The organism is Ruegeria sp. AJ12, from assembly GCF_056536245.1.
Window position 1 is genome coordinate 1,820,190 of sequence record NZ_JBQFJJ010000001.1, and the last position, 55,912, is coordinate 1,876,101.

The window sequence follows — 55,912 nt, forward strand, 5'->3', positions numbered from 1 at the left end:
TCCCCGGACCGTGGACACAATGCCCCAGGTGGTCATGTGCGCGATTGCCGTGCAATGCGTATATCGCGCATGCGTTTCAACCTGCGAAAAACATTGCCGGGATCCTTGTTCAGTTCGGTCATCAGGTGATCGGCCAGCGGCGCGATTGTCGGGTCGTTCAATGCCTTGGTCCAGATCGGGGCGAGTAGGCTGACGGCCAGCCCCCCGCTTTCCAGCGAGAACGATCGCATGTCGAACGGCAGTGCGGCGTCAGACTTGCCGCGAAACCCGTAGGGTGCATCAGGGGCCTGACCGGAGAACAGGCGCTCGAACTCATAGAGCTTCATCATGCCGAAGAGCATGCGCATTGCCTGGCCCACCTCGCGCTGTGTCGGCGTTTCGCCGTGATCGGCGAATGTCTGGACGGACGAGACCAGCCAGCGCAGGTCGAGTGCCGACAACAGATGCTCGGATTGTTCCGCCCAGAGGCGGCAGAACAGGGCTGGCGCATGGCGCGGGAAAGAGCGTTTCCTGAGATTCGAGATCAACTGGGCATTGAGAAACGCAAGCTCGGACTTTCCGACAAACTCTTTGGCGATCCGAACCCGTTTGCGATCCCACGAAGTGTGGTCGCCTGGTGGCAGAGCCGCCGCGCTGTCGGGCACCACACGCGCAGTCAAAGACATCAGATCGATATCCGGATCGGGCAGGGTGTCCGCGCCAAACACGAACGGATTGCGCCTGTTCTCCAGAATGTCCAGCATGTCGGGCAGACCGCCGGGAAAGGTGCGTTCGTCGTCGCTCATGCGGGCAGAATTGCACAGCCGAACTCGGCTGTGCAATCAGCCAGTTGCCTCACGTCATCATCTCTTTGGTCGCCGTCAGGGTCAGCGCCGGATAGTCGCGCACGACCCGGTCGATGTCCCATTGCAGACGGGTCAGATAGACGATGTCACCGTCATGATCATGGGCGATGTGCTGCTTGTTGGCATTGACGAACTTGTCGACCTCGGCCTTGTCCCCGCTGACCCAGCGGGCCGAGGTGAACTGCGAGGCCTCGAACCTAACGGGCAGGCCATATTCCATCTCGATCCGGCTGGCCAGCACCTCGAATTGCAGCGCACCAACAACGCCGACGATAAAGCCGGAGCCGATGGAGGGCTTGAACACCTTGGCGGCCCCTTCCTCAGCAAACTGCATCAGCGCCTTTTCCAGATGCTTGGCTTTCAGCGGATCACCTGCGCGCACCGTTTGCAGCAGTTCCGGCGCGAAGGAGGGGATGCCGGTCACGCGGATCGCTTCACCTTCGGTCAGTGTATCGCCAATGCGCAGCTGTCCGTGGTTGGGGATGCCGATGATGTCCCCGGCCCATGCCTCCTCGGCCAGTTCCCGGTCGGAGGCCAGAAACAGCACCGGGTTCGAGATTGCCATCGGTTTCTTTGACCGCACATGGGTCAATTTCATGCCGCGTTTGAAATGGCCTGAGGCCATGCGCACAAACGCCACCCGGTCGCGGTGCTTCGGGTCCATGTTGGCCTGCACCTTGAACACAAACCCTGCGACTTTCTTTTCATCGGGCGCGATCTGACGGGGTTCGGCGGACTGAACCTGCGGCTGAGGGCCATAGGCACCGATGCCCTCCATCAGTTCCTTGACGCCGAACGAATTGATCGCCGAGCCGAACCAGATCGGGGTCATGTGCCCCTCTAGCACCGCCTGCGGGTCGAGCTTGGGTAGCAACTCACGGGCCATCTCGACCTCTTCCAGCAGCTTGTCCAGCAGTTCGGCGGGCACGTGTTCGGCCAGTTTCGGGTCGTCCAGACCGTTGATCTCAATGCTCTCGGCCACCTTGTTGCGGTCGGCGCGGTCCATCAGTTCCAGCCGGTCGCGCAGCATGTCATAGCAGCCGATGAAATCGCGGCCCACACCGATGGGCCACGCAGCGGGCGTGACGTCGATGGCCAGCATTTCCTGAATTTCGTCGATAATCTCGAACGTATCGCGGCTTTCGCGGTCCATCTTGTTACAGAAGGTCAGGATTGGCAGATCGCGCAGGCGGCAGACCTCGAACAGTTTCTGCGTCTGGCTTTCGACACCTTTTGCGCCGTCGATCACCATCACAGCGGCATCCACCGCGGTCAGCGTGCGATAGGTATCTTCGGAGAAGTCCGAGTGACCGGGCGTGTCCACCAGATTGAACCGGAAAGTGCCGTAATCAAACGACATCGCCGAAGCCGAGACCGAGATACCGCGATCCTTCTCCATCTGCATGAAGTCCGACCGCGTCCGCCGCGCCTCACCCTTGGCGCGCACCTGACCGGCCATCTGGATGGCGCCGCCATAGAGAAGAAATTTCTCGGTCAGCGTCGTCTTACCCGCATCCGGGTGCGAGATGATGGCGAAGGTTCGGCGCCGTGCGATCTCGGGCGGCAATACGGGTTGGTTCGAGGCGGTATCAAGCATGAGCGCGCGTATAGGCGGGGAATCCCGCCGAGGCAAGATAAAGGGGCTGTTCCGAATCAGGCGGATATGGCAAAAAGAACAAATAGAGAACAAAAAGTGGAGTGGACCAATGAATTTGAAAGAAATCGCCGACGAACTGGTGGCCGGATGCCGTGAGGGCCGAGCCAAGGAAAATCTGGACAAGCTTTACGCTGAAGATGCTGTTTCGGTCGAAGCGGCAGATGCAATGGACATGGGCCGTGAAACCCGTGGTCGCGATGCAATCCGTGGCAAGCACGAATGGTGGGACGGTGCCCATGAGGTTTCGGGCGGGTCAATCAGTGATCCGTTCCCGCATGGAGACGACCGCTTTGCCGTGATCTTCGAAGTGCAGGGCAAGGTGAAAGAAAGCGGTGAGAGCTTTGATATGAAAGAAGTCGCTGTTTACCACGTTGCCGGTGGCAAGATCGTGCGTGAAGAGTTCTTTTACTGACGTGGTTGGAATTCTGGTCTTCCCTTAGTGTCTGATGCTAGACATACAGGCAAACAACACAGGCGAGGACATGAGATTTCCCTATTGCTTCAACGTACTTGCGGCCGGAATGCTGATGTTTCCGGCCGCGTCTGTAGGGTGGGCCGACGGAAAACACCCTGACAGCAAACCAGCCGTGTCTGATGCGAACGGAAAGCTCTCGATTCTGGGTAACACGAACAGCTTCGGAACGCTCTACGGTGCCGACGGCAGCCTATCTGCACCGCTGGGCCATAGCTTTGGGCTTCAGATCGATGGTCTTGTTTCAAGGCTGAATACGGACAACCTAGGCAATGCGTCCGCGTTTGGAGCCGGAGCACATGTTTTCTGGCGTAATCCGGAACGTGGTCTTATAGGGCTGTACGGGCACTATGCCTCAACAGACCTTACAGACAGCGCAAACTTCCGCGCGATCGGTGTTGAGGCAGAAGCTTATTTTGATCGCTTTTCATTAACGGCGTTGATCGGTGCGGAAGATGGCCGGTTCGGCAGCTCGGAATTTGGAGAGATTGACTTCGGAACGAACCTGTTTTCGTCTGCGTTCCTTATCTACTACCCGAATGACAACTTGAGCCTGTCTGTGGGCCATCGTTATGTTCTGGAGCAGCACTCGATCTCGGCGGGAGCGGAATGGATGTCTGGCAGTCTTCGGAATACGAGCCTTTATGCCAGCGTTTCCTACGACGCGGATGATGACGCCTCGGCGCTGTTTGGCGTTCGGTATTACATCGGACAAGGAGACAAGCCGCTCATTCGTCGCCACCGGGAAGATGATCCCAGCCAGAGCACCATAATCTGGTATCTGGAGCAGGCTGTCGGCGATCTTGATAATATCGTTCAAACAATTCGTGAGTTCCGAGGTGTCTGACCACTGAACCGGCGAAGTGAACAGGTGTGAAAAAGGGGCAAGAGAATGGACCTTGGAATTCGTGGAAAACGCGCGCTGGTCTGTGCCAGCAGCAAAGGTTTGGGTCTCGGCTGCGCCGAGGCTCTTGCCGCAGCTGGTGTTGACTTGGTGATGAACGCGCGGGGCTCGGATGCGTTGGACACTGAGGCGGCGCGTCTGCGGGCCGAACATGGCGTTGAGGTGCAGACCGTGGCCTGCGACGTGACCTCGTCCGAGGGTCAGGCAAGGGTGATTGAGGCCGGAGAGGGTGTCGACATTCTGGTGACCAATGCAGGCGGGCCGCCGCCCGGACTTTGGTCGGATTGGGACCGGGACGATTTCATCAAGGCGCTGGATGCCAACATGTTGACCCCGATTGCGTTCATGAAAGCGCTGCTGCCGGGCATGATGGACAAGGGCTGGGGCAGAGTGGTCAACATCACGTCGCAGTCTGTCCGGGCGCCGATTGCCGTGCTTGGGCTGTCAAATGCCGCGCGGACCGGACTGACGGGGTATGTTGCGGGCACGGCGCGGCAGGTGGCACCACACGGGGTGACGATCAACAACCTGTTGCCCGGCATTCACGCCACGGATCGCGCAGATTCGCTGGACAGCGGCGTGGCAGAGCAAAAGGGGATCACGATAGACGACGCACGGGCAGAACGCGCCGCGACGATCCCGGCACGGCGCTACGGAACCAGGCGAGAATTCGGCGCGGCCTGCGCGTTTCTCTGCTCGCAACACGCCGGGTTCATTGTCGGGCAGAATCTCCTGCTTGACGGTGGGGCGACCAATTTGACGATGTGAAAATGGCACAGAATTTTTCCCTGAAAGACCAGTTGTTTAATGCGGACAAGACACGCTATCTCGCCGGTCTGTTCGCCGATGCGGAACCGTCCTTTGATGCGGAGGCGTTTCAGACACAGGTGATGTCGCGCCTGCTTGATCTGGAGTTGAAAGAGCGGATGGCCTGGATCGCGGAATGCCTGGAACAGGCCGTTCCCGGCGATCTGCCTGACGTGGCGCCTGTGATCCTTAGAGCCTTGCCTCCCCCTTTGGACCCCACGAAAACGGATGACGATTTCGGAGACTTCATCTTTGCGCCTCTGGGCGAGTGGGTGGCGTCGACCGGGATGGACCACCCCGAACTTGCGCTGGATGTAATCGAAGAACTGACGCAGCGGTTTTCGATGGAGTGGGCCATTCGTCCGTTTCTGAACCAGCAGCCAGACCTTGTGATCCGGCGAATGCAGGATTGGTGCGGCCATGACAGCTATCACGTGCGGCGTCTGGTCAGCGAAGGGACACGACCGCGTCTGCCATGGGGGCAGGCCGTGGGATTGGAATTGTCGGATCCCTTGCCGCTGCTTGACCGGCTGTATGGCGACACCACACGCTTTGTCACGCGGTCGGTGGCCAATCATCTCAATGACATCACCAAAAAAGACCCCGATCTGGTTCTGAACCGGCTGCGGTCCTGGCAGGCGTCAGGGCGGCAAACAAGGGAAGAACTGGACTGGATGATCGGCCATACCCTTCGGGGCCTCGTGAAAGCGGGCCACCCCGAGGCGATGCTGATGCTGGGTTATGACCCGGACGCCGAGGTTTCTGTTACCATTGAGTTGAACGGAGATGCACGTGTCGGTGATGCGCTGGAGTTCTCGGTTGATATGAAAGGTAACGGCGCGCAGCCCGTTCTGGTGGATTACATTATCCACTTTCAAAGGCCTGGCGGGAAGACGTCACCCAAAGTGCACAAGCTGAAGCAGACGGTTTTGAAGGATGGTGCATTGCGCTTGGACAAGCGGCACAAGCTGAAGGCAGACGCGACCACGTTTAAGCTGGTTCCCGGTCCGCATCGGCTCGAAATACAGGTGAACGGCAAGGTGCGTGCAGGCGTTGATTTCGACCTGTTGGCCTAGATTCGTGTTGGGTCATTGGCGTCGGTATGACCCCCGAACAGGCGGTCGTCGCCCGCGCTTATCGGGCATATTGCGCGCAAGCCTTGTAGTGACGCGGCCAGCAATGTGAAGTTTCACCAAGGCTATATCGAAAAGGTGGACGAGCTGGATCTGGATCGGGGCTCGTTCGTTCTGGACGACCCTCCCATGATCGATACGGGTAACGACCCGGCTGTCTGTGGCAAAACTGACAAGGAAGTCGAGAAACTGGCCGCTGGTCCTGGCGGATTGCACATTTGCAATGACTGTGTTGAAGCCTGCCGATTGATAATGGACGGTACCGATGTGCCCCCAAAGGCGTTCGACCCTGCGACATGGCCCACCGAGCGGCTGATCGGCGCCTTGGCTGCTTTGGATATAACGGCAGAGGCATACAAAGAACATTTGGCCCGCGCCGTCGACGCGCTGCTCGCGCGGGACGTCAGTTGGGCCAAGATAGCCGAACCGCTTGGCATTTCACGGCAATCGGCCTGGGAGTGTTTCAGTTGAGAACCGGTTTCCGGCTTGCGTCAGTGCGGAGTTGCCGGTGGATTTACGTCTATTGCGGGAGGTTCTTATCTATCTGGCAGCCCACAGCAGATCGCTTGCACCCAAGGGGCGGGGTTGGTATCCCCGCCCAAGCCCGATGAATTTGATCGGGAAAGGCAACGGGATCCATCGGTGACAGAGAACGCAGCTCCGCCTCGTCTGGAAATTCGCAACGTAATCCGCCGGTTCGAGGGCCGGGTTGTTGTGGATGATGTTTCGCTGTCCGTGCAGGCCGGAAAAGTGACCTGTTTGCTGGGACCGTCCGGCTGCGGCAAGTCCACCACACTGCGGATGATCGCCGGGGTCGAGATGCAGGATTCCGGCGAAATCTATGTCGACGGGAAACTGATCTGCGACACTGTGTTCCGGGTGCCCCCGGAACGGCGAGAAATCGGGCTCATGTTTCAGGACTTTGCCCTGTTCCCGCATCTGAGCGTTGCCAACAACGTGGCCTTTGGTCTGCGCGGCAGCAAGGATCAAAAACGCGCCCGGGTCGAAGAACTGCTGACCAAAGTGGACCTGATGCGCTTCATCGACGGGTTTCCGCACCAGTTATCCGGCGGCGAGCAGCAGCGCGTCGCGCTGGCGCGCGCATTGGCGCCGCGGCCTCGGATCATGCTGATGGACGAGCCGTTTTCGGGTCTGGACAACCGCCTGCGGGATGGCATTCGCGACGAAACGCTGGCCATTCTCAAGGAAGAGGATACGGCCGTTCTGCTCGTGACCCACGAGCCGGAGGAGGCGATGCGGATGGCGGATGAGATCGCCCTGATGCGCCGCGGCAAGATCGTGCAGCAGGGCGCACCCTACAACGTCTACACCCGCCCCGCCGACAAGGCGGCCGTGGCATTTTTCAGTGATGTCAATGTCTTATCGGCACAAGTCAATGGCGCTTTGGCCGAAACGCCTTTTGGACAGTTTCTGGCGCCCGGTTATCCGGACGGGACAGATGTTGAGATCGTGTTTCGCCCCCAGCACATCAAGCTGGATTTCGACCGCAACGGTAAGGGGCCGCTGCCGACGGCCACCGACGGTGTGGCAGCGCGGGGCGTGGTCGAGCGGGCCCGTTTTCTGGGCAATGAGAGCCTTGTCGAGTTTCGGATGGATTATGACGGTTCGATCCTCAGGGCAACGGTGCCGAACGTCTTTGTCCCAAATCCCGGTCGCGTCATGTGGCTGACCATTCGCCGCGACCGGTGCTTCGTCTTTCCGGTCTGACGGGGTATGCGGCACAGTTTCGGTCCAAGTGGTGCGCGAAAGCCGCAGATTGCACGCGCGCATTGCTTGCCGCAGCACAGGGGGGCGTCTATCAAGGGCGAAACGCGGGGGTAGATCGGGCACATGCGTATTCTTCTGACCAATGATGACGGGATCAACGCCCCGGGACTGATCACGCTTGAGGCGATTGCAGCCGATCTGGCCGGTCCCGATGGCGAGGTCTGGGTGGTCGCGCCCGCCTTCGAACAGTCCGGCGTCGGCCATTGCATCAGCTACACACACCCGATGATGGTGGCCAAGCTGGACGAACGTCGCTTTGCCGCCGAAGGGTCGCCGGCGGATTGCGTGCTTGCCGGATTGCATGACGTGATGGCCGATAACCCGCCCGATCTGGTACTTTCGGGTGTGAACCGGGGCAACAATTCGGCCGAGAACACCCTGTATTCCGGCACTATCGGCGGTGCAATGGAGGCCGCGCTGCAGGGCATTCCGGCCATTGCATTGTCGCAGTATTTCGGGCCGCGCAATCTGGGTGTCGAGGATCCGTTCGAACCCGCAAGACGGTTTGGCCCGGATCTGGTGCGGCGCATACTTGACGCCTCCCCGGTGGAGCAGGTCGATTATCGCTTGTTCTACAACGTGAATTTTCCCCCTGTCCCTGCGGATGAGGTACTGGGAACACGGATCGCGCCGCAGGGCTTTCGCAAGGACACGCGGTTTACTGTCGAGCCGCACAGCTCGCCTTCGGGGCGGCGGTTCCTGTGGATCAAGGGCGGGTATCAGCACAACCCGGCGTCGCCCGGAACGGATGCGGCGGTCAACCTGGAAGGGTATATTTCAGTCACGCCGATGCGGGCGGATTTGACGGCGCATGACGCGCTGGAGGCGTTGAAGTCAATCGAATGAGCGGACGAAACCCGGAAACAGTGATGCAGTTCCTGTTTGCTCTGCGCAAGCGGGGGGTCACGGATGCGCGGGTTCTGGCGGCGATGGAACAGGTTGACCGGGGCCGGTTCGTCACCGGGCTGTTTGCGGACCGCGCGTATGAGGACATGCCGTTGCCCATCGCCTGTGGTCAGACGATCAGCCAGCCTTCGGTTGTCGGACTGATGACTCAGGCGCTGGACGTGCGGCCACGTGACACGGTGCTCGAGGTTGGAACCGGGTCGGGGTATCAGGCCGCGATCCTGTCCAAGCTGGCCCGCCGGGTCTATACGGTCGAGCGCCACAGGCGGCTGGTGAATGAAACCGGCAAGCTGTTCAAAGAGCTGGGTTTGACCAATGTGACCGCGATGTTGTCCGATGGATCACACGGTTTGCCCGAACAGGCGCCCTTTGACCGGATCATCGTCACAGCTGCAGCAGAGGATCCTCCAGGCCCGCTCTTGGCGCAGCTTAAAATCGGGGGTATTATGGTGCTACCCGTGGGACAGTCGGATGCGGTGCAGCAACTGATAAAAGTGACGCGCACCGAGGACGGGCTGGACTATGAAGAATTATCGTCCGTTCGTTTTGTGCCTCTGTTAGAGGGGCTGGGGCGGGATGAGACGTAAAGGACATTTCGGATTGGGCACCGGAACCCCGGCAAAAAGGGGCAGGTGATGAGGACAGAGCAATGAGAGCAGTTTCCAAATCAACAATGCGCCGCTGTGCGACCATTCTGGTGGCTTTGGCGGGTCTGGCCGGGTGCAACGGGCCGCTGGATTATGATCTGCGCGGGCAGATCGGCGGGTTTTCGACCACGCAGGCGGCGCAGTCGGCAACCGCCAGCCGGCCCGCACCGGATGCGCGGGGCGTGATCACCTATCCCACCTATCAGGTGGCCGTCGCGCGCCGGGGAGACACGGTCAACGACGTGGCCGCCCGCGTCGGGCTGCCGGTGGCAGAGATGGCCCGGTTCAACGGTCTGCAGCCCAACGATACGCTTCGCGACGGAGAAGTCATCGCCTTGCCGCGTACAGTGGGCGCAGCCAGCGGGGTGGACATCGCCTCGATTGCCGGAACGGCGATCGATCAGGCGCCGGACACAGGCTCTGTTCAGACATCGACTCTGCAACCTGCCCAGACAACTCCCGCTGCGGCGCCGGTGCCGTCCGGTCCCGAACCGATCCGGCACAAGGTCAAGCGCGGCGAGACAGCTTATACGATTTCCCGCCTGTACCAGGTGCCGGTGGACTCTCTTGCCGAATGGAATGGTCTGGGGCCAGACTTTGCGATCCGCGAAGGACAGTACCTGTTGATACCGGTCAAGAACCAACCCGCGCCGCGTCAAGCCGCTGCGGCCGCGCCGGCCGCCCCGGCGACGGAGGTGACGGAACCGGGTCAGGGCTCGCCGACGCCGACACCGCCCAGTGCAACCCAACCTTTGCCCGACGAAGACGTCCAACCTTTGGCCGAGGCGCCAGAAGCACCGGATGTGACAGCCGAGGCCCCCAGCAACGCGGCAACCTCCGCGCTGTCGCTGCCGGTGTCCGGCAACATCATCCGGACCTACGACAAGGGCAAGAACGAGGGCATTGATATCGCCGCAGCGCCGGGCACCGCCGTCACGGCAGCAGAGGCAGGCACCGTCGCCGCAATCACTGCCGATGCCGACCAGATTCCGATCATCGTTGTGAAGCACACCAATGACCTGCTGACCGTGTATGCGAATGTCGAGGAAATCACGGTGAAGAAAGGCGATCGCGTGCGACGGGGCCAGAAGATTGCCGAACTGCGGGACGGCGACAACGCCTATGTGCATTTCGAGGTGCGCGAAGGTTTTGAATCCGTCGATCCGGAACCCTATTTGCAGTGAGGTCGAAACCGCCCGTTTAGGCGGGTCGCAAACACATGTTTGGGGAAACAGGCCCTGTCAGGCTTGCGGATCGTAGTCGCTCAGCCGTTTGCCGGGCTCGTCTGCGAACAGCTCGGGCAAGGCTGTCACCGCTTCGATCAGGTCAATGCGAAAGACGCGGAACCCGTCTCTGAGCTCGCACCACGCGGTCAATGTCCACACACGGCCCCAATACTCCATGTTCAGGGGTCGGATGACACGGTCGGTCAGCACGCCATCGATCCGGCGGTAGGACAGGCGCAGTTTCTGACGGGATTTGATGGCGGCGCGGATCGGGGCCATATGTGCCAGTCCGCGCGCGGCATCCGCAAATGGATAGACCGCGAATTTCCACGCATCCGCCTCGGCCACCACCTGTGTCGGCAGCACGGCGTCGATCTTGTCGGCAAGGGAGTCTGCGGCCGCCTTGAGCTCGGGGTCGGCAGCTTCGGCCACGATGGCCATACCCAGATTCAGCGCCTCCAACTCGGCCGGGGTCAGGTTCAGGGGGGGCAGGGTGATCTGTTCCCGGACCATGTAACCCACGCCCCGCTCACCCTCAACAGGCACACCTGACGCAACCAGAGTGTCCATGTCGCGGTATATGGTGCGGACCGATACTTCGAGCTGGTCCGCGATGTCCTGCGCGCGGTGCAGTTGACCGTCGCGCAGAATCTGAATGATGTCGAACAGACGGTCAGTGCGGCGCATGGGTTTTGCCGTATTGCGCCGGGCTGAGGGTCATGTGGTCATATTCCATAGCACATGCTCGTGACGCATTTGAACGCTGTCGGATTGGATGGCCGCCATCAACGCCGGGGCGAAATCCTGTTGCGGGAACTGAGCGGCCGCCTCTTGCGCCGCCTGCATGTCCTGCCAGACGACATAATCGGTCCAGCGGCCATCCTCGCCCTGGCTCAACTGGCGGTGTGAGAAACCGCGTGCGTTGCGGACAAAACGTTCCGAGGCCTGGCTGAGCCTCACAAATTCCTCAGGCGTAGTCCCATTGGCCAGAGTAAAGGTGACGATTTCTGCAACATGTGTCATGTGGGTCTCCATAGACAGGGTTTCGATACCGCTGACATAACCGCCTGCAACTGACATAAACCTGTCAGTTGGAAAAATCGAGTCCCTAGAAAAAGCGGAATCACCCAAGATTTGAACGCCAAATTGATCTGGTTCCCTTTTGTGGACGGGTTTTGGGGCGTAAACACGGACCAACAGTCTTAATAGGGCGCGCATCGTGCCGACGAGAAAGGAAACACGAAATGTCTATGATGATGACACCGATGTTCTTGACCAACGTTCCGCCCGTTGGTTGGTTGCTTATCGCTATTGTAATTCTTGTGTTGTTTGGCCGCGGAAAAATTAGCTCGCTGATGGGTGAAGTCGGTAAAGGCATCACGTCATTTAAGAAGGGTGTGAAAGAAGGCACAGAAGAACTTGAAAAGGACGCTTCCGAGTTGGCCAAGGACGTGACGCCTGAGGGCGAAAAAGACAAAGACAAGGTCTAATCCGGGATGTTTGATCTGGGCTTTACCGAGCTTTTGGTCATTGGCATTGTTGCCCTCATTGTGGTGGGCCCCAAAGACCTGCCGGTGCTCTTCCGCAATGTTGGACGATGGCTCGGCAAAGCCCGTGGTATGGCGCGCGAGTTTAGCAGTGCTATGAATGAGGCTGCAGATGAAGCCGGGGTAAGTGAAATCCAGAAAGGATTGAATGCGGCGACCAAACCCATGAATACGGCGGTAGACGGCGTCAAAAAGGCGGCGCAGGACATGGCCAAGAGCATGGATCCCACCAAGTTCGACCCTGACAGCGAAACAGGAAAACTGGCCGCAGAACGGGCCGAACAGGCCAAGAAGGTTCAGGCAACCTCAGCCCGTGCCACAGCCGAGCGTAAGGCCAAGGAAGCCGCTGATGCGCTGGCCAAGGCCGAAGAAGCCGAAGCTGCGCTGAACACTGAAAGCAAAACATGACCAAGACCGACGAGATCGAGGATTCCTCGGCCCCATTGATCGAGCATCTGGCTGAGCTGCGCACGCGGTTGATCCACTGCGTAGTGGCCTTCGTTGTTGGCATGTTTGCCTGCTTTGCTATAGCGACGCCAATATTCAACTTTCTCACCGCTCCGCTTTGTGCAGCATTGATGGAGCGAGGCCAAGACTGTGGACTAATCTTCATTTCGCCTCAGGAAGGTTTTTTTGTTGCGATAAAGGTCTCTTTGTTTGGCGGTTTCATTCTTGCATTTCCCTACATTGGCCTCCAACTCTGGCGCTTCGTTGCGCCCGGGCTTTATCGAACAGAAAAGAATGCGTTCTTGCCTTTCATGCTGGCGTCGCCTTTCATGTTCCTATTGGGGGCAAGCTTTGCCTTTTACGTCGTTACTCCGCTGGCCTATGACTTTTTCTTGAGCTTTCAGCAGTTTGGCGCGGAAGGGGAAGCCGTAGTAGATGACACAAACGGTGCGCCTCTAAGTGTGGTGTTTCAGGGGTCTGCCCAGGAATATCTGAACCTGACGATCAAATTCATCGTAGCCTTTGGACTGTGTTTCCAGTTGCCGGTGTTGCTGACCCTGATGGGTAAGGCCGGGCTTGTCAGTGCAGAAGGTCTCGGAAAAGTAAGAAAATATGCCGTTGTTGCGATTCTGGTGCTGGCTGGAATCGTAACGCCGCCAGACGTGATCACCCAGATCATCCTGTTTGTTGTGGTCTATGGTCTGTACGAGATCTCCATCTTCCTTGTCGCCCGGGTCGAAAAGAAGCGCGAAGAGCAGCTGCGGGCCGATGGATACTATGATGATGAAGAGGCTGAGGCGGACGAAGACCTGATGCAGGAATTCGAAAACGACAAGTAATCCGCATCGCAATCGCGAGAAGGCGCGCCCTTGGTGGGTGTGCCTTTTTCGTTTGCGGCTCTTGTTGTGGCGCGTGGAACATGGTTTGAAACCGGCCAGACAGACCGGAGAAACCGATGGATGACCAAGCCTTGAACCGTATCGCCGACGCGTTGGAGCGCATGGCACCGGCGCCGTTGGCCGCGCCGGATTTCAATGCGGCCCCGGCCTTTGTCTGGCATGTGGACCCGGATCGGCTGACGCCGGTCGAACAGGTCAACCGGGTCGATCTGGACCTGCTGGTCGGGATCAACCGGTCCCGGGACACCCTGCTGGACAACACGCGCCGCTTTGCAGCGGGGTTCAAAGCCAACAACGCCTTGCTCTGGGGTGCGCGCGGAATGGGAAAATCAAGCCTTGTCAAGGCAGTACACGGTACGCTTCAATCGGATTGCCCCGATCTAAGGCTTGTGGAACTGCAGCGTGAGGATATGAGCTCGGTTGCGCGCCTGCTCAATCACCTGCGCGTCGCGCCGCACAGGTTCATCCTCTTCTGTGATGATCTGTCGTTCAGCCATGATGACCAACATTACAAGTCGCTCAAGGCCGTTCTGGACGGCGGCATTGAAGGCCGGCCAGAGAACGTTGTCTTCTACGCCACGTCCAACCGCCGTCACCTGATGCCGCGGGATATGATCGAAAACGAACGGTCCAGCGCCATCAACCCGTCCGAAGCGGTCGAAGAAAAGGTATCCCTGTCCGATCGGTTCGGTCTGTGGCTGGGGTTCCACCCCTGCGATCAGGACGAGTATCTCGCGATGATCGACAGGTATTGCGCTGCTTATGGCGTCCGGGTCGCCCCGGATGTTCTGAGAGCAGATGCCATCGAATGGCAAGCCACGCGCGGCGCGCGCTCAGGCCGGGTGGCCTGGCAATTCTTTGTCGATCTGGCGGGTCGCAACGGGGTGCACATCGCCTGATCCGCAGGCTTCATCTGGCCCAAAATACCTCCGCCGGAGGCATGGCCCGCAGGGCCATTTCACAACTGAGCCAAAACCCGTGCAGCTTCGTCCCGCGGACTTGTGAGGGCCTCCCGATCCTCGCCCGGATGAAACCGCGCGCGTACAGCCGTTGGCATCGGCGCAGGTTCCACGATTGACACGCGCGGACCGGTGTGCGCCGTCTCCGCCGCCCAGCTGCGCGCCAGAGCCATCTGCGCCGCTTTGGTCGCCCCGTATATGCCATAGAACTTTTCACCCGCCTTGGGGTCATCGAAGAACACGGCGTGGCCTGTTTCTCCCAGCAATGGGGAAACATAGGGGATCAGGACCGATGTCGCATTGGCGTTTGTATTCACCGCCTTGGCCCACTCCTTGGGGTCGACAAAATGGGCCGGCGTCAGGGCGGACGTGTGAACGGCGGTGTGCATCCACAGGTCGACTTTACCCCAACGGTCGTGAATTCCGCGACACAGGGTGGCCATCGCATTCGGATCGGTGATGTCCATGGGTGCCAGCGTGGCGGTCCCGCCTTTGGCCTGAATTCGGTCGTCCAGCTCTTCCAGCCCGCCGGTGGTGCGCGCCACGGCAACAACGTGATACTCGGGCACCAGGGCCTCGGCCAACGCCGCGCCCAGCCCGCGCGAAGCCCCGGTGATCAGGGCGATTTTTGTCTGATCTGTCATGGCTGCGGTTTGACGGCCTGCACGCGACGCGTCAAGATGCGATTAGCCGCCGGGAATGGCCATTCGCCGGGTCTGGCCGCTTTGTCGCAGCACGACCCCATGCTCATCAATGGCCACGACGGTGCCCGAGGCGACACGGCTGCCCGTCTTGACCTCTTTCACCCGGCCGGACGACAGGCGCATCAGCGCCCGCAGGTCAGCCTTGGGCCCAAAGATGCCCAGAACAGAGACGGAATTCTTCTTCAACGCGCCCTCTTGCGTGGCCGCGCTTTTGACGGTGGAGTTTGACATGCTGAGTTGCCCGAACACCGTCGGACACCTTGTTTGTGAGTGGTAGCGGGCAGGGGATACCAAACCGGGCAAGGGAACAAAAGATCGCCCGGTACGCCACCGATCAGTGGGATTTAGCGGACCCGGAAGCCATTGCAATTGTGCCGGGTTCTGCCTTGGGTTGTGGGCACAAACCCACCAAAGCCGGGCAGAACTGGAGTTTCAGCGCCCTGTATTGAATGCGGGATTGTTCGGGGGCGATTCGCAACCCCAGCGGTCAGACGCACTGCCCATCCGATGAAACCTGTGAAAAGAGCTCAGCCCGAGACCAGCTTGGCCGAGTTCCATGAACTGCCGACAACCTGCATGTCTTCTTTCTTTTTGCTGACCCGGCGGGTGTTTTCCAGACTGTCCAGATAGCCATCGCTGACGCTGCCGGTGATGTATTTTCCGTCAAAGCACGAACAGTCAAAGGCGTCGATCTCGGGGTTGCCCTCTTTGGCAGCCCAGATCAGGTCATCGAGATGCTGATAGAACAAGGCATCCGCGCCAAGTTCCTTGCGGATGTCTTCGATCTCTTTGCCGTTGGCGACCAGTTCGTGTTTCGTCGGCATGTCGATGCCATAAACGTTCGGGAATTTGACCGGAGGGGACGCGCTGGCGACATAGACTTTCTTGGCGCCGGCCTCGCGGCACATTTGCACGATCTTCTTGATGGTGTTTCCGCGGACAATCGAGTCGTCGATCAGCAGAACATTGTGGTCCTTGAACTCCAGCGGGACGGCGTTCAGCTTGCGCCGCACGGATTTCTGCCGCTCTTCCTGACCCGGCATGATGAAGGTGCGCCCGACATAGCGGTTTTTGACCAGACCTTCGCGGTAGGAGATACCGGTGGCCTTGGCAACTTCCAGCGCGACAGGGCGGGCGCTGTCGGGGACCGGGATGATCCGGTCGATGTCCAGGCCCGAGTCCTGGATCTGCTTCGCCAGGGCCTGCCCCATGCGCATCTGGGTCTTGTAGACCGATACCCCGTCCAGCAGTGAATCCGGCCGCGCCAGATAGACGTATTCGAAAATGCACGGCGTCAGTTGACCCTCAACCGCCTGAAACTCGTGCTTGTTGCCGTTCAGATCGATGAGGATGGCCTCGCCGGGGCGCAGGTCGCGCAGCTTCTCAAACCCGTTGATACCAAAGGCGACATCCTCGGAGGCAAAGGCATAATCATCGCCATCGCCCTGAGCGTCCCGTTTGGCCACCGACAGAGGACGGATGCCGTAAGGATCGCGGAATGCCAGCATTCCGACACCGGCGATCAGGCAGATTACCGAATAGGCGCCCTGAACACGCTCCATCGTCATCTTCACCCCGGCAAAGATGTTGCGGATCGGGTCGGCATTTCCGTTGACCTTGATCGCATCGGCCACCTTGTCGGCGAGTACGTTCAGCAGAATCTCGGAGTCGGACGTGGTGCGCAGGTGGCGGCTGTATTTGCCGGTGACTTTTTCGCGCTGTTCCGCCGTGTTGGTAATATTGCCGTTGTGAACCAGATAAATACCGTAAGGCGCGTTCACAAAGAACGGCTGCGCTTCGGCCGCGCTGAGCGACCCGGCGGTGGGGTAACGGACATGGCCGATCCCGACCTTGCCCAACAGCACCTCGGCATCCTGCGCGTTGAAGACGTCCTTGACCAATCCATTGGCCTTTTTCTCGCGAAAGAACTCACCGTTATAGGTGACGATGCCCGAGGCATCCTGACCCCGGTGCTGGAGCATCAGCAGCCCGTCATAGATTTCCGCAAAGACATCATATGTCCGGCTTGCGATCCCCAAAATCCCACACATGTACGGGCTCCAATGTCTATGACGTGATTGCGCTGAAGGTGAGCGGTCGCCGGGATCTTGCGCTTTGCAAATTTGCGATGGTGCTCGGGATTGTTGCTTTCGTCGACGCCCAAAGGGCGAACATCACTGCGACCAGCGCAAATGAAAACAGAAAGAACAAGACCGGTGGCTCCGATTCCGTGGCGGCTTGGCCTTCACATAATGCCTTACGACGCGGCTGTCATCAAAGGATCACAGTCCAAGCCTGTTGGCGGCGAAATTTTAATCCCGGTGTCGAGAGAGGTGACATTTTCCCTGTCATATGCTGTCATTGTTTTCGTCAGGGGTCTCGGGGCCCAAGGGAATGCACGCGGCAGGTAGCAATGTGGCAAAATAGGCCCGCCCGTAAAAAAGACGAACCCGTCAAACGCCGGTGCCATCGGTGCCGCGGAATGGGACGTGCGCCCTGTCAGATCTGCAATGGATCCGGTGAAGTCGTCAAAACCCGCGATATTCTGGGCAAACCGATCTTCGATCGGTGCGATGGGTGTTTTGGCCTGAAAACCATTCGCTGCACAGTCTGCGGTGGCGAAGGGTTCATGTGAAAAAGCCCGGCTGAGACCGGGCTTTCGAAACTTGGATTGTGAGGCCCTTACTGTCCCTCGGTCGTTTCGGTGCTTTCCGTGGCGTCTGCCGCGCAGCTGCCCACCAGCTCTTCATATTGCTGCGTGACCCAGCCCAGAGCGGCTTCGGGGTTCTGTTCCTCAATCCGGTCGCTGAACTGCTCGAACACCTTGGCCGAACGGCTTTCATCCACGATCGTGTAGGATTGTCCGGTCATCACGGTGTCATAGACAAAGAACGCGATGGCAACCAACAGGATGCCGCGCGCGATGCCGAAAAAGAACCCGAGGGCCTGATCCAGCCCGCCCAGGGCGGAACGCTGCACCAGCGACGAGAAGAGCGGGGTGAAGATGCTGACCACGATCAACGCGATTGCAAATACGGCGGCAAAGCCTGTGATCACCGACAATTCGCAGCTGTCGCGCAGGAAATCCCCGACAACCGGGATTTCCTTGACCAGCGGCACCGCTTGCGGGGCAAAAATGAAGGCCAGTATCGCTGCGGCGACCCAACCGGCAATGGCCAGAACCTCGCGCATGAAACCGCGCGAATAGGCCAGCAAGCCCGACAGCACGATGATCAGGGCGACAACCCCGTCAATTATTGTAAAACCTTCCATGGCCCTCGCCTGTTCTTTTTTCTGCCCCTCGGGCGCGACTCTAACCTGCTCCGAAGGTTTCGCCAACAAACCCAACCAAATCAGAGGGTCGAGTGAGTGTCAGACCTGCCACAGTGCCGGTTTTGCCACCTGCCGGAGCAATTGCCGCTGTGAAACCAAGTTTTTGCGCTTCTTTCAACCTGTTTTCGGTCTGCGGGGCGGGTCTAAGTGCCCCGGATAACGAGATTTCTCCGAAAACCACGGTATCGGCGGGTAGGGCGGTGTCTTCTCGGGCGCTGAGCAGCGCGGCGGCCACGGCCAGATCAGCAGCGGGTTCGCTGACTTTCAGGCCGCCGGCGACGTTCAGGTAGACATCGAGCCCGGCAAAGGGGATGCCACAGCGCGCCTCGAGTACAGCGAGGATCATGGCGAGGCGTCCGCTGTCCCATCCCACAACCGTGCGGCGGGGCTGCGAATGGGGCGATGGCGCCACGAGGGCCTGTAATTCGACCAGCACCGGTCGGGTGCCTTCGATTCCCGCAAAGACGGCGGAGCCCGGGCTGGGCGCGCCGCGCTCGGACAGAAACAGGGCCGAGGGGTTTGTGACCTGCGCCAGACCCTTGCCGGTCATCTCGAAGACGCCGATCTCATCCGCCGGGCCAAACCGGTTCTTGACCGCGCGCAGGATACGGAACTGATGCCCGCGTTCGCCTTCGAAATAGAGCACAGTGTCGACCATATGCTCGACCACGCGCGGACCTGCGATCTGACCTTCTTTGGTGACGTGGCCGACCATGATGACCGAAACGCCGTGGCGCTTGGCGAAGGTTGTCAGTTCATGCGCGGCCGCGCGGACCTGTGAGACCGATCCGGGGGCGCTGTCCACATTGTCAGCCCACATGGTCTGAATCGAGTCGATGATCGCCAATCCGGGCTTCTCGGCCTCGAGCGTGGTCAGGATATTGCGTAGGTTGGTTTCGGCCGCCAGTTGCACGGGCGCGTCTTCCAGTCCCAGTCTGCGCGCCCGCATGCGAACCTGCGCGCTGGCCTCTTCGCCCGAGACGTAAATGGTCTTGACGCCTTCACGCGCAAACCGGGCGGCGGCCTGTAACAGAAGCGTGGATTTGCCGATGCCGGGATCGCCGCCGACCAGCAGGGCCGAGGCTGGCACCAGACCGCCACCCAACACCCGGTCAAGCTCGTCCACGCCGCAGAGCGTGCGGGGTGGTGGCGTTTCCTCGGTGGACAGATCGGACAAAGCAACGGACTGGCCGCGTTTGCCGCCCAGTGACTTTTTGGCCGGGCCGGCGGACAGCGGGACGTCCTGAGCAATGGTGTTCCACTCGCCACAGGCGTCACAGCGTCCGGACCAGCGGGTATGCGTGGCGCCGCAAGCGGAGCATGAGAAAGATGTCGTCTTTACCATGGCGCAATTCGTGCCCGAGGATGTGCGGTTCTTCAAGCCCTTGCGGGCATTCCTCACCGCCGGTGGGGCGCCGCGTCCTCAGGCCCGACGGGCCATCGTCCGCGCCAGGCGCTGGCGCGCCTATTCCGCGACGCGGGGCGGGGACATCGCCACAACGCTGGAGGCGCTGGGGTCCTTGTCATCCGGCGGTGTCCGCAGATGCGCGGCCAATTCGGGCAACAGATCGAAAAGCTCATCCCGAAGACGCGTCAACTGTGCCCTGGCAATGGATTCCTCGATCTCGATATCGCGGGTCCACTGGACAAGCTCATGTTGGATGGTCTGCGCCTCTTCGATGCGTTGCTGGAACTGCACGACCTCTTCCTGTCGCTGTCGCAGAAAACCGCGCGCGCGGCTGACCTTGGCCTCACCATAGGTTTCGGCAAGTTCGTGGCTGATCCGGCTCATCTGGGCGGCCAGTTCCAGCACTTCGGGCTCCAGCGTCTGCAGGTCGGGGTGATCGCGCAGAAACGCCATGCGTTCCTTGACAGCATCAAATTCCGACGCGAGCGCAAAGATGCCGCTGCGGTCCGCCGCGTGCGCGACCTGATACGCCTCGACCACATCCCGCATGGTCAGGGAAAACGAGCGATGCGCGTTTTCCAGCGCCAGCATGCGTGAACTGGACGGCAGGTAAAACGCTAGCATCAGGGCCAGACCGGTCAGACCGATCTGAATGTAAGGCCCGGCATCCATGTCTGGCTGTCCGCTGAGCCCGGCCTGCATCGACAGCCATGGCCAGACACCAAGGGCCGACAAGGCGGTGGTGGCGACGGCAGCAACAGCCGCTGCACAAATCAGGAAAAACGTCAGTCTTAATAAAGCATTCTGAAATTGTATTGTGATCGTGTAGAGGGCGGCCATAACAGTCCAACTCCTTCTCAAACCGGTTAACACCGGGCCCGAGACGGAGGATAGATTGCACTGTAATAGAAACGCGCTGCGGACCCGCAAACTACAAAAAAAGAGCTGCTCGAATGGAGAGCATCATACTCAGATCAATGTTTTCAATCAATTAGGTCTGCGGATTTCGTGATTTGAGTTTCAGTTCCGTAATGTAGCCCAAGGCGATCGAGGCCAGAATGCAGGCCGTGAACAGATAAAGACCCCAGGCGGTCTCAATGGTTGCGTAGGAAATCCCCTTGGCCAGCGTGATGTAGAGCGCGATAAGGAAGATGTCTGCCATCGCCAGCTTGCCAAGGATGTTGAGCGCGGGCTGGACGCGGACATCCAGCAGGTTCCACTGGACCAGCGCGGTGCCGATGGTTTTGATATACGGCGCGAAGAGAGCGAAGATGGTGACGATCAGCGCAAGGAAGACGTCGGATTTCCAGAGAGACTGGAGGCCGGTGATGACGCTGATCTCTGAAAGCCCGAAGACCGGGAGGAACCCCGCGCGCATCAGCGGGGCGAACCACGCGATGGGGTACAGGATCAGGAGGGACAGGGTGGCAATCTTTAAGATTCCGCTTCTCCAGTTTTATCTTCGATTTGTTTCGGGGGTGCTGGAAGTCCAAGCGGTTCGTCAGACTCTCCTTCGGCTATCAGGAAAATTCTCTTAAACAAATCCACCACTGGATTCAGATTCTTGGCGCTTTGACCCGCCACGGCGGTCACTTCAGTTACACCCGCCAACATGACATCCAAGTCACTAATCTTCTTGTTGATCTCGGATTGGAACTTCTCCAGCCGGTTCAGGAGCCTCCGCTTATGCTTTTCTTCGAATGCGTTTGAGGACCGAATTTTCTGTCGTGCCTCATTTATGTGCGCTTCAATCTCCTCGACCTGTTCTTTGGTTAAGCGAACAAGATGGTTCTCATAATCGACTAAAACGCTTCGGGACCCCTTAAAAATCTTAAAGGTCAATTCTAATTGCTGGATCTGAAGAAGAACTCTGTCACATGCCTTTTCAACGGTCTCAGATCTAGACGGGTCTAGTATATGAATTGGCTGCCCCATCTGTTTTGCGAGCTCTATGGCTTTCCCATATTGCTCAAAAAGTCTTCCCGCAATCTGCGTAGCATGTGCATGGTCTTTTGTGCCGCCCAAGTGTCCACCGTTAATCCTCTTGATCTCAAGAATAACGTCTTCCAAGTCTTCAAACGGATCCATCTATTTCACCTAATCTACCTAACCGCCTCAATCGGCCCTTCAGCACTGCCGCTGATGAACTGCTCCACATAAGGATCACCCGAGGCGTCCATCTGGCTGACTGGCCCGGTCCACTGGATCACGCCTCCGTGCAGCATCGCCACGTTGTCGGCAATCGCGCGGACGGAGCTCATGTCGTGGGTGATAGTCATTGCGGTGGCGCCCATCTCGGTCACGATCTCGCGGATCAGGTCGTTGATGACGCCGGACATGATCGGATCCAGGCCGGTTGTGGGCTCGTCAAAAAAGATGATCTCGGGCTCGGCGGCGATGGCGCGGGCGAGGCCGACGCGTTTTTGCATGCCGCCCGACAGTTCCGCCGGGAACCGGTCAGCGACGTTGGATTTCAGGCCGACGCGGCGGAGTTTCTCGATGGCGATCTCGCGGGCTTCCTCGGTCGGGCGTTTCAGCGAGCCGCGCAGCAGGCGGAAGGCGACGTTTTGCCAGACGGGCAGCGAGTCGAACAGGGCCCCGCCCTGAAACAGCATCCCGAACCGCGCCAGAAACGCATCCCGGTCGCCGGATTGGGCGTCTTTGCCATCCACGTAGATCTTGCCGCTGTCGGGGGTGATCAGGCCCAGAATGCACTTCAGAGCCACGGATTTCCCGGTGCCCGAGCCGCCGATGATGACCATCGACGTGCCTTTGGGGATCTCAAGGTTCATGCCCTGCAGGACGTGGTTGTCGTCAAAGGCCTTATGTACGTTCTCCATCCGGATCATAGCGAGAAGAACACCCCAGTCAGAACAAAATTGGCCGCCAGGATCAGGACGGCGGCGGCCTCGACCGAGCCTTTGGTGGCGCGGCCCACACCCTGCGCGCCCCGGCCCGACGTCATGCCGTAGTAGCAGCCCATCACAGCTGCGATCAGGCCAAAGGCGGCGCCCTTGACCAGGGACGAGACGATGTCGCGGGCTTCCAGGAAGTCGACGGTGTTTCTCAGATAGGTTGCCGGGTTGAACCCCAGATTCTGTGTGGCAACCGCATACCCGCCTGCGATCCCGATCACGTCCCCGACAGCGACCAGCGCCGGTACCGTGATCAGCGCCGCGAGAACCCGCGGCGCGGTCAGGTATTTCATCGGATGGGTGGACAGGGTGACCAGAGCATCGATCTGCTCGGTCACTTTCATGGTCGCAATCTCGGCGGCGATTGACGAGGTCACGCGGGCGGCGATCATCAGGCCCACCAGAACCGGGCCGAGTTCGCGCACCATGCCGATGGCGACGATCTGGGGCACCACGGCCTCGGCATTGAAACGTGCGCCACCAGCATAGATCTGCAGCGCCAGCGCACCGCCGGTGAAGATCGCGGTCAGACCGACGACCGGCAGGGACAGCCAGCCGATGTTCAGCAGCGCCAGGCCAAACTCGCGCGGGTAAAAGGGGGGGCGAAAAATGTGTGAGACCGCATCAAGGGCAAACAGCGCGACCCGTCCAAACACCGCGAGCAGGGTCAGGACAACGCGGCCCAATCCGCCCAGCATCGCGACAGGGCTCATTCCACGTAACCCCGCGAATAGCGGTTGCCCATCGACGTCAGCACCTCATAGCCGATGGTGCCCGCAGCCTCGGCCAGATCGTCAACGGTCTGGTGTCCGTTCAGGATACGCAGGCGTTCCGGATCCTTGGGCAGATCGGTGACATCAACCGTGATCAGGTCCATCGAGATGCGGCCGACGACCGGGCAGGGCTGGCTGCCCGCAAACGTATCGATGCCGCCGCCAATTGCCCGGTGCAGCCCGTCGGCATATCCCGCCGCAACGGCGGCGATGCGCGATGGCCGCCGCGCGGTCCACGTATTGCCGTACCCAACGGTTTCCCCAACTTCGAGCGCGCGGACCTGAATGACCGGCAGATCGACCGTCACGACGGGTTTGGCCGCTGCAAACGGCATGCCGCCGTAAATGCCGATGCCGGGGCGGCAGAACTCGAAATGGAACTCCGGCCCTAACAGTGTGCCCCCGGTGGCCGCGAGCGAGCGCGGCGCGCTGACGCCTTCGGTCATCTCACGGAAGGTCTTCAGCTGCTGCTGGTTCATCGGATGATCAGGCTCGTCCGAGCAGGCCAGGTGGGACATGACCACAACCGGGTTCATCGCTTCGGCCTTTGGGCGCAGGGCAGCCCAGTCAGATGGCTCCAGCCCCAAACGGTTCATGCCGCTGTCCAGCTGGATACCAAAAGCGTGGTCGGGCAGGGCCTCAGTATGGCGTTGAAACTGTTCCGGCGCGTTGATCAGAGGCGTCAGGTCATGCGCCCGCAGCAGGTCGGCATCACCCTCCATGTGGCCCGAAAAGACGCCGATCATCGGGCCGGGGCCTATGGCCTCGCGCACGGCGGCGCCTTCTTCGGCGACGGCGACAAAGAACTTGCGGACCCCTTCCTCGGCGAGCGTATTCGACACCGGACCTGCGCCCAGGCCATAAGCGTCTGCCTTGACCACGGCACCGGTTTCGACATCGGTTTTCGCGTCGAGCGCCCGCCAATTGCCGGCGAGCGCCTGAAGGTTGATCGTCAAACGTGCGGTACTCATGGCACTGTTCATGACACCGCGCCATCCGAGGTCAAGAGGGAATGCCGCGAATTCAGGCCGGTTTCCGAGCGTTTCCGGCGGGAATTGGCTGCAATAGAGGTGCATTCGCAGGAATTTCCGGTCTGACGCGTATGGTCGCACCGGCCCGCGATTGTATTCACCGGGCTGTCAAAACGGGCCGACTGGCCTTTTCGTTGATCCCTTCCTAAAAAGAACCGGGAACCGTCTTGGCGCCAATCCTGATGTGGCCGGGGGCGACACGGCGGCGAAACCACACTCACACCGTGCAAGTTGAGGAGAGCAGCGCGATGGACATCGTGACGGGATACACCGGTCGGCAAACAGAGATAACGCACCTGTTCTCGGATGTCTTCTCGGCCTCCGAAGGTCCGGAAGAAGGGGCGCTTATCGGAGCCTTGGCCACAGAAATGATGGCAACCACGCGCGACACGGATCTCTACGTGTTTTCTGCGGTTGAAAAATCGGAATTGCTGGGATGCATCTTCTTTTCAAGACTGCTCTATGACCGGGATGACCGCCAGGTTTTCATTCTGTCGCCCGTAGCGGTGCAAACGGCGCGGCAGAAGACGGGTGTGGGTCAAACGCTGATTGGTTCTGGACTGGAAACGCTGCGGGCGTCGGGGGTCGACTTTGTGACGACCTACGGAGATCCGGCATATTACTGCAAAACGGGATTCCATCCGATTTCGGAAGAGTTTGCACAAGCGCCGGTGCGACTGAGCCATCCCCATGGATGGCTGGGTCAGTCCCTGTCAGGAGAAGAGCAGGCACCGTTGCTGGGGACCTGCCGCTGTGTTGATGCCCTCAATCGACCCGAGCTTTGGTAGCTGTCCGACCTTTCGCGCCGCGTTGCTCAGTACCCTTCGATCTGCCCGTCCTGCTGCCAGGGTTTGACAAGGTTTCCAAACCGGGTGAACTGTGCCTCGAATGACAGTTCAACCGTGCCGATGGGGCCGTGGCGCTGCTTGCCGACGATGACTTCGGCCTTGCCGTGCAGGTGTTCCATCGCCTGCTTCCACTCTTCCATCTTCTCCAACTCGTGATCACCGGGTTTTTCGCGTTCCTTGTAGTATTCCTCGCGGTACACGAACATCACCACGTCGGCGTCCTGCTCGATCGAGCCCGATTCCCGCAGGTCGGAGAGTTGCGGGCGTTTGTCATCGCGGTTTTCAACCTGTCGGGACAACTGAGACAGCGCGACAACCGGGATATTGAGTTCCTTGGCAATGGCCTTCATACCCATCGAAATCTCGGCAATCTCGTTGACGCGGTTTTCAGCCATACCTCGACACAGCTGCAGGTAGTCGATCACCAGCAGATCCAGCCCATGTGTTCTCTTCAACCGCCGCGCGCGCGCAGCCAACTGAGAGATCGGCAGGGCCGGTGTATCGTCGATGAACAGCGGGCAGGCTTCCAGTTCCTTGGCGGCGTCGACGAACCGTCGGAACTCGGCCTCGGTCATGTCGCCCTGGCGGATTTTGTGTGAGGATATCTCGGACGCTTCGGCCAGAACCCGGCCTGCCAATTGCTCGGCACTCATCTCCAGTGAAAAGAATCCGACCACGCCGCCATCGACCGCGCCTTCGCTGCCATCGGGCTTGGTTCCGCGCTTGTACGCCTTGGCCACGTTGAATGCCACGTTGGTTGCCAGCGAGGTTTTGCCCATCGAGGGACGTCCTGCCAGAATGATCAGGTCGGACGGGTGCAGGCCCCCGAGCTGTTTATCGAGATCGGCCAGACCGGTGGAGATTCCCGCCATGCCGCCACCGCGCTGGTACGCCTCGTTGGTGACGTTGACGGCTTCTGTGACCGCCTTGAGGAAGGATTGAAATCCCTGTTCGGTCTGACCCTGCTCGGATAACTGATAAAGCTGTTGCTCGGCCTCGACGATCTGTTCTTTGGGCTCGCTGGACACCTCGACGCGTGCGGCCTTGTCGGAAATGTCCCGGCCCAACCGGATCAGTTCGCGCCGGATTGCGAGGTCGTAGATCATCTGGGCGTAGTCATGCACTGCAAAGGCGCTGATCGAGGCCCCGGCCAGTTTGACCAGATAGGCCGGACCACCCAGTTCCTTCAGGCCCTCATCCTCGGCCATGAAGGATTTCAGCGTCACGGGCGATGCCAGCGCGTTCTTGGCGATGCGCGTCGCTGCGACCTCGTAGATGCGGGCATGCACCGGATCATAGAAATGCTCGGCCCCGATGATCGACGCGACCCGGTCATAGAGGTCATTGTTGGTCAGGATCGCACCCAGAAGCTGCTGTTCGGCCTCGATAGAATGCGGCATGGTTTCGGCGTTTTGAATCTGTGCCGCTGCCTGCTCGATACTGCTGATCTCGTTCATCTCGTCCCCGCTGCCCGTTTGGCGGTTCTACACGCGATTGCTTGGCTCAAGCTATCTGGAAATTCCTGTGGCTAACTTGGGGTAAGGCCTTGGGATAACTTTCCTGATAGATTTGGAGTTGGGATACACCTAGCTCATTATGTAGGAGTTTTTGGATAAGTCACTAGATATCGTTTCTTTGCGCCCGATTCTGCGAGACTTATCCTCACCCATCCACAGGCGGTTTACGTGGATTTATGCGCGTCCTGCCAGCCGCGCGGGTCGTTCAGGAAGGCTTCGACGCCGCTAAGGGTTTCTGCGTCAAAGGCCTTTTGCGCCCGGGCCTCGGCCAGCACATCCCACCACGTGCACAGGTGATGCAGTTGAACGCCGTGATCCCCCAGCGTCTTTTCGGTCTCGGGGAAAATGCCATAGTAGAAAATGACGGCGGTGTGCCCGCAGGTCGCGCCGGTTTCGCGGATCGCATCGACGAAACTCAGCTTGGACCCGCCATCGGTGGTCAGGTCCTCGACCAGCAGCACGCGGTCGCCTTCGCCCATTGCACCTTCGATCCGGGCGTTGCGGCCATAGCCTTTGGGTTTCTTCCGCACATAGGTCATGGGCAGGGCCATGCGTTCCGCCACCATTGCGGCAAAGGGGATACCTGCCGTTTCCCCGCCTGCGATATTGTCAAAGGCTTCGAACCCCGCGTTCCGCATCACGGTCACAGTCAGGAAATCCATCAGCGTCGAGCGGATGCGCGGGTATGAAATCAGCTTGCGGCAGTCGATGTAGGTGGGGCTGGGCAGTCCGCTGGACAGCGTAAACGGCTCGCGGGCGTTGAAATGGACGGCTTTGATTTCCAGCAGCATCCGCGCGGTCAGACGGGCAATTTCGGTGCTATCGGGATGCGAACTGGGGATCATTTTGGACCTCGGCAATCAGATGTGGCGTTTCGGGCTGATAGCCTGCCTTCGGGGCGCGTGTCGAGAGGCGCGGGCGCAAAAGAAAAGCGGACCTCTCAAGAAAGGTCCGCTTGTGCCCAGCAGGGCAGCAGAGCACGCCAAGGTGGGCTTGGCTGCTCAGATCACAGGTTTGCGCGTCTTGCACCAAGACGTCACACCCGTTTGTTTTGGTTTCGGGGTCTACGCCAAGCAACGTGATCCGCGCAATACCCTGACCTGCACAAATGCGGCACTTGCCGTAAAGGCACCTTTGGACGTCCGAGGTGACCCAATATGCTGATCTGGAAACGGTCTGCCTGCCCATTCTCAAACCAGCTTTGTCGGTTTTCGCTTTCAGCGGGCTTTGGCTTTGTCCTCAGTGGGTCCGGGACAGACCCTGATCAAGCAGATGCAGCGCGTGGTCTCGGGCGGCCCGACGCACCGCGTCGCGGCCAAGTGCGCCGAATTCAATGGTTTCGGCAAAGGTCGGTTGTCCCTCTGCGGCCAGCCCGAAACACACGCGGCCCTCGGGTTTGAACTCAGATCCTCCGGGTCCGGCGATACCGGTAATCGAGACCGCAAGCTGCGCCTGAGAGTGCTGCAGCGCACCATGGGCCATTTCCCGCGCTACCTCCTCCGAGACAGCGCCGTAAGTCTCGAGCGTGTGGGCCTGAACACCTAACATCTCTTGCTTGGCGGCATTTGTGTAAGTGACGAACCCGCGCTCGACCACTGCGGAACTGCCGGGGATATCCGTCAATGCAGCTGCCACCATGCCACCTGTGCAGCTTTCGGCTGTGGCGATCATCACACGCTGCGCTTTGGCGCGCTCCAACAGGTCTGCTACGGTCACAGCCCCAGAACTCCATGCGCAATCCCCGCCAGGATCAGCACCCCGATCCCGGCAAAAGCTCCGGCAATCACGTCGTCCAGCATGACACCCAGGGGATCGTTGCGACGGTCGGCCCAGCCCACCGGGCCGGGCTTGGTGATGTCGAACAGGCGGAACAGGACAAAACCGGCGATCCAGCCGGGCCAGAGCGCGGTGATCTCGATCCCGTGGGCCCAGGACGGGTACGAGATTGCCCAGAGCGCGACGAGTTGGCCGGCAACTTCATCGATGACGATTTCGGACGGGTCGTGGTCCGTTTGCCCGGCTGTCATCTTCCGCGTGGCCCAAAGCCCGCAAAGGAAGACCGCGGCGGTAGCAACCACCAGCAGAGGAAATCCTCCGAGCCCGTGCAGCACCCAGGCCAGCGGCAGGGCGGCCAACGAGCCCCATGTTCCCGGTGCCGGGCGCAGGTATCCCACGCCACCGACAGTCCCGATCAGCTTCGCGGCCGTCATGATTTCACCAGACTGGCCGTGGCCAACGCGGCGATACCTTCGCCCCGTCCGGTAAAGCCCAGCCGCTCCGAGGTGGTGGCCTTGACCGAGACCTGATCGACGCGCAAGCCCATGATTTCCGCCATAACCTCTCGCATTTTGACGGCGTGAGGTCCGACCTTGGGGAATTCACAGACCAGCGTGCAATCGACATTCGAGATACGGTACCCCATGTCTTGTGCCAGACGGATTGCGTGGCGCAGGAAAATCTCGCTGGCCGCGCCTTTCCATTGCGGATCGGACGGCGGGAAGTGCTGGCCGATGTCTCCCTGCGCGAGGGCACCATAGATCGCATCCGTGACGGCGTGCATCCCGACATCGGCATCCGAGTGCCCTTGCAAACCGCGGTCGTGGGGCACCGGGACGCCGCACAGAATGACATGGTCGCCCTTTCCAAAGCGGTGAACGTCGTAGCCGTTGCCCAATCTCACGTCCATATCCAGCCCCATTATACGTTGCGCCCGGGCAAAGTCCTCGGGTCGCGTTATCTTGATATTGTCCGCATCGCCGGGAACGATGGCAACGTCGAGCCCCGCGGTGCGGGCAACCTCAACATCGTCGGCCGCCCCTCCGGAATGGGCCGCATGGGCCGCGACAATGGCGTCATAGTGAAAGCCCTGCGGCGTCTGTGCCGCGAACAGACCTGCGCGGTCCCGCGTGCCTGTTACAACGGCCTCATCCCCGGTCCAAAGCGCGTCTGTCACGGCCAGACCAGGTGCTGCAGCGCTGTGCGTATCCAGCGCCGTCAGAACATCCTGAATGATGCGGCTGCTGACGCAGGGTCGTGCGACATCGTGAATCAGGACTTTCTCAACGCCGTGTTCGGCCAGAGCCTGCAGGCCCGCTCGAACCGACCCAGCGCGTTTCTGCGCGCCCGGCGCCAGAATCAGATCTGTGTCGTGAAACGCGTCCCAAGCCTCTGAGTCCTCAGGCGACAGAACCAGAACCAGCAGGTCAACCTGTTCCCTGAACCGGTCAATCGTCCAGTCTGCCACCCGCTGGCCGCCGAGGTCGCGCCATTGTTTTGGCGTGCCGCCTCCAGCGCGCAGCCCGCGCCCTGCGGCAACGATGATGGCGGCGGTTGTCATAGGGTTTGCTCTCCTGCGTTCAGGGCACTGTTTAGGGGGCGGTGAATGCAGAGGCAATCACCCGCGTCAATGTGCCTAAAAAATAGGCGAGTGATGATTTTGCGGGCTTGTGGGTCGCCGATTTGTTGTTCATATGCGCCGCATTCGGTATCAAACACGCATCTGCCCAAGGATTAAGCACGTTGACCCTGCATCTTGCTGACAAGGAACTGAACCCGCCCGTGGTGCTGGCACCAATGGCCGGAATCACCGATCGACCGTTCCGGGACCTTGTTATGCGGTTTGGTGCCGGAATGGTCGTCAGCGAGATGGTGGCCAGCCAGGAAATGGTGCAGGCCAAACCCGGTGTGCGCGAACGGGCCGAACTGTCCGCCGACGTAGAGAGCACGGCCGTGCAACTGGCCGGTCGCGAGGCGCACTGGATGGCCGAGGCCGCGCGTCAGGTCGCCGACCGCGGGGCGCGCGTCATTGACATCAACATGGGATGCCCGGCCAAGAAGGTGACAAACGGGTTTTCGGGATCAGCGCTGCTGAAAACTCCGGATCACGCCCTGACCCTGATCGAAGCTGTGGTGGCTGCCGTGGATGTGCCGGTCACGCTGAAAACGCGTCTGGGCTGGGACGACGCGCTTCTCAATGCCCCGGATGTGGCACGCCGGGCGCAGGATGCGGGCATTCAGATGGTCACGATTCACGGGCGCACGCGGTGCCAGTTCTACAAAGGTCATGCGGATTGGCAGGCTATCCGTGCGGTGAAGGATGCAGTCTCGATTCCGGTGATCGCGAATGGGGATATTGTAGATACCCGTGCCGCGCGACTGGCGTTGCAGGACTCGGGCGCGGATGGCGTGATGGTCGGGCGCGGCGCGCAGGGCAAGCCATGGCTGCTGGCCCATATCAGTCATGACCTCTACGGAACGGCAACGCCGGAGGTTCCAACCGGATCGGCCCTGGTTGACATGGTGCAGTCGCATTACCAGGCGATGTTGGAATTTTACGGCATCGATCTGGGGGTGCGGGTCGCACGCAAGCACCTCGGCTGGTACATGGACGGGGCCGACACACCGGCGCCGTTGCGACGCGCGGTTCTGACTTCGCGCGACAGCAAAGACGTATTGCGCCTGATCTGCGACGCACTGAGCGACACGGCAGAGGCGGCAGCATGAATTCGGACAAGAGCATCTGGAACTCGCTGCCGGTGCCCGCCTTCATTATCGACGCGGATGATCGCATCGCCGATGTCAACTCGTCGGGCGAAGGGTTTCTGAACGCATCGCGCAAATCCGTGCTGGGTCATCCGGTCTGGGATCAGATCGCGGTCGATGCGCCGTTGGAAGAAGCGTTTTTGCGGGCGCGGCAGCAGGGCACACCACTGTTTGTAAACGATGTGGATGCCGGCTCGGGCAACCGCGCGCCGTTGCAGTGCGCCCTGCAGATTGCCCCTCTGGTCGGGCATCCGGGTTCGATGATCATGATCATCTCGCCGCGTGAACTGGCCGGTCGGATGACCCGGGGCAATACGGTCAAATCCGCGGCGCAGTCCGCCATTGGAATGGCCGAAATGCTGGCGCATGAGATCAAGAATCCACTGGCCGGGATCACCGGTGCCGCGCAGCTGCTGAGCATGAACGTCCCGGCGCAAGACCTTGAGTTGACGGACCTGATCGTGGCCGAGAGCCGCCGGATCGTGAAGCTGCTGGAGCAGGTCGAACAATTCGGAAACCTTTCGCAACCGGATTTCAAACCGGTCAACATCCACGATGTCCTGGATCGGGCGCGACGCTCGGCCTTGTTGGGCTTTGGTGCCGATATGGCGATCATCGAGGATTATGATCCCTCGCTGCCCTTGGCTTATGGCGATCCCGATCAGTTTCTGCAGGTGGTGTTGAATCTGCTCAAGAACGCCTCGGAAGCGGCCGGACCCAAGGGCGGTACGATCCGATTGCGAACCTATTTCGAACATTCGTTCCGCTTGCGTCGCAGCGACGGGTCGGGACACTCATTGCCCTTGCAGATCGAGATCATCGATGACGGGCCGGGCCTTCCCGATGAGATCCGTGGCGATATTTTCGATCCCTTCGTATCGGGCAAGGATAACGGCACCGGGCTGGGTCTGGCGCTGGTAAGCAAGATTATCTCGGACCATGACGGCTGGATCTCGGCCGAGTCCGTGCCGGGGCGCACGGTTTTTCGCCTGTCGTTGCGGCGCGCACCCCGCGAAGACAAGAAAGATAAAAAGGAGAGCACCTGATGGATGGCACCGTACTTGTTGCAGATGACGACCGCACGATCCGTACCGTTCTGACCCAGGCCCTGACCCGGGCCGGATGCAAGGTACATGCCACCTCGTCTCTTACCACGCTCATGCGCTGGGTGGGCGAGGGCAAAGGGGATGTGGTGATCTCGGATGTGGTGATGCCGGACGGAAACGGGTTGGAGATGCTGCCCAAGATCGCACAGGATAGGCCCGGACTGCCGGTGATCGTGATTTCGGCCCAGAACACGATCATGACCGCGATCCAGGCTGCCGAGGCGGATGCCTACGACTACCTGCCAAAGCCTTTCGACCTGCCGGACCTCATGAAACGTACGGCACGTGCGCTGGATCAGAAACAGCGGGCGCAGCCGGAGCCGGTTGACGGAGTCGAGGATCGTCCGGACGAGTTGCCGTTGGTCGGGCGCACCCCGGTTATGCAAGCGCTCTACCGGCTGGTTGCGCGGGTGATGAATACCGATCTTTCGGTGATGGTGTCCGGAGAAAGCGGCACCGGCAAGTCACTGATTGCGCGCGCGATCCACGACTTCTCGGACAGGCGAACGCTGCCGTTTGTCACGGCCACCGCTGCCGACCTGCGCGATCTCGAGGGACCGGCGCGTGTCATGGCGCGTGTACGTGGCGGTACCCTTCTGATTGATGAGATCGCGGATATCGATGACGAGATTCAGGCCCGGATCGTGCGGATGATGGACACACCCGGCGACCATGTTCCGCGCTTTATGGCGACCAGCCAGTCTGATTTGACCGAGGGCATGGAAAACGGGCGCATCCGTCAGGATCTGTATTACCGCCTCTGCGGCGCGACGGTACAGGTTCCGGCCCTGCGGGAGCGTGTGGATGATATCACGCTGCTGGCCGAACATTTCCTTGTCCGCGAGGAACGGGAGAGCGGGCTGAAACGCTGGCTCAGCCCCGAGGCGGTGGAACTTGTGCGGCGGTATTCCTGGCCAGGCAACGTGCGCCAGCTGGAAAACGCCATCAGGCGCCTGAGCCTGACCAGCCGGGCGGACGAGATATCAAAGACCGAAGTCGAGATGGTTCTGGGCAGCCAGCCCGAGGCCGAACCGGTTCTGGGTGACGGAGAACGCGAGAAACTGTCGACCTCGGTGGGGCGTCACCTGCGGCGGTATTTCGATCTGCATGGCAACATGTTGCCGCCTCCAGGCCTGTATCAGCGCATATTGCGCGAGGTCGAAGCGCCCCTGATTGAAATTGCACTGGACGCAACCGGCGGAAATCAGGCGAAATGTGCCGATCTGCTCGGGATAAACCGGAATACGCTTCGTAAAAAAATCACCGATCTCGATATTCAGGTGACACGCCGCCGCAAACTGATGTAATATCGCCACACAAACCGTGGCATTCGGGTGTTCCACCGGAAGAGACCACGACATATGGCGGTAAGCCGCGCAAGCGGCACAGCAGGATGAGGGCAGACGGTGGCAACCCGGGCACAGAGCGGGCTGATCCTATCGATCAATCGGTGGCGAAAATCCCGAAAGCTGCGCAATTTTAGCACCTTGGGGCTGGTTCTTCTGGGCCCGGTTCTGGCGTTGGCCACCTATCTCGTCATCGGTCCATTCGATCTGGGAGCAACGGCGCCGACATTGCGCCTGATCCTGCTTGCCGACCTTGTTTATGTTCTGGTCGTTGCTGCCCTTGTGCTGAGCCAGTTGGCCAGCCTGATCGCGGCGCGGCGGGCAAAATCGGCGGGCTCGCGGTTGCACCTGCGCTTGATCGGGGCGTTTACGCTGTTGGCCTTGGTTCCGACAGTCACGGTTGCAGTATTTGCCGGCCTCACGGTGAATATCGGTCTTGAGGGCTGGTTTTCGGATCGGGTTCGGCAGGTTGTCGGATCCTCGCTCACGGCCGCTGAAGCCTATGAGTTGGAGCATCGGCAGGGCCTGACACAAGATGCCGCCGTATTGGCGCGTTATCTCGACAATGCGCGCACGCTGGACTTCTATGTTTCGGACGCGGAATTGCGGGAGGTTCTGGCGCAAGGGCAGGCGCAAATTCAGCGCGGTCTGCGCGAAGCTTATGTGATCGACGGCAGCGGCGAGATTCGCTCGCGCGGGGATCGGTCGTACCTCTTCAACTATGAAGCGCCGGAACCCGAACAGTTTGTTGAGGCCATGGACAATGGCCTTTTGATTATCGCCGACTGGCAGAACAACGAGTTCCGGGCTCTGGTGCCGCTGCAGGCGTATCTGGATCGATATCTCTATGTCAGCCGAGAGGTGGATGGGCAGCTTCTGACCCTACTCGATGACACCAAGGAAACGGCTCAGTTCTACCAGCAGCTTGAAAGTGAACGCGGTCGTGTCTTGTTCAACTTTGGTCTCTTGTACCTTGGTTTTGCACTGATTCTGATCCTGGCGGCCATGTCGCTGGGCATGTGGTTCGCCGAGCGCCTGTCGCGCCCGGTCGGCCGGTTGACGACAGCGGCGCAACGGGTTGGCGCAGGTGATCTGAGCGTTCAGGTCATCGAGGAGGCCAGCGATGATGAGATCGCCATGCTGGGGCGCTATTTCAATCAGATGACCCGACAATTGAAAGGCCAGCGCGACACGCTGCTGGAAAACACTCGTCAGGTCGAAATCCGCCGCCGCCTGTTTGACTCGGTTCTGAGTTCGGTGACATCGGGCGTGGTCGGCGTGGACCCGGATGGGTGCGTGACCTTTGTCAACCGCTCGGCTGAACGGTTGCTGGACTGGTCGCGGGGAGAACAGCATCTGGCGATCGGGATCGCGGTGCCCGAGTTTCTGCCCTTGTTCGAAAGCCTTAAGCTTGGCGGGCAAGAGGCCGTGCAGGGCGAAATCAAGGTGACCCGAAAGGGGCGGCTGGAGAATCTGCTGGTTCGCATGGCCACGCGTCGTGGCGAAGATGGCGGGCTGGAAGGGTACGTCGTGGCCTTTGATGACGTCACCGATTTGGTCAGTGCGCAGCGAATGGCCGCGTGGGGCGATGTTGCTCGCCGGATCGCCCATGAAATCAAGAACCCGCTGACCCCAATCCAACTGAGCGCTGAACGGATCAAGCGCAAGTTCTCTCGTAAGCTGGACGAGGAAGACTGCGGCAGCCTGGAATCGATGACGGATGTGATCGTGCGGCAGACCAACGATCTGCGCCGCATCGTTGACGAATTCTCAAAATTCGCGCGCATGCCAGAGCCGGAACGGCAGGAGGAGGATCTGGTGACCCTGGTGCGCGAAGCCGTTCTGTTGCAACAGGCCGGTCAACCGGACGTTCAGATCGACGCGGATCTGCCCGAAACACCGATATTGGTGGATGTGGACGCGACAATGCTCAACCAGGCTCTGACAAACCTGATCAAGAACGCGGGCGAAGCAATTGGAACGCTGAAAGAAAAAGGCGCACCGGATAACCTTGCGCCACAGATCAAGGTGGCGGTGTCCAGTGACGATGCGGGTACGATCATCACAATTGCAGACAATGGCATCGGACTGCCCGAAGATCGGGCCCGGCTGTTCGAACCCTACGTGACCACACGTGACGAAGGCACCGGCCTCGGCCTGCCCATCGTCAAGAAGATCATCGAAGAACATGGCGGAGCGCTGACTTTGGAAGACGCGCCCGTATTTGACGGACAGGACCATTTCGGCGCGATGGCCGTGATCCGTTTACCGGGGGCCAATTCGCCCCCGACCGTCGCGCCACAGAAGCAGGCGATTAAAACCAACAAACTGAAAGCAGGCCAAAGATGAGTGACATTCTGATCGTAGATGACGAGCGCGATATTCGCGAACTGGTGTCCGACATTCTGGAGGACGAAGGCTATTCAACCCGGCTGGCGGCGAACTCGGACGAGTGCATGTCGTCGATCAATGCCGAACCGCCGGGATTGCTGATCCTGGACATCTGGCTGAAAGACAGCCGCATGGATGGGATCGACATCCTGAAGGCGGTGAAACGGGACAATCCGGATGTACCGGTGGTGATCATTTCCGGGCACGGCAATATTGAAATCGCCGTGGCCGCGATCAAACAGGGGGCGTATGACTTCATCGAAAAGCCCTTTAACATCGACCAGTTGATGGTGGTGATCCGGCGTGCCATGGAAACCTCGCGCCTGCGTCGCGAGAACGCATCGCTCAAGCGCAAAGAGGTAAACACTTCGGATATGATCGGCAAATCGGCCGCCTTCCGGGGGATGCAGGGTCAGTTGGACAAGGTCACCAAATCGAACGGCCGCGTCATGCTGAGCGGCCCGGCCGGCTCCGGCAAAGAGATTGCCGCGCGGTACATTCACGCCCACTCCAACCGGGCCAACGCGCCATTTGTCACGGTAAACTGCGCCGGGGTCGAACCCGAGCGGATGGAAGAGGTTCTGTTCGGGCGCGAGTCGTCGGAACGGGGCATTGAATCGGGCCTGTTGGAAGAAGCGCATGGCGGCGTGATCTATTTCGACGAAGTGGCCGACATGCCCCTGGGCACACAGTCAAAGATTTTGCGCGTTCTGGTCGATCAGCAATTCCAGCGCGTTGGCGGCACCGACAAGGTTCGGGTTGATCTGCGGGTTATCTCTTCGACCAACCGCGATCTGGATGACGAGATTGCTGCGGTACGCTTCCGCGAAGAGCTGTATCACCGCCTGAACGTGGTGCCGATTGCGGTGCCGTCGCTGGAGGACCGGCGCGAGGATATTCCGGTTCTGGCCCAGCATTTCATCGGAATGTGCAATGAAACCCAAGGGTTGCCTGTCCGCGATCTGTCGGAAGAGGCGGTTGCCTTGCTGCAGACGATGACATGGCCCGGTAATGTGCGCCAGTTGAAGAACCTGATCGAGCGGGTGTTGATTCTGGGCGACGGAACCGGGCCGATCGAGGCGCGCGAACTGCCCAGTGACGAGGACAAGGCCGAGGATTCAGGCCGCGTCGTCCTGTCTGGTGCCTTGGCGACCCTGCCATTGCGCGAAGCCCGTGAGGCGTTTGAGCGTGAGTACCTGCTGACCCAGATCAACCGGTTCGGCGGCAATATCAGCCGCACGGCCAGCTTTGTCGGGATGGAGCGCAGCGCGCTGCACCGCAAGCTGAAATCCCTCGGCGTCGTCACATCGAACAAGTCGGGTGCCCGTGTTGCCCAATTGGACGAGCCGGAACCGGCAGAGTGATGCGTCGGACGTTCAGCCCGACAGTCGACGAGGGGCAATGCGTGGCTTAAAGTGGACAGAGTGACTTTGTGTCTAGGATGAGTTGGCAGCCATGGGATTGGCAAACCCCGACGAAGCACTGCTTGAAACCAGAGGCTACCCGGCCTTTGGCAGGCGCTTAAAGCGTTTGCGCCGATCCATGGGGCTGAAACAGGCTGCATTGGCGGATCTGCTGGAGGTTAATCAGACAACGATATCCAGATGGGAAAGCGGTGCGCAAACGCCGGCACCCGCGCTACAGCACGCGGTCTTTCTGGCCTTGGGGCCGGTTCGGGCCGATGACAGCGCCCTGAAACGTCTGATCGAGCATTCGGCCGACTGTGTACATCTGGTGGAAGAGGCCAGCCACAGGTGCTTGGCCTATTCCGCCAGCCGGGCACGCGACTGGAAGACCAGCCAGCAGGCTCTGCTGGGGGTCTCGCTCTGGCAATTTGCGACAGATGAAATCCGCAGGGCCGAGGCCGAGTTGGGCGGAGAAGGGTGGTGGGACCTGCACACACCCAACCCCAAGGCGTTCCTGACCTCAGAAGCCGTGCATGATCGGATTCGCATCAGCGCTGGCGAAATCATCTGGGAACGGCTGTATCTTTCTGACGGAACGCCGGTTCGGCTGGTGAGCGGGTCCAGAATACACAGCGCATAATTTATGCGTTCCTGTGCCCGGGCGGTCCTTGTAAGAACGGCCTATGACACGGTCTTTCCGCATTTTTCTGCAGGTCATATTGCTTTGGCTGGCTGGCTTGGGGGCTGCGACCCAGTTTGCCAAGATCGCCGTGCCATTTGCCGATGTCGCGCGGCTCTATCCAGACAACGCAGAGGTGATAGGCTGGCTGTTGTCGATCATCAGCCTGATCGGGGTTGTTCTGGGCGCCTTGTCCGGGGCCATTGCCGGTCGTATCGGCCCGTCGAAACTTCTGGTATCCGGTCTGGTTCTGGGCGGTGCGATCTCGGTGTTTCAGGCCACGATACCCGGTTTTGGCATCATGGTCGCCAGCCGCGTGCTCGAAGGGTTGTCGCATCTCGCGATTGTTGTCGCCGCACCAACGCTGATTGCGCAGATTACACAGGGCCGGGCGCGCGACGTGGCGATGGTGTTGTGGAGCACGTTTTTCGGGGTCGCATTTGCGCTCAACGCGTGGCTGGGTCTGCCGTTGGTGCAACAGTTTGGACTACAGGCGTATTTCGTGCTTCACGGTGGCCTGATGTTGCTGATCGCCGGAGTGATTGCGGCCTGTCGTATGCGGATCGATCTGGGACATGCCGCTGCCTCCGGCTGGGGTATGCGGGCTTTTGCGCAGGCGCATGTTGAGACCTATCGGTCGCCTTTTGTGTCCGCCCCGGCCATTGGATGGTTTTTCTACACGCTGACATTTGTGTCGCTGCTGGCGATCCTGCCGGGCAGGTTGCCGGCAGAGATCAGCGCGCAGGTTGCAGGGCTGATGCCATTGGCGGGGATCGTTTTGTCCTGGTTAGCTGTTCCCTTGCTCTTGTCGGTCATGTCCTGTGTCGCGGTTGTCAACCTCGGGTTCGGTCTCGGGATCGCGGCAATCGCGGCCGCGTTTTTCGGGCTTCCCCTCGCGGTCGTCTCGGTCGCGTTGTTCGCAGTTCTCGGGTTGGTGCAGGGGGGCAGTTTTGCGGCTGTTCCGGAGTTGAACGACACTGCCGAAGCGCAGGCCCTGAGCTATGGCGCGATGGCACAGATGGGCAACGCGGGCAATCTGATTGGCACGCCCATTCTGTTGGCCGTGTTATGGCGGACAAACGAGGGGGGCATGCTGATCGCGGTGGTCGGGTTCTACGCTGCCGCGATGCTTGCGCATTTGTGGTTGTCGCGTCGACGCGCGGTTCTGCGCAGCCATCCCTAGCCGGGTTGGCCCGGCGTTATGATCTGGAACGACTCGTCATCGAATTTCACAAAGCATGACTCGGTGCCAAGGGGCGGCAGCGTTGTGGTGCGCACCGGCGGTACGCTCGATTTCACGTTCTGTCTGCAGGGCGGCAGGCTGACGGGACGATAGCCTTTTTGCGCCATGCACTGCGCCTCGACCTTGTTGCGCAGACCCTGGTTGACGTCCACGGTGTATACCTGTCCCGGTTGCCACCAGCCTCCGGTGCGATGGCAGCGGCCATTTCCGTCACAATAGGTTCGACCCGGCCAATAGGTTGGCGGGCTTTGACGCACCTGATTGGCCACCGGCGCGTCCTTGAGCGCCTGAACCTGACATTGCGTGGTCTCAGCCTGCATCTTGGACACGCTTTCCCCTTCGCGATAATAGAGCGACAGCGGGCCGCAGGACGACAGGACCATCAGGGGAATGAGCAGGCGAAGCAGTGTTTTCATGTGCTTATCTTGCCCCAGCCCGAAGGGTATGACAATTCAATTGACCGCTTTGGGGGCATCTGTCATTCAAAGATTTCAGGCAGAGGGGCCATAAACATGAAGGTCATCATTTGCGGTGCCGGTCAGGTTGGCTGGCAGATTGCACGGCACCTTTCGGGCGAATTGAATGACGTGACAGTGGTGGACAACAATTCCGACCTGGTCCGCCGCGCGACGGAAACGCTGGATGTGCAGGGGATCGCGGGGTTCGCAAGCTATCCTGATGTTCTGGAGCGCGCCGGGGCACGCGATGCGGATATGATCATTGCGGCGACCCATTCGGATGAGGTGAACATGGTCACCTGCCAGATGGCGCATTCCGTTTTTGCCATTCAGCGCAAGATCGCGCGGCTGCGGTCCAAATCCTATCTTCAGGCGATCCATTCTGATTTGTACCGGCGCGATCACCTGCCCATCGATGTGGTGATCAGCCCCGAACGCGAGGTCGCCGCAGCGGCGATGCGCCGCCTGTCCGCGCCATCGGCCTTTGACACCGAACTGTTCATGGACGGCAAGGCGCAGTTGCTGGGGATCCGGGTCGAGGAAGACTGCCCCATCGTGAACACGCCTCTGCGGCAACTGACCGATCTGTTCTCGACGCTCAGCTCGATCGTGGTGGGCGTACGGCGCGAAGGCACGTTGTTTGCCCCGGAATCCGAAGACCAGCTGTTTGTCGGCGACGAATGCTATGTGTTTACCAATGTCAAAGACGTGGATCGCACGATGGAGGTTTTTGGCAAAACCCAGAAACGCCAGGACCGTGTGGTGATTGTCGGCGGTGGCAATGTCGGGCTGGAAGTGGCCCGGACACTGGAAGAACGTGAAAGCCGGGTCCGCGCCAAGATCGTCGAGCGGGACCGCCGGTGCGCCGAACTGGCAGCCGAAGCGCTGGAGCGAACAATCGTGCTGAACGGTGACGGGCTGGATGCCGCCTTGCTGAGCGAGGCGGGGATTGACCGGGCCGACGCGATGCTGGCGGTAACCGACGATGACAAGACCAACATGCTGGCGGCCGTGCGCGCCAAGGCCGAAGGCTGTGCGCTGGCGATTGCCTTGATCAACGATCCCAGCATGGTGGCGCTGATGGGGCCGCTGGGGATCGACGCCTATATCAATCCGCGCGCCACGACCGTCAGTTCGATCCTGCGCCATATCCGCCACGGGCGGGTGCGTCAGGTCTATTCCATCGGGGATGCCGAGGCCGAGGTGATCGAGGCCGAAGTGCTGTCGACCTCGCCCATGGCCGGGCAGAAGCTGCGCGATATCGAATTTCCCGAAGGTGTTTTGGTTGGTGCGGTGCGCAAAGGCGATGAGGTGCTTCGCCCAACCGGTAGTCTGCGGATCGATGAAAAGGACGTTGTTGCCATCTTTGCCATGGCCAAGGATGTGCCCGAGGTTGAGCGGCTGATGCAGGTCTCGATCGATTTCTTCTGATGGCGCGTGTGACACCACAGCAGGTCGGGCTTTTGCAGCGGTTGCCGCTGTTCCTGCTGATCTGGGGCATCGTCTCACTCTCGATGTGGATACCGGCAGTTTATGCCCTCGTGCTGGATGATCACGACACCTCGCGGTCTTTCTTCTACTCCGGCGTGCTTGGAATTTTTCTTGTTTCAATCATTGTACTGGCCTCGTCGAACCGGGTGCCCAGACTTGGGACATTGGGGCAGTTGGCGGTGCTGCTGGGGTGTTTCACGATCCTGCCGCTCTTTCTTGCGATCCCGTTTCACGATGCGCTGGGCAACACGACGTTTCTGAACGCTTATTTCGACATGGTCAGCGCGCTCACGACCACCGGGGCCGACCTGTTTCCCAATCCCGACCGCCTGACCGCGCCGCTGCATTTGTGGCGGGCTCTGGTCGGTTGGATGGGTGGGCTGCTGATGTGGATTTCAGCGGCGGCAATCCTGGCCCCACTGTCGCTGGGCGGGTTTGAGGTGACGGCCCGGGGGCAACCGGGACGGCCCGTTTCGGGCGTCGCGCAAAGCGAAAAGGTTGATCCGCGCGGTCGCCTGATCCGGGTGACCCGCACGCTGACACCGGTCTATGCCGGTCTGACGGTGGTCATTTGCATCCTGCTGCTCATTGCCGGCGAGGCCGGCCTGACCGCGATTTGCCATGCCATGTCGGTGATGGCGACGTCGGGTATTTCTCCGGTTGGCGGGCTGGAGGGCGCGCAGGCCGGCGTGACCGGCGAAGCGATCCTGTTTCTGTTCCTGTTCTTTGCCCTGTCGCGGCTGACGTTTTCAACGGACACCGCCACCACCGGGTATTCCCGTCTGGACAAGGATCCTGAATTCCGGATCGGTCTGCTGATCGTGGTGACGGTTGCTGCCTTGCTGTTCTTCCGGGTCTTGGCAGGGGTCACCGAGATCGGCGGCCAGGTCGAACCGCTGCAGGCCCTGCACGTGATCTGGGGAATGCTGTTCACGGTATTGGCCTTTCTGACCACAGCCGGGTTCGAAAGCGCCAATTGGAATGACGCCCAACAATTGTCCGGGCTTGGTACCCCGGGATTGCTGCTGATGGGGCTGGCGCTGATCGGTGGCGGTGTGGCGACAACCGCTGGGGGGGTCAAGCTGTTGCGGGTCTACGCGCTGTACCTGAACGGCGCGCGCGAGATCGACCGGCTGATCCACCCGTCCTCGGTCAGTGGGGCGGGCGGCGGCAATCGCCGTATCCAAAGCGATGGCGCCTTCATTGCGTGGATCTTCCTGATGCTGTTTGCGTTGACATTGGCCGTGTTCAACCTGCTGCTTGCTGCCATGGGGTCGAGTTTTGAGCAGGCCATGGTTCTGAGCGTTGCCGCGCTCAGCACGACAGGTCCCTTGATTGAACTGGCCACCGATGTCCCCATCCGCCTGATTGACCTGTCCGGCGGCGCAAAATTGACCCTGTGTGCGGCGATGGTCATCGGCCGTCTTGAGACGCTGGCAATCATCGCTCTGATCACGCCGTCGCTCTGGCGAGACTAGGTTGACGCTGGTTTGCGTCTGTTACTGCCTGATTTTTCATCTGGAATATCTGTTCACACCACTCCATACTCCCTCGGAGGGAGCGCGTTGGTCCGCAGCGCGTAGCAAGAACAACGGCGAGTTAATAAAAATATGGCTTCGGACAGACAGAATCTTCAGGATGCCTTCCTGAACAATGTACGCAAGGCAAAGGTTCCAGTCACAATTTTCCTGATCAACGGCGTGAAACTACAGGGTGTGATTACCTGGTTCGACAATTTTTGCGTCTTGTTGCGCCGCGACGGACAGTCGCAGTTGGTATACAAGCATGCGATCTCGACCATCATGCCGTCGCAGCCGATCAACCTGTATGAGGGCGAAGACGCCACTTGATGGAACATGACAGGACGCGCACCCGGGCCTGGGTGCTGCATCCCGAAATCAAATCCGATGAACAGCGCCGTGTTCCCGAGCCGGCGCTGGAAGAAGCAGTGGCGCTGGCTGCCGCTTTGCCCGATCTTGATGTGGTCGGGTCCGAGATCGTGCGCCTGCAGCGCGCGCAGCCGGGCCTGTTGTTTGGCAGCGGCAAGATCGACGAGCTTGGGGACAGGTTTCATGACGCGGATGTCGAGCTGGTCCTGATCGACGGCCCGGTCACACCTGTTCAGCAACGCAATCTGGAAAAGGCCTGGAAGGTCAAGATCCTGGACCGAACCGGGCTGATCCTCGAAATTTTCTCGGATCGGGCCCGGACGCGCGAGGGTGTGCTGCAGGTCGAAATGGCTGCGCTCAGTTACCAGCGGACGCGTCTGGTTCGAGCCTGGACCCACCTTGAACGGCAGCGCGGCGGACTGGGGTTTGTCGGCGGGCCCGGCGAAACACAGATCGAGGCGGACCGTCGCGCCATTGACGAGCAACTTGTCCGCTTGCGCCGGCAATTGCAAAAAGTGGTCAAGACCCGATCGCTGCACCGTGCTGCCCGCGCCAAGGTGCCGTATCCGATCATGGCGTTGGTGGGGTACACGAATGCGGGAAAGTCCACGCTGTTCAACCGTTTGACCGGTGCCGAGGTCATGGCCAAGGACATGCTGTTCGCCACGCTGGACCCGACCATGCGCCGGGTTCAGTTGCCGGACGGCCCGGAGGTGATCCTGTCCGACACCGTCGGGTTCATCTCGAACCTGCCCACCGAACTGGTCGCGGCGTTTCGGGCCACGCTGGAGGAGGTTCTGGGTGCTGATCTGATCGTGCATGTGCGCGATATCAGCCATGAAGAGTCCGAGGCACAGGCACAGGACGTCGACGCCATCATGACTTCGCTGGGTGTCGATGAAGAGCGCCCAAGGCTGGAGGCTTGGAACAAGATCGATCTGCTGGACGCCGAAGACCGAGAGGCGACGCTGTTGCGGGCGGACAGAGATCCGGCGGTCTTTGCAATATCCGCAGTGACCAGCGAAGGGGTCGACGCCTTGCTGGACAATATCGCTGTCAAACTGCAGGGCGCCCGGCATGAGAGGACGCTGACTCTCGGATTCGGCGACGGAGACAAACGGGCCTGGCTGTTTCGGCAGGACGTTGTCCGGTCTGAAGAGCAGACCGAAGATGGATTTGAGATTACCGTTTTCTGGACCGACAAACAGGCCGCACAATACTCGGTCCTGTGACCGATGGTGGTGTGTTCCGGGCAATCTCACTCAGGTTTTCAGCATTGAGCACGCTGGTCGGGTTGGAGAAAAACCATGGCAGATATGAACAAGTCCCGCATCAGGCTCAATGGTACGCTGACCGTTCCCCGCGATAGGCTGCACGAGGTGCGCGCGGCGCTGCCTCAACATGTCGAACTGACCCACAGTGAAATCGGTTGTACTCGATAACTGTTGGGGATGACGAAACACGCTAGGCTTTCGCGTCGTTTCGGCTGCGGCATCCGAACCGATCAGTTATTTCCCGTCGATCTGGCGTTGGTAATCGTCTGCGTCGAACCAGCCGGAAGATGACCGGACCTTGTGGTCTGCGGCAAGCTCCCATTCTTCCCAGCCACGTGTCACCACGTGGTTGCCGGTTTTGGAATGGTGACCTTCCCGCGTCCAGACAAAGAGGGCGTGCGGTCCAGCCCATCGCAGCATGTCGCAGCGCAGTTCGAGGTCGGGGAAATCCGCATGAAATCCGCGCGCCATTTCAGCGATGGCGGCCTGACCCTCAAGGGGATCACCCCGGTTGATCGTCATCTGACAGTCCGGTGCAAAAAAACCGGCGACCGCGTCCGCATCCCCCGAACTCCAGGCGATGGCGTAATCACGTGCCAGATTGTTCAAAGTGTCCCGGATACTGGCCATATTCGCCCCCTTGGTCCCACATAGTCAGCGCATGGGATGGTAGGCCAAAACAATTGGTGGCGTCCACGACGCCCCCGGAAAGAGGGCGGGGACTTGCCGAATGGGCGGATTATCGCGGGATCAGATTGGTCACACCAACAGCGGCGGCCCGCGCCAGATCGATATCCAGCGACATGGGTATGTACTCGCCCCGGCGCCAAAGCTGCGCCTGATCATCGTAGTAGCGGGACAGGAAATGACCCGATTGGCCGGTGGCGGTGATGAACACCGAACTGTTGGGGTCGGCAAAGTCGTACACACCGCGATAGCCCGCACCATGCACGTTCTGGAACGGGTCCGGGCCTTCGCCCGACGTGCGGCCGCGCAACAGGGTGTTGTCGCCGCCACTGGTCGATTGGCGGATGTTGACGAAGTATCGCAGCACCGGAACCGACCCCAGAACCGGGTGGTCATGGGTGGCCTGATGGGCATCGCCCCAGCGCAGGGACTCCAATGCGCTGCCGTATCGTTCACTGATCCAGATGATCGCGTCATCCAGCGCCAGACGCGCCATCTCGGTGCAGGTTTCGACCGGCGCGCTCTGGCGCACGTCGCACCAGACCGAGGCCCCGTCGATGTCACGGTAGACACGTTCTACGAACAGCGGTTCCACGTGTTTGAACTCGCTGGCCAAGGGGCCCAGCTCGTCTGAAATCAGACGGATTTGCAGGGCGCGCAGCCACGCGGCATAGATCAGGGGTTCGGGCAGATGCTCGTTCATCTCGCCATTCCAGTCTGCCAGCAGCGACAGAGCGATCTGGCGCTGGCGTTCTGGTGTGCCCTCGGGCGCAGACGCACCGGTGAACCACAGATCGGCACCGATCAGCGGCAGCAAGGAACGGGCGGTGAAGCTGACAGTGTCCAGTTGTGCTTCGATAAAACTGTCGCGCGTGTGCACTTCGCGCGATTGCATCAGACGTTCCCAGCGGTGGACCCGCTGCGTGTCGCCCCATTCATACGAGACATGGTTGGGAAACGGGCGGTCGACAATCTTGTTGTTTGTGTTGCCCAGCACGCCGCCGACAGGTGCCACGAATTCCGGGTTGTCGGCATAGGGCAATCGGCCCAGCCAGCGGTTTTCCTGGATCCAGCCTGGGGTCGGGATGCGGCCCCTGCTTTGATTGTTGATGTCGCGCCGGGGCATGGCACCCACCAGTTTCATACCGATTGTATTCCTGTCGACCAGCGACAGATTCTGGGACGGGGCGATGTATTTTTCGGCCGCGTCGATGGCCGCGCGCACGGTGTCCGAATTCATCAACGCCATTGAGGCAGTCATCGACGTGTCCTGCGGGCTCAGCGCGGTCCATGACAGCGAGGCGACGTGGCCCGGTGGCGTGATGGTTTCCAGATCATAGTGACTGCCGGGTAGGACCGGGCCGTTTTCGGTCCAGCGCAGGGTCAGGGTAATCGGCGCTTCATCCTTGATTTCAATGATAGAAGGCCGCGACTGGAATTCCTTGTAGCCCTCGGGGGTCAGGTATTCCTCGGGGTTGTCGGGGTTCAATTGCTCGATATGCACATCCTGATCGTCCAGATACGAGGATGTCAGCCCCCATCCGAGCCGATCGCTGCGCCCGGTCATGACGGCCGGAACACCCGGTATGGTGGCGCCAATGACACCGCCCTTGGCCAGATCGAGATGCGCCAGATACCAAACGCCCGGCGCGGTAAAGCCCAGATGCGGATCGTTGGCCAGAAGCGTGCCGCCACTGGCGGACCGCGATGGTGCCGCGGTCCAAGCATTTGACGCGCCAGCCAGACCACGTTTCGGGAATGGCGACAGGGGCGTATCGGGCATGTCATGTCCCGCCGCATAGCGCGGCAGGTTCGGAAACAGTGCCGCGTATTCCGGCAGGGCGGCGATTCCCGGTCCCGGAACATCCGGCAGGATGTCGGCCAACCGCGCCGGATCGTTCAGCATCAACGAGGTCCGTGCGCGCAGAACCTCATCCTGCAGATGACCGGACAATTGCAGCCCCATCAGCTTGATCACCGCCAGACTGTCACCGGGCTGCCACGGCGACACGGGTGCGTTGAACAGGAACATCTCGGGTGCGCCACGACCCAGCGCCTCTTCGTTGATTTCCGCCAATCGCGCATTCACCCCCGCTGCATAAGCGTTCAGGGCAGCTTTGGTATAGTCGTCCTGAACGTCGACCGAGCGATGGGCCAGACCATAGAGGTCCAGCCGGCGCAGAAGCTTGTCGATGTGAACCGTGCGCGGACCGAACACCTCGGACAGCCGCCCCTGTGCCGTGCGCCGCAGCACGGTCATCTGCCAGAGGCGGTCCTGCGTGTGGGCATAGCCCAGACCAAAAAATATGTCCGGATCGTTTTCGCCCAGGATATGCGGCACGTTCGCAGTGTCGCGCACGATCTCAACCGGAGCGGTCAACCCATTGACTTCAAGCGTTTGATCGTAGTCAGGCAGGGATTGACCGGCCAGGAAATAGACCAAGCCAATAGCCGCAAGGATCAACAGGATCAGCCCCGAGGCAATACGTATCAGCCAGCGAAAAACAAGACCCATCAACGACCCGCATTTTTATTCCGTTTTCAGATGGCGCAAACCCTAGTGGAAGGCGCGACCAACCGAAAGGGGATTGGCGCAGGAACCGCAGTGGTGTGTTACGAAAAAGAAAGCCCCGCCGCAGGGATAGGTTTGCGACGGGGTGCTCTGGAGGGGGGAGTGGTGTTTCAGAATTACGGAATGATCCGTGTGTATTTGATGCCCTCGACCGTGGCGCCGATCTGCAGGCCGGCCTGTCCAAAAACGGCGGCCAGAACCGGGGTGCGCAGGGTCGTGGTGTCGGTCGACAGCTGCTCGGCCTGATCGCTGACGACGTAGCCAATGTCTGCGCCTGCCGTCCATCCACTGGACCGGCGGAAGTCGTTCAGCGCGTCTTCGGTCATGAAGAACAGGACATGCGCGTATTGCTGCGCGCCGATCTGAAGACCGGCCGTGCCTTTGACAGCGGAATAGTAGTCAACCGATGCGCCCTGAATTTGCAAGGCACCGCGCCCGTATCCGCCGCCAAACACGAACCCGGCCTCGGTGATCAGGGGCATCACCAGCATGCCATTGGCTTTGTTCGCGATTTCAACGGTGTTCGGGTACTTGCTGTACATCTCCGTAAGCGTTGCCTCGACGCGGGCGTCGATCGTTGCCGCATTGGAATTGCCGACGCCGTTGCCGCAGGCTGCGGTCACGGTCAGACCTGCCATGCCAAGGGCAAAGCCGCGACGGCTCAGTCGTGGGGAATTGGAACTGCTCATGGTTTTATGTCTCTGTGTTTGTGCCTGATGGGTCGGGTGTTCCCGATCTTATGTGCAAGAATACGCCGATTGCGTCTTCGTGTCACGGCAAAGCTGACGGGACATCCGATTCAATCGGCGAAAAGTTGCGACACTTTGGGGTTTTAGCCCTGCAGAAGCTGTGCAACCTTTGGGGCAAAGTAGGTCAGAATGCCGTCGCACCCGGCCCGTTTGAATGCCATCAGGCTTTCCAGCATGACCTTGTCGCCGTCGATCCAGCCATTTTGTGCAGCCGCCTGAATCATCGCGTATTCGCCGGACACCTGATAGGCGTAGGTCGGCGCGCCGAACGTGTCTTTGACACGGCGGCAGATGTCCAGATAGGGCATGCCGGGTTTGATCATGACCATATCGGCGCCTTCGGTCAGATCGCGTTCGACCAGGCGCAGCGCCTCATCGGAATTTGCCGGATCCATCTGGTACGTCTTCTTGTCGCCCGTCAGCGCGCCGGATGCACCGACCGCATCGCGGAACGGGCCGTAAAAGGCACTGGCGTATTTCGCGGCATAGCTGAGGATCATCACGTTGGTATGGCCGGCCTGTTCCAGTGCGCGACGCATTTCCCCGATCCGACCGTCCATCATGTCCGACGGGCCGATGATGTCCGCACCGGCATCGGCCTGCACCACGGTCATTTTAACCAGCGCCTCGATGGTCTGGTCATTCACGATCTCACCGTCAACGACATAGCCGTCATGACCATTGATGTTGTAGGGGTCCAAAGCCACATCGGTCATGACCGCAATATCCGGTGCCGCAGCCTTGATCGCCCGGATTGCCCGATTTGACAGATTGTCCGGGTTCCACGCCTCGGCACAGTCCTCTGTCTTGAGCGTCTCATCGGTGTAGGGAAAGATACAGATGGCCGGTATGCCAAGCGCCTGCGCCTCGGCTGCCGCCTTGGCGATCAGGTCCACGGATCGCCGCATCACGCCGGGCATCGAGGGTACGGGTTCTTCGACGCCTTCGCCGTCCCGCACAAAAACAGGCCAGATCAGGTCATCCGGGGTCAGCTTGTTTTCCCGGACCAGTCCCCGGATCGCATCGGTTTGACGCGCCCGCCGAAAACGGGTGAGGGGAAATGGGGCGATGGTCGGTTTCATGGCGCGTTCTCCTTGAACATTGCCGCATTGGGTGGCATGAAACTGCCAAGGTCTCAAGGGTACCAATAGACGCGCGGCTGCGATAGAACCCCCTGAGGAGTTTGAATAAAGGTTTGGGTTTGGACTGGTACTCTTCGATCTTCGAACTGATCGACATGCGCAGCTTTTCGAATCTGTGGTTCTGGATCGTGCTGGCAGTAACCTGGTCTACGGCAAGCCATTGGGTGATGGGCGTTCCCTACGATCTGGTCGTGTGCGCCCGCCGGGTCGGGGGGCAGGTCGAGACCGATCTTCTTGATATTGTGCGCATTCATTCCAACCGTATTCTCTATGTGACGGATGTGTCCGGCCCCATCATTCTGGCGCTGGGATCGTTCATTTTCACGGGCCTGGCCATGTTGGGGTTTTACTATCAGTTGGAATTTGCGCAGGCCGTGTTTCTGTTACTCTTTCCTTTGACAATCGTGATGCTGATAAACGTTGTGCATGCGCGACGCCTGAGGCAAGAGGAACTGACATTGGAACGCGTGGCCAAGACACTTTTGCGATGCCGGCTCTACACGCAGATCATCGGTATGTTTGCGATACTGGTCACCGCACTCTGGGGCATGTATCAGAACCTTTCGATTGGTGTTCTGGGATAAGACAGTCTGAAAGGCTTAAGACATGAAGGCTCCGAACCAGGTAACGGTCGGCGGCGCCCCCGAAGGGTTTGACGCACAGCTTGTCCTGAGTGAAATCGCGCGGTCCGGCGCTCCGGTGTGTCATGTGGCGCGCGACGACAAGCGTATGGAGGCAATGCGGGCCGCACTGGCATTCTTTGCCCCTGATATGCCGGTGTTTGTCTTCCCCGGCTGGGATTGTCTGCCCTATGACCGCGTGTCGCCCAACCCGGATATTGCCGCGGCACGCGTGGCAACACTCGCAGCGCTTGTTCATCAGATGCCGCAGCAATTTGTTCTGCTGACCACGTTAAATGCCGCGACCCAGAGAGTTCCTGCACGGGACATACTGCGCGAAGCGGCGTTCACTGCCCGTGTCGATCATCGCATCGACGAAAACGCCCTGCGCAGCTTTCTGGTCCGCATGGGGTTTTCGCAAAGCCCGACCGTGATGGAGCCGGGCGACTATGCCGTCCGGGGCGGCATTATCGACCTTTTCCCGCCGGGAGACTCAGGCCCCGTGCGGCTTGATCTGTTCGGAGACGTTCTGGACGGGGCACGCAGGTTCGACCCGGCGACGCAACGCACTACCGAAAAGCTGGAGGTCGTCGAACTGGCCCCGGTGTCCGAGGTCATTCTGGATGACGCGGCGATTACCCGGTTCCGGCAGAATTACCGCATCGAGTTTGGCGCGGCGGGCACGGACGATCCGCTCTACGAGGCGGTCAGCGCCGGGCGCAAGCATCAGGGGATGGAGCATTGGTTGCCGTTTTTTCATGAACAGCTTGAAACTCTGTTTGACTATCTGCCCGGTGCGACGATTTCGCTGGACGATCAGGTGACACCGGCGCGGCTCGCGCGGTGGGACAGCATCGCGGACCAGTACGAGACCCGCCGGCTGGCGCTGGAAAACCGGTCGCGTATGGACACGGTCTATAAGCCGACGCCGCCAGGATTGCTGTATCTGGATGACGCCGCCTGGACCTTGGCGGTTGGCGACCGACGTGTGATGCAATTCAGCCCGTTGCCACAGGCAAGTGGGCCGGGTGTGATTGATTCAGGCGGTCGGATTGGCCGCAACTTTGCGCCGGAGCGGCAGCAGGAAAGCATCAGTCTGTTTGGCGCACTGGCGGGCCATATCCAGGACAAGATGGACAAGGGCCCGGTTCTGATCGCGTCTTACTCCGAGGGCGCGCGCGAGCGCCTGACCGGGTTGATCGAGGACGAAGGTCTGGCCGAAGCCATTCCGGTTATCGATGGCACGCGCATCGGCAAACGCGGGCTGCATCTTGCGGTCTGGGCCCTGGAGCATGGGTTCGAAGCGCCCAACCTGACAGTGATCGCGGAACAGGATGTGCTGGGGGACCGGTTGATCCGCCAGCCCAAGAAGCGCCGCAAGGCCGAAAACTTTCTGACCGAGACCCAATCGCTGAGCCCCGGCGATCTTGTTGTGCATGTGGATCACGGCATCGGGCGTTATCGGGGCATGGAGGTCGTCACAGCCGCAGGCGCCGCGCACGAATGCCTGTTGCTGGAATATGCTGAGCAGTCAAAGCTGTATCTGCCGGTCGAGAACATAGAACTGTTGTCGAAATACGGTCACGAAGAGGGGTTGCTGGATCGTCTTGGCGGCGGGGCTTGGCAGGCCAAGAAGGCCAAGCTCAAGGAGCGCATCCGCGAGATGGCCGACCGGCTCATCCGCATCGCCGCCGAGCGCGCCTTGCGCAAGGCACCGGTTATGGACCCGCCGCCGCACGCATGGGAGGAGTTCAGCGCCCGCTTCCCGTATCAGGAAACCGACGACCAGTTGCGGGCGATTTCCGAAGTCATGGAAGACATGCATTCCGGCGCGCCGATGGATCGTCTGATCTGTGGCGACGTAGGCTTTGGCAAGACCGAGGTCGCCATGCGCGCGGCATTCGTCGCGGCCATGTCGGGCGTTCAGGTTGCCATCGTCGCGCCGACGACATTGCTGGCACGTCAGCATGCGGCCAGCTTCAAGGAACGCTTCAGAGGGTTTCCCCTGGAAGTCCGGCAGCTCTCGCGGTTCATTTCGGCCAAAGAGGCGCAACAGACCCGCGACGGGCTGGCCCGAGGCACCGTGGACATTGTCATCGGCACCCATGCGCTGCTGGCCAAGGGGATACGGTTCAACAATCTCGGCCTGTTGATCATCGACGAAGAACAGCATTTCGGGGTGGCCCATAAGGAACGACTGAAGCAGCTGCGTTCGGACGTTCATGTGTTGACCCTGACGGCAACGCCAATCCCGCGGACGCTGCAACTGAGCCTGACGGGTGTGCGCGACCTGTCGATCATCGGCACACCGCCGATCGACCGTCTGGCCATCCGGACCTATGTCAGCGAATTTGACGCCGTCACCATCCGCGAGGCGCTGCTGCGGGAACACTACCGTGGCGGACAGAGTTTCTATGTCGTCCCGCGTATCTCGGATTTGCCTGAGATTGAGGAATTCTTGAAAGGGCAACTGCCGGAACTGACCTATGTCGTGGCGCACGGCCAGATGGCGGCAGGCGCGCTGGATGATCGAATGAACGCGTTTTACGACGGGAAATACGATGTTCTGCTGGCCACAACGATTGTAGAGAGCGGGCTGGATATTCCCACGGCCAATACAATGGTCGTGCACCGCGCCGATATGTTCGGCCTCGCGCAGCTTTATCAGATTCGCGGTCGGGTTGGCCGGTCTAAGACCCGTGCCTACGCATATCTGACCACCAAGCCGCGCGCGCGTCTGACAGCCACCGCTGAAAAGCGCCTGCGCGTTCTGGGTTCTTTGGATACGCTAGGGGCCGGGTTCACTTTGGCCTCGCAGGATCTCGACATTCGCGGCGCGGGTAACCTGCTGGGCGAGGAACAATCGGGCCAGATGCGCGATGTGGGCTATGAACTCTACCAGTCGATGCTGGAAGAGGCGATTGCCAAGATCAAGGCCGGTGAGATGGAGGGGCTGTCGGATGCCGATGACCAATGGGCCCCGCAGATCAATCTGGGCGTGCCGGTATTGATCCCCGAGAACTATGTGCCTGATCTGGACGTGCGTCTGGGGCTTTATCGCCGCTTGTCCTCGCTCTCGACCAAAGTCGAGCTGGAGGGCTTTGCCGCCGAACTCATAGACCGGTTTGGCAAACTGCCGAAAGAGGTCAACACCCTGATGCTTGTCGTGCGGATCAAGGCCATGTGCAAACGCGCCGGCATTGCCAAGCTGGATGGTGGGCCCAAGGGCGCGACGATCCAGTTCCACAAGGACAAATTTGCCTCACCTGAGGGACTGGTCGAGTTCATCCAGGCCCAGCGTGGGCTGGCCAAGGTCAAGGACAACAAGATCGTTGTTCGTCGCGACTGGAAGAAAGACAGCGACAAGATCAAAGGGGCTTTTGCCATTGCGCGCGATCTGGCGGAGAAGGTTGTGGCAGAAAAGAAGAGGGCCAAAGCCTAGCTGTCCGCGTTACAGGCCAACCGGATCAGTTGGTTCTTTGACATGGCAGTTAAGCGAGCGAGAAAGGCACATGGAGTCCGACGCTGACCAAATCATTGGTGTGTATCGCCGCCATGCACAATTTTGGGCGCAGCGCAGAAATAAGAGCTTGTTTGAGCGCACGTGGCTCGACAGCTTTCTTGCGCTCATGCCTGAGGCACCAACTGTTCTGGATTTGGGATGCGGTGCAGGCGATCCGATTGCCCGGCACCTTGTTACCCATGAATGCGTTGTGACTGGCGTCGATACGTCGCCAGAGATGCTGGATCTCGCGCGTGCCGGTATGCCCATGGCGCGCTGGATAAACGCCGATATGCGCAGCCTTGAGCTGCACGAACGGTTTCAGGGTATTTTGGCATGGAACAGCTTTTTCCATCTGACCCCGGATGACCAGCGCAGGATGTTTTCGGTGTTCAGACAGCATGCCGCCAAGGGCGCGGCCCTGATGTTTACCAGCGGCCCGGCTTATGGCGAAGCAATTGGTGAACTTGAAGGCGAGGCTTTGTATCACGCAAGTCTGGATGCATCGGAATATGAGACCCTGCTGGATCAGCATGGGTTTGAACTGGTGGATCATGTCATCGAGGACCCGGATTGTCGCCAGCATACTGTCTGGCTCGCCCGTGCTGCAAAATCAGTAGGGTCTGACCTTAGTCACCGGTGACAAAGGTGCATAACTGCCAGTCACCATCTTCGGATTTCACCAGTGCAGCACGGTAGCCGACCATGGACCACAAAAAGTCGCTGTGCATATAGCCCAACATGCCATCGGTCAGGCGCACCAACTGGTATTCGGCCCCATCCTGATACTCAGGGATCAGAACGACCTCATGACTGATCAGGCCCAGAATGCCGCCACTGCGATCCGGCGCCCGGCGCAGGGTGACCTTCTCGCCGGTTACGAAATAGGCGATGAACGGATCCAGTGAGGCGGGCAGTGAGATTTGCCATTGATATGGCATCCAGAACTCGCCCTGATCGTCGAAATAGCCGGGCTGCGACACCGTCTCTTGCAACGCGGTCCAATAGGACTCGCTTGGATCAGCCTGCAGATTTTGGCGAAACTCTACCGGGCCTCCATCGCCGCCATGGCTGAGATAGATGTCGGGGCAGGCGCTGGCCAACACCGCCTCGATGTCGCGCGCCGCGATTCTGGCCAACAGGTCATCGCGAAACGCGACAAGGTTTGGGTCACGGTCAGCCTGATCCGAAGGCGGAAACGTCTGGCGATCCGCCAGAGCGGGTGTGCAGACCAGAGCGATCAGCAGACATGCCAGATGCTTCATTCGGCCGCCTTCATCGCAGCCTGAGCACAGAAGCAGGATGCCGCGACGGCTTGATCCGCGCGCGCCAGGGCCAGATCGAGGCGTTGCTTAATCTGTTTTATTTCAATGCTTTCTTTCCGTGCTTTCAGGCAATCATACAATCCCTTGAGGCTCCACACATTGTCCGGGTGGATCGACGCCCGGCTGAGTGTGCCCCCCAACCCCAGATCCTCGCGATACACGGCCTCGGCCTCGGACACGTGGCCCTGTTCGAACAGCAAGGCGCCCAAGGCGTGCCGGGTGGGTTGCATCCAGCCCCATGGTTCATCATAGGGCAGCGTATCGTCCAACTCGACCGAGCGTCGCAGATGGGCAAAGGCGATCTCGAAATTGCCTTTGCGGTACTCGATCTCGCCGCGCAGCATTTCACGCGCGATTTCAAGCAGATCGATGACGCGGTTATTGTGCAGCCTGCGCGTTTCGGGGACACATTCCTTGGCAGCGAGGAACAGGTTTTCCTCGACCTCGGCCTCAGCCACCTGATCCGTGGCGGCCAGCGCCACGGCGCGCGCGTAATGGGTGGTTGCGGTCAACGTCCTGAAAAGGTACGGGTCAGATGGCAGCTCCAGCGCCTTGGCTTCTTCCCAGCGCCCAAAGCGGATCAGGATATGCGGTCCCATCGACATGTAGCTTTCGAAGTAATCCGCCATTGGCGGGCTCTCGACGCGCAACATCTCTTCGGGCGTGGTGTCCCAAAGACCCTGATTGGCGCGCAGGGCGGGTTCGATCTGGCCCAGAAACAGCG

The 55,912-nt window shown here is 60.1% G+C and carries 58 protein-coding genes (2 of these 58 only partly in view); 30 read left to right on the top strand and 28 right to left on the bottom strand.

What is annotated here, in order from left to right; all coding sequences use genetic code 11:
- The 3 genes in view from ACR3E0_RS09230 to ACR3E0_RS09240 are tightly spaced (at most 49 nt apart) and all read right to left on the bottom strand, a layout consistent with a single transcriptional unit that may run on beyond the window.
- Nucleotides 1-36 carry the beginning of a glycosyltransferase family 2 protein gene (locus tag ACR3E0_RS09230; protein WP_480478306.1) on the bottom strand. It extends 894 nt beyond the left edge of the window, so only the first 36 of its 930 coding nucleotides appear in the window; it begins with the start codon at nt 34-36; its stop codon lies off the left edge, out of view.
- Entirely contained in the window at nt 33-785 is a 753-nt protein-coding gene (locus ACR3E0_RS09235; RefSeq protein WP_480478308.1) for a hypothetical protein, read from the bottom strand. Before ACR3E0_RS09235 ends, ACR3E0_RS09230 begins: the two co-directional genes overlap by 4 nt.
- Before the next feature lie 49 nt (nt 786-834).
- Nucleotides 835-2,442, bottom strand: a complete 1,608-nt coding sequence (locus ACR3E0_RS09240) for a peptide chain release factor 3 (RefSeq protein ID WP_480478310.1) — start codon at nt 2,440-2,442, stop codon at nt 835-837.
- A gap of 109 nt (nt 2,443-2,551) precedes the next feature.
- Between ACR3E0_RS09240 and ACR3E0_RS09245 the strand changes: the two genes are divergently transcribed.
- The 9 genes from ACR3E0_RS09245 to ACR3E0_RS09285 all read left to right on the top strand — a co-directional run bounded on the left by ACR3E0_RS09245 (nt 2,552) and on the right by ACR3E0_RS09285 (nt 10,343).
- Entirely contained in the window at nt 2,552-2,914 is a 363-nt protein-coding gene (locus ACR3E0_RS09245) for a SnoaL-like domain-containing protein (protein ID WP_480478312.1), read from the top strand.
- Nucleotides 2,915-2,984: 70 nt separating this feature from the next.
- Nucleotides 2,985-3,821: a hypothetical protein gene (locus tag ACR3E0_RS09250; RefSeq protein WP_480478314.1), complete on the top strand. Its 837-nt coding sequence runs from the start codon at nt 2,985-2,987 to the stop codon at nt 3,819-3,821.
- Between the two features lie 45 nt (nt 3,822-3,866).
- On the top strand, nt 3,867-4,646 hold the full coding sequence (locus ACR3E0_RS09255; protein WP_480478316.1) for an SDR family oxidoreductase: 780 nt from the start codon (nt 3,867-3,869) through the stop codon (nt 4,644-4,646).
- A 2-nt stretch (nt 4,647-4,648) separates the two neighbouring features.
- Complete coding sequence (locus tag ACR3E0_RS09260) at nt 4,649-5,761, top strand: hypothetical protein (RefSeq protein WP_480478318.1); 1,113 nt, start codon at nt 4,649-4,651, stop codon at nt 5,759-5,761.
- 105 nt (nt 5,762-5,866) lie between these two features.
- Nucleotides 5,867-6,289 (top strand): ClpX C4-type zinc finger protein, encoded by a 423-nt coding sequence (locus ACR3E0_RS09265; RefSeq protein WP_480478320.1) that lies wholly within the window; start codon nt 5,867-5,869, stop codon nt 6,287-6,289.
- A gap of 171 nt (nt 6,290-6,460) precedes the next feature.
- On the top strand, nt 6,461-7,546 hold the full coding sequence (locus ACR3E0_RS09270; protein WP_480478322.1) for an ABC transporter ATP-binding protein: 1,086 nt from the start codon (nt 6,461-6,463) through the stop codon (nt 7,544-7,546).
- Between the two features lie 123 nt (nt 7,547-7,669).
- A complete protein-coding gene (gene surE / locus ACR3E0_RS09275) occupies nt 7,670-8,452 on the top strand; it encodes a 5'/3'-nucleotidase SurE (RefSeq protein ID WP_480478324.1) in 783 nt (260 codons plus the stop codon).
- Nucleotides 8,449-9,099, top strand: coding sequence for a protein-L-isoaspartate(D-aspartate) O-methyltransferase (locus tag ACR3E0_RS09280; RefSeq protein WP_480478326.1), 651 nt, complete (start codon nt 8,449-8,451; stop codon nt 9,097-9,099). The genes surE and ACR3E0_RS09280 overlap by 4 nt, the downstream gene beginning before the upstream one ends.
- 62 nt (nt 9,100-9,161) lie before the next feature.
- Complete coding sequence (locus ACR3E0_RS09285; RefSeq protein WP_480478328.1) at nt 9,162-10,343, top strand: peptidoglycan DD-metalloendopeptidase family protein; 1,182 nt, start codon at nt 9,162-9,164, stop codon at nt 10,341-10,343.
- Between the two features lie 57 nt (nt 10,344-10,400).
- Here ACR3E0_RS09285 and ACR3E0_RS09290 read toward each other — a convergent pair whose 3' ends face one another.
- Nucleotides 10,401-11,072: a helix-turn-helix transcriptional regulator gene (locus ACR3E0_RS09290; protein WP_480478330.1), complete on the bottom strand. Its 672-nt coding sequence runs from the start codon at nt 11,070-11,072 to the stop codon at nt 10,401-10,403.
- Between the two features lie 30 nt (nt 11,073-11,102).
- Complete coding sequence (locus ACR3E0_RS09295; protein ID WP_480478332.1) at nt 11,103-11,408, bottom strand: hypothetical protein; 306 nt, start codon at nt 11,406-11,408, stop codon at nt 11,103-11,105.
- Nucleotides 11,409-11,629: 221 nt separating this feature from the next.
- Between ACR3E0_RS09295 and ACR3E0_RS09300 the strand changes: the two genes are divergently transcribed.
- The 4 genes from ACR3E0_RS09300 (at nt 11,630) to ACR3E0_RS09315 (ending at nt 14,177) form a co-directional block, all read left to right on the top strand.
- A complete protein-coding gene (locus tag ACR3E0_RS09300; protein ID WP_480478334.1) occupies nt 11,630-11,875 on the top strand; it encodes a twin-arginine translocase TatA/TatE family subunit in 246 nt (81 codons plus the stop codon).
- A 6-nt stretch (nt 11,876-11,881) separates the two neighbouring features.
- Nucleotides 11,882-12,340, top strand: coding sequence for a Sec-independent protein translocase protein TatB (gene tatB / locus ACR3E0_RS09305; RefSeq protein WP_480478336.1), 459 nt, complete (start codon nt 11,882-11,884; stop codon nt 12,338-12,340).
- Nucleotides 12,337-13,218: a twin-arginine translocase subunit TatC gene (tatC, locus tag ACR3E0_RS09310; RefSeq protein ID WP_480478338.1), complete on the top strand. Its 882-nt coding sequence runs from the start codon at nt 12,337-12,339 to the stop codon at nt 13,216-13,218. The genes tatB and tatC overlap by 4 nt, the downstream gene beginning before the upstream one ends.
- Before the next feature lie 116 nt (nt 13,219-13,334).
- Nucleotides 13,335-14,177: an ATP-binding protein gene (locus ACR3E0_RS09315; RefSeq protein WP_480478340.1), complete on the top strand. Its 843-nt coding sequence runs from the start codon at nt 13,335-13,337 to the stop codon at nt 14,175-14,177.
- Nucleotides 14,178-14,236: 59 nt separating this feature from the next.
- On the opposite strand, the gene ACR3E0_RS09320 is transcribed toward ACR3E0_RS09315, so the two are convergent.
- The 3 genes from ACR3E0_RS09320 to purF form a co-directional block, all read right to left on the bottom strand.
- Entirely contained in the window at nt 14,237-14,881 is a 645-nt protein-coding gene (locus tag ACR3E0_RS09320) for an SDR family NAD(P)-dependent oxidoreductase (protein ID WP_480478342.1), read from the bottom strand.
- Between the two features lie 42 nt (nt 14,882-14,923).
- On the bottom strand, nt 14,924-15,172 hold the full coding sequence (locus ACR3E0_RS09325; protein WP_480478344.1) for a hypothetical protein: 249 nt from the start codon (nt 15,170-15,172) through the stop codon (nt 14,924-14,926).
- Between the two features lie 296 nt (nt 15,173-15,468).
- Nucleotides 15,469-16,992: an amidophosphoribosyltransferase gene (gene purF / locus ACR3E0_RS09330; protein ID WP_480478346.1), complete on the bottom strand. Its 1,524-nt coding sequence runs from the start codon at nt 16,990-16,992 to the stop codon at nt 15,469-15,471.
- A 431-nt stretch (nt 16,993-17,423) separates the two neighbouring features.
- Between purF and ACR3E0_RS09335 the strand changes: the two genes are divergently transcribed.
- Entirely contained in the window at nt 17,424-17,576 is a 153-nt protein-coding gene (locus ACR3E0_RS09335; RefSeq protein ID WP_480478348.1) for a hypothetical protein, read from the top strand.
- A 47-nt stretch (nt 17,577-17,623) separates the two neighbouring features.
- Here the strand turns inward: ACR3E0_RS09335 and ACR3E0_RS09340 are convergent, their stop codons facing one another.
- From ACR3E0_RS09340 to alr, 8 genes are all read right to left on the bottom strand, one after another.
- Nucleotides 17,624-18,214, bottom strand: coding sequence for a CvpA family protein (locus tag ACR3E0_RS09340; RefSeq protein WP_480478350.1), 591 nt, complete (start codon nt 18,212-18,214; stop codon nt 17,624-17,626).
- A gap of 40 nt (nt 18,215-18,254) precedes the next feature.
- On the bottom strand, nt 18,255-19,619 hold the full coding sequence (gene radA, locus ACR3E0_RS09345) for a DNA repair protein RadA (protein WP_480478352.1): 1,365 nt from the start codon (nt 19,617-19,619) through the stop codon (nt 18,255-18,257).
- Between the two features lie 120 nt (nt 19,620-19,739).
- Nucleotides 19,740-20,522: a DNA repair protein gene (locus tag ACR3E0_RS09350; protein WP_480478354.1), complete on the bottom strand. Its 783-nt coding sequence runs from the start codon at nt 20,520-20,522 to the stop codon at nt 19,740-19,742.
- A gap of 151 nt (nt 20,523-20,673) precedes the next feature.
- A complete protein-coding gene (locus tag ACR3E0_RS09355; RefSeq protein ID WP_480480999.1) occupies nt 20,674-21,123 on the bottom strand; it encodes a paraquat-inducible protein A in 450 nt (149 codons plus the stop codon).
- A complete protein-coding gene (locus ACR3E0_RS09360) occupies nt 21,117-21,770 on the bottom strand; it encodes a hypothetical protein (RefSeq protein ID WP_480478356.1) in 654 nt (217 codons plus the stop codon). The genes ACR3E0_RS09355 and ACR3E0_RS09360 overlap by 7 nt, the downstream gene beginning before the upstream one ends.
- Before the next feature lie 14 nt (nt 21,771-21,784).
- Nucleotides 21,785-22,531 (bottom strand): ABC transporter ATP-binding protein, encoded by a 747-nt coding sequence (locus tag ACR3E0_RS09365; protein WP_480478358.1) that lies wholly within the window; start codon nt 22,529-22,531, stop codon nt 21,785-21,787.
- Nucleotides 22,528-23,310 (bottom strand): MlaE family ABC transporter permease, encoded by a 783-nt coding sequence (locus ACR3E0_RS09370; protein ID WP_480478360.1) that lies wholly within the window; start codon nt 23,308-23,310, stop codon nt 22,528-22,530. Before ACR3E0_RS09370 ends, ACR3E0_RS09365 begins: the two co-directional genes overlap by 4 nt.
- Complete coding sequence (gene alr, locus ACR3E0_RS09375; protein ID WP_480478362.1) at nt 23,307-24,341, bottom strand: alanine racemase; 1,035 nt, start codon at nt 24,339-24,341, stop codon at nt 23,307-23,309. Before alr ends, ACR3E0_RS09370 begins: the two co-directional genes overlap by 4 nt.
- Before the next feature lie 308 nt (nt 24,342-24,649).
- On the opposite strand from alr, the gene ACR3E0_RS09380 reads away from it, so the two are divergent.
- Nucleotides 24,650-25,189 carry a GNAT family N-acetyltransferase gene (locus ACR3E0_RS09380; RefSeq protein ID WP_480478364.1) on the top strand — a complete coding sequence of 180 codons (540 nt, stop codon included), beginning with the start codon at nt 24,650-24,652 and terminating at the stop codon, nt 25,187-25,189.
- 26 nt (nt 25,190-25,215) lie between these two features.
- On the opposite strand, the gene ACR3E0_RS09385 is transcribed toward ACR3E0_RS09380, so the two are convergent.
- From ACR3E0_RS09385 to ACR3E0_RS09405, 5 genes are all read right to left on the bottom strand, one after another.
- Nucleotides 25,216-26,706 (bottom strand): replicative DNA helicase, encoded by a 1,491-nt coding sequence (locus tag ACR3E0_RS09385; protein WP_480478365.1) that lies wholly within the window; start codon nt 26,704-26,706, stop codon nt 25,216-25,218.
- Nucleotides 26,707-26,930: 224 nt separating this feature from the next.
- Nucleotides 26,931-27,611 (bottom strand): orotate phosphoribosyltransferase, encoded by a 681-nt coding sequence (locus tag ACR3E0_RS09390; protein ID WP_480478367.1) that lies wholly within the window; start codon nt 27,609-27,611, stop codon nt 26,931-26,933.
- Nucleotides 27,612-28,005: 394 nt separating this feature from the next.
- Entirely contained in the window at nt 28,006-28,482 is a 477-nt protein-coding gene (locus tag ACR3E0_RS09395; protein ID WP_480478369.1) for a CinA family protein, read from the bottom strand.
- Entirely contained in the window at nt 28,479-28,976 is a 498-nt protein-coding gene (locus ACR3E0_RS09400; RefSeq protein WP_480478371.1) for a phosphatidylglycerophosphatase A family protein, read from the bottom strand. Before ACR3E0_RS09400 ends, ACR3E0_RS09395 begins: the two co-directional genes overlap by 4 nt.
- Nucleotides 28,973-30,103 (bottom strand): bifunctional 2-C-methyl-D-erythritol 4-phosphate cytidylyltransferase/2-C-methyl-D-erythritol 2,4-cyclodiphosphate synthase, encoded by a 1,131-nt coding sequence (locus ACR3E0_RS09405; RefSeq protein ID WP_480478373.1) that lies wholly within the window; start codon nt 30,101-30,103, stop codon nt 28,973-28,975. Before ACR3E0_RS09405 ends, ACR3E0_RS09400 begins: the two co-directional genes overlap by 4 nt.
- Before the next feature lie 236 nt (nt 30,104-30,339).
- Here ACR3E0_RS09405 and dusB point away from each other — a divergent pair, with 236 nt between their 5' ends.
- From dusB to ACR3E0_RS09440, 7 genes are all read left to right on the top strand, one after another.
- Nucleotides 30,340-31,269 carry a tRNA dihydrouridine synthase DusB gene (gene dusB, locus ACR3E0_RS09410; RefSeq protein WP_480481001.1) on the top strand — a complete coding sequence of 310 codons (930 nt, stop codon included), beginning with the start codon at nt 30,340-30,342 and terminating at the stop codon, nt 31,267-31,269.
- Nucleotides 31,266-32,354 (top strand): two-component system sensor histidine kinase NtrB, encoded by a 1,089-nt coding sequence (locus ACR3E0_RS09415; RefSeq protein WP_480478375.1) that lies wholly within the window; start codon nt 31,266-31,268, stop codon nt 32,352-32,354. The genes dusB and ACR3E0_RS09415 overlap by 4 nt, the downstream gene beginning before the upstream one ends.
- Nucleotides 32,354-33,721: a response regulator gene (locus tag ACR3E0_RS09420; protein ID WP_480478377.1), complete on the top strand. Its 1,368-nt coding sequence runs from the start codon at nt 32,354-32,356 to the stop codon at nt 33,719-33,721. The genes ACR3E0_RS09415 and ACR3E0_RS09420 overlap by 1 nt, the downstream gene beginning before the upstream one ends.
- A gap of 99 nt (nt 33,722-33,820) precedes the next feature.
- The gene (locus ACR3E0_RS09425; protein WP_480478379.1) at nt 33,821-36,109 is read left to right on the top strand and encodes a sensor histidine kinase NtrY-like; all 2,289 of its coding nucleotides are present in this window, start codon (nt 33,821-33,823) and stop codon (nt 36,107-36,109) included.
- Nucleotides 36,106-37,515: a nitrogen assimilation response regulator NtrX gene (gene ntrX / locus ACR3E0_RS09430; protein WP_480478381.1), complete on the top strand. Its 1,410-nt coding sequence runs from the start codon at nt 36,106-36,108 to the stop codon at nt 37,513-37,515. Before ACR3E0_RS09425 ends, ntrX begins: the two co-directional genes overlap by 4 nt.
- A gap of 91 nt (nt 37,516-37,606) precedes the next feature.
- Nucleotides 37,607-38,197, top strand: a complete 591-nt coding sequence (locus tag ACR3E0_RS09435; protein ID WP_480478383.1) for a helix-turn-helix transcriptional regulator — start codon at nt 37,607-37,609, stop codon at nt 38,195-38,197.
- Nucleotides 38,198-38,240: 43 nt separating this feature from the next.
- The gene (locus ACR3E0_RS09440; RefSeq protein ID WP_480478385.1) at nt 38,241-39,419 is read left to right on the top strand and encodes an MFS transporter; all 1,179 of its coding nucleotides are present in this window, start codon (nt 38,241-38,243) and stop codon (nt 39,417-39,419) included.
- Here ACR3E0_RS09440 and ACR3E0_RS09445 read toward each other — a convergent pair.
- Nucleotides 39,416-39,895, bottom strand: coding sequence for a hypothetical protein (locus ACR3E0_RS09445; protein WP_480478387.1), 480 nt, complete (start codon nt 39,893-39,895; stop codon nt 39,416-39,418). The genes ACR3E0_RS09440 and ACR3E0_RS09445 overlap by 4 nt on opposite strands.
- A gap of 96 nt (nt 39,896-39,991) precedes the next feature.
- On the opposite strand from ACR3E0_RS09445, the gene trkA reads away from it, so the two are divergent.
- The 5 genes from trkA (at nt 39,992) to ACR3E0_RS09470 (ending at nt 44,759) form a co-directional block, all read left to right on the top strand.
- Complete coding sequence (gene trkA / locus ACR3E0_RS09450; RefSeq protein WP_480478389.1) at nt 39,992-41,368, top strand: Trk system potassium transporter TrkA; 1,377 nt, start codon at nt 39,992-39,994, stop codon at nt 41,366-41,368.
- On the top strand, nt 41,368-42,906 hold the full coding sequence (locus ACR3E0_RS09455; protein ID WP_480478391.1) for a TrkH family potassium uptake protein: 1,539 nt from the start codon (nt 41,368-41,370) through the stop codon (nt 42,904-42,906). Before trkA ends, ACR3E0_RS09455 begins: the two co-directional genes overlap by 1 nt.
- Before the next feature lie 132 nt (nt 42,907-43,038).
- Nucleotides 43,039-43,278: an RNA chaperone Hfq gene (hfq, locus tag ACR3E0_RS09460; RefSeq protein ID WP_480478393.1), complete on the top strand. Its 240-nt coding sequence runs from the start codon at nt 43,039-43,041 to the stop codon at nt 43,276-43,278.
- On the top strand, nt 43,278-44,549 hold the full coding sequence (gene hflX / locus ACR3E0_RS09465) for a GTPase HflX (protein WP_480478394.1): 1,272 nt from the start codon (nt 43,278-43,280) through the stop codon (nt 44,547-44,549). Before hfq ends, hflX begins: the two co-directional genes overlap by 1 nt.
- Nucleotides 44,550-44,624: 75 nt before the next feature.
- Entirely contained in the window at nt 44,625-44,759 is a 135-nt protein-coding gene (locus tag ACR3E0_RS09470) for a hypothetical protein (protein ID WP_480478396.1), read from the top strand.
- A 66-nt stretch (nt 44,760-44,825) separates the two neighbouring features.
- On the opposite strand, the gene ACR3E0_RS09475 is transcribed toward ACR3E0_RS09470, so the two are convergent.
- From ACR3E0_RS09475 to hemB, 4 genes are all read right to left on the bottom strand, one after another.
- The gene (locus ACR3E0_RS09475; protein ID WP_480478398.1) at nt 44,826-45,221 is read right to left on the bottom strand and encodes an SgcJ/EcaC family oxidoreductase; all 396 of its coding nucleotides are present in this window, start codon (nt 45,219-45,221) and stop codon (nt 44,826-44,828) included.
- A gap of 109 nt (nt 45,222-45,330) precedes the next feature.
- Nucleotides 45,331-47,793 carry a penicillin acylase family protein gene (locus ACR3E0_RS09480; protein WP_480478400.1) on the bottom strand — a complete coding sequence of 821 codons (2,463 nt, stop codon included), beginning with the start codon at nt 47,791-47,793 and terminating at the stop codon, nt 45,331-45,333.
- Nucleotides 47,794-47,966: 173 nt separating this feature from the next.
- The gene (locus ACR3E0_RS09485; RefSeq protein WP_480478402.1) at nt 47,967-48,539 is read right to left on the bottom strand and encodes a lipid-binding SYLF domain-containing protein; all 573 of its coding nucleotides are present in this window, start codon (nt 48,537-48,539) and stop codon (nt 47,967-47,969) included.
- Between the two features lie 143 nt (nt 48,540-48,682).
- Entirely contained in the window at nt 48,683-49,681 is a 999-nt protein-coding gene (gene hemB, locus ACR3E0_RS09490; RefSeq protein WP_480478404.1) for a porphobilinogen synthase, read from the bottom strand.
- Between the two features lie 119 nt (nt 49,682-49,800).
- Here hemB and ACR3E0_RS09495 point away from each other — a divergent pair, with 119 nt between their 5' ends.
- The 3 genes from ACR3E0_RS09495 to ACR3E0_RS09505 all read left to right on the top strand — a co-directional run bounded on the left by ACR3E0_RS09495 (nt 49,801) and on the right by ACR3E0_RS09505 (nt 54,506).
- On the top strand, nt 49,801-50,325 hold the full coding sequence (locus ACR3E0_RS09495) for a component of SufBCD complex (protein WP_480478406.1): 525 nt from the start codon (nt 49,801-49,803) through the stop codon (nt 50,323-50,325).
- Between the two features lie 22 nt (nt 50,326-50,347).
- The gene (gene mfd / locus ACR3E0_RS09500) at nt 50,348-53,803 is read left to right on the top strand and encodes a transcription-repair coupling factor (protein ID WP_480478408.1); all 3,456 of its coding nucleotides are present in this window, start codon (nt 50,348-50,350) and stop codon (nt 53,801-53,803) included.
- Nucleotides 53,804-53,873: 70 nt separating this feature from the next.
- Nucleotides 53,874-54,506 (top strand): class I SAM-dependent methyltransferase, encoded by a 633-nt coding sequence (locus ACR3E0_RS09505; protein WP_480478410.1) that lies wholly within the window; start codon nt 53,874-53,876, stop codon nt 54,504-54,506.
- Here the strand turns inward: ACR3E0_RS09505 and ACR3E0_RS09510 are convergent.
- The gene (locus tag ACR3E0_RS09510) at nt 54,493-55,128 is read right to left on the bottom strand and encodes an SH3 domain-containing protein (RefSeq protein ID WP_480478412.1); all 636 of its coding nucleotides are present in this window, start codon (nt 55,126-55,128) and stop codon (nt 54,493-54,495) included. The genes ACR3E0_RS09505 and ACR3E0_RS09510 overlap by 14 nt on opposite strands.
- Nucleotides 55,125-55,912 carry the final stretch of a hypothetical protein gene (locus ACR3E0_RS09515; protein WP_480478414.1) on the bottom strand. The gene runs 877 nt beyond the window's last position, so 788 of the gene's 1,665 nt are visible here — the last part of the coding sequence; the start codon falls outside the window, past its right edge; the stop codon is at nt 55,125-55,127. The genes ACR3E0_RS09510 and ACR3E0_RS09515 overlap by 4 nt, the downstream gene beginning before the upstream one ends.

Coding starts and splice junctions, on each gene's coding strand:
- ACR3E0_RS09440 (WP_480478385.1), top strand. CDS start 38,241: ATGACACGGTCTTTCCGCATTTTTCTGCAGGTCATATTGCTTTGGCTG.
- ACR3E0_RS09470 (WP_480478396.1), top strand. CDS start 44,625: ATGGCAGATATGAACAAGTCCCGCATCAGGCTCAATGGTACGCTGACC.
- surE (WP_480478324.1), top strand. CDS start 7,670: ATGCGTATTCTTCTGACCAATGATGACGGGATCAACGCCCCGGGACTG.
- ACR3E0_RS09455 (WP_480478391.1), top strand. CDS start 41,368: ATGGCGCGTGTGACACCACAGCAGGTCGGGCTTTTGCAGCGGTTGCCG.
- ACR3E0_RS09380 (WP_480478364.1), top strand. CDS start 24,650: ATGGACATCGTGACGGGATACACCGGTCGGCAAACAGAGATAACGCAC.
- ACR3E0_RS09320 (WP_480478342.1), bottom strand. CDS start 14,881: ATGACAGATCAGACAAAAATCGCCCTGATCACCGGGGCTTCGCGCGGG.
- ACR3E0_RS09315 (WP_480478340.1), top strand. CDS start 13,335: ATGGATGACCAAGCCTTGAACCGTATCGCCGACGCGTTGGAGCGCATG.
- ACR3E0_RS09405 (WP_480478373.1), bottom strand. CDS start 30,103: ATGACAACCGCCGCCATCATCGTTGCCGCAGGGCGCGGGCTGCGCGCT.
- ACR3E0_RS09280 (WP_480478326.1), top strand. CDS start 8,449: ATGAGCGGACGAAACCCGGAAACAGTGATGCAGTTCCTGTTTGCTCTG.
- ACR3E0_RS09350 (WP_480478354.1), bottom strand. CDS start 20,522: ATGGCCGCCCTCTACACGATCACAATACAATTTCAGAATGCTTTATTA.
- alr (WP_480478362.1), bottom strand. CDS start 24,341: ATGAGTACCGCACGTTTGACGATCAACCTTCAGGCGCTCGCCGGCAAT.
- mfd (WP_480478408.1), top strand. CDS start 50,348: ATGAAGGCTCCGAACCAGGTAACGGTCGGCGGCGCCCCCGAAGGGTTT.
- ACR3E0_RS09290 (WP_480478330.1), bottom strand. CDS start 11,072: ATGCGCCGCACTGACCGTCTGTTCGACATCATTCAGATTCTGCGCGAC.
- ACR3E0_RS09340 (WP_480478350.1), bottom strand. CDS start 18,214: ATGGAAGGTTTTACAATAATTGACGGGGTTGTCGCCCTGATCATCGTG.
- ntrX (WP_480478381.1), top strand. CDS start 36,106: ATGAGTGACATTCTGATCGTAGATGACGAGCGCGATATTCGCGAACTG.
- tatB (WP_480478336.1), top strand. CDS start 11,882: ATGTTTGATCTGGGCTTTACCGAGCTTTTGGTCATTGGCATTGTTGCC.
- tatC (WP_480478338.1), top strand. CDS start 12,337: ATGACCAAGACCGACGAGATCGAGGATTCCTCGGCCCCATTGATCGAG.
- ACR3E0_RS09245 (WP_480478312.1), top strand. CDS start 2,552: ATGAATTTGAAAGAAATCGCCGACGAACTGGTGGCCGGATGCCGTGAG.
- purF (WP_480478346.1), bottom strand. CDS start 16,992: ATGTGTGGGATTTTGGGGATCGCAAGCCGGACATATGATGTCTTTGCG.
- ACR3E0_RS09510 (WP_480478412.1), bottom strand. CDS start 55,128: ATGAAGCATCTGGCATGTCTGCTGATCGCTCTGGTCTGCACACCCGCT.
- ACR3E0_RS09435 (WP_480478383.1), top strand. CDS start 37,607: ATGGGATTGGCAAACCCCGACGAAGCACTGCTTGAAACCAGAGGCTAC.
- ACR3E0_RS09255 (WP_480478316.1), top strand. CDS start 3,867: ATGGACCTTGGAATTCGTGGAAAACGCGCGCTGGTCTGTGCCAGCAGC.
- hflX (WP_480478394.1), top strand. CDS start 43,278: ATGGAACATGACAGGACGCGCACCCGGGCCTGGGTGCTGCATCCCGAA.
- ACR3E0_RS09300 (WP_480478334.1), top strand. CDS start 11,630: ATGTCTATGATGATGACACCGATGTTCTTGACCAACGTTCCGCCCGTT.
- ACR3E0_RS09285 (WP_480478328.1), top strand. CDS start 9,162: ATGAGAGCAGTTTCCAAATCAACAATGCGCCGCTGTGCGACCATTCTG.
- ACR3E0_RS09420 (WP_480478377.1), top strand. CDS start 32,354: ATGGATGGCACCGTACTTGTTGCAGATGACGACCGCACGATCCGTACC.
- ACR3E0_RS09335 (WP_480478348.1), top strand. CDS start 17,424: ATGGGACGTGCGCCCTGTCAGATCTGCAATGGATCCGGTGAAGTCGTC.
- ACR3E0_RS09480 (WP_480478400.1), bottom strand. CDS start 47,793: ATGGGTCTTGTTTTTCGCTGGCTGATACGTATTGCCTCGGGGCTGATC.
- hemB (WP_480478404.1), bottom strand. CDS start 49,681: ATGAAACCGACCATCGCCCCATTTCCCCTCACCCGTTTTCGGCGGGCG.
- hfq (WP_480478393.1), top strand. CDS start 43,039: ATGGCTTCGGACAGACAGAATCTTCAGGATGCCTTCCTGAACAATGTA.
- ACR3E0_RS09445 (WP_480478387.1), bottom strand. CDS start 39,895: ATGAAAACACTGCTTCGCCTGCTCATTCCCCTGATGGTCCTGTCGTCC.
- radA (WP_480478352.1), bottom strand. CDS start 19,619: ATGGTAAAGACGACATCTTTCTCATGCTCCGCTTGCGGCGCCACGCAT.
- ACR3E0_RS09400 (WP_480478371.1), bottom strand. CDS start 28,976: ATGACGGCCGCGAAGCTGATCGGGACTGTCGGTGGCGTGGGATACCTG.
- dusB (WP_480481001.1), top strand. CDS start 30,340: ATGGCCGGAATCACCGATCGACCGTTCCGGGACCTTGTTATGCGGTTT.
- ACR3E0_RS09390 (WP_480478367.1), bottom strand. CDS start 27,611: ATGATCCCCAGTTCGCATCCCGATAGCACCGAAATTGCCCGTCTGACC.
- ACR3E0_RS09325 (WP_480478344.1), bottom strand. CDS start 15,172: ATGTCAAACTCCACCGTCAAAAGCGCGGCCACGCAAGAGGGCGCGTTG.
- trkA (WP_480478389.1), top strand. CDS start 39,992: ATGAAGGTCATCATTTGCGGTGCCGGTCAGGTTGGCTGGCAGATTGCA.
- ACR3E0_RS09475 (WP_480478398.1), bottom strand. CDS start 45,221: ATGGCCAGTATCCGGGACACTTTGAACAATCTGGCACGTGATTACGCC.
- ACR3E0_RS09235 (WP_480478308.1), bottom strand. CDS start 785: ATGAGCGACGACGAACGCACCTTTCCCGGCGGTCTGCCCGACATGCTG.
- ACR3E0_RS09485 (WP_480478402.1), bottom strand. CDS start 48,539: ATGAGCAGTTCCAATTCCCCACGACTGAGCCGTCGCGGCTTTGCCCTT.
- ACR3E0_RS09295 (WP_480478332.1), bottom strand. CDS start 11,408: ATGACACATGTTGCAGAAATCGTCACCTTTACTCTGGCCAATGGGACT.
- ACR3E0_RS09505 (WP_480478410.1), top strand. CDS start 53,874: ATGGAGTCCGACGCTGACCAAATCATTGGTGTGTATCGCCGCCATGCA.
- ACR3E0_RS09360 (WP_480478356.1), bottom strand. CDS start 21,770: ATGGATCCGTTTGAAGACTTGGAAGACGTTATTCTTGAGATCAAGAGG.
- ACR3E0_RS09260 (WP_480478318.1), top strand. CDS start 4,649: ATGGCACAGAATTTTTCCCTGAAAGACCAGTTGTTTAATGCGGACAAG.
- ACR3E0_RS09240 (WP_480478310.1), bottom strand. CDS start 2,442: ATGCTTGATACCGCCTCGAACCAACCCGTATTGCCGCCCGAGATCGCA.
- ACR3E0_RS09370 (WP_480478360.1), bottom strand. CDS start 23,310: ATGAGCCCTGTCGCGATGCTGGGCGGATTGGGCCGCGTTGTCCTGACC.
- ACR3E0_RS09250 (WP_480478314.1), top strand. CDS start 2,985: ATGAGATTTCCCTATTGCTTCAACGTACTTGCGGCCGGAATGCTGATG.
- ACR3E0_RS09385 (WP_480478365.1), bottom strand. CDS start 26,706: ATGAACGAGATCAGCAGTATCGAGCAGGCAGCGGCACAGATTCAAAAC.
- ACR3E0_RS09415 (WP_480478375.1), top strand. CDS start 31,266: ATGAATTCGGACAAGAGCATCTGGAACTCGCTGCCGGTGCCCGCCTTC.
- ACR3E0_RS09365 (WP_480478358.1), bottom strand. CDS start 22,531: ATGATCCGGATGGAGAACGTACATAAGGCCTTTGACGACAACCACGTC.